Source organism: Rhodopseudomonas faecalis (genome assembly GCF_003217325.1).
GTDB classification, from domain to species: Bacteria; Pseudomonadota; Alphaproteobacteria; order Rhizobiales; family Xanthobacteraceae; genus Rhodopseudomonas; species Rhodopseudomonas faecalis.
In genome coordinates, this window is record NZ_QJTI01000007.1 from 111,472 (window position 1) to 164,370 (window position 52,899).

Consider the following 52,899-nt stretch of genomic DNA (forward strand, 5'->3'; position numbering starts at 1 on the left):
TGATGCTGCACCGTCTGGAAGCGCGCTTTCTGTTCGAGATCGCCCGCAACGAGTGGGGCGGCGAGGTGCGCGCCGCGCAGCGCGCCGAAAACGACAAGCTGGCCGAGCGGCTCGATGGCTGGCGCCAGCCACTGCTGCTGCGCGGCGAATTGGTGGCGATGCCGGCCGCGCTGTTTTTCGCGCAGTTGATCGGGCCGGCGCAGATGCTGTGCCGCGGCTGGCTGTCGGGGCGCGATCGCAGCGATCCGCGCCAGCACGCCGATCAACTGATCGACTGCGCGATTCGCGCGCTGGTCGTGCAGGCCCGCGCCAACCAGGAGGACACGCCATGACCGCCACCAGCGACGCCGGCTTTGCGGCCATTGCTGAAAAGATCCACGATCACGTCGGCCGCCAGGGGTTCATGGCGCTGCTCGGCGCCGAACTGACCGAGCTTGGGCGCGGGTCATGCACGCTGGCCGTGCCGCATCGCTCCGAACTGTTGCAGCAGCACGGCTTTTTTCACGGCGGCGTCAGCGCGTTTCTGGTCGATAACGCCACCACCATCGCCGCGGCCAGTTCGCACGGCCAATTGGCACTGACTGCCGAGTTCAAGCTCAACTATCTGGCGCCGGCGCAGGGCGAGCGGCTGTTGTGCCGGGCGAGGGTGATCAAACCGGGGCGGCAGATCGCGGTGGTGGCGGCGGATGTGTTCTGCCTGCGTGACGGTGCGGAGATCCACACCGCCACCGCTTTGGCCTCGATTGCGATGCTCGATGACGCCAAGGGCGCAAAGCACAGCGATCAAAAGCACAGTGATCAAAAGCACAACGACGCAAAGCAGAAGAGCCCGGCCTGAGGACAGGCCGGGCTCTTGCTGTGGTGATGGAAAACGGGGAGGCCGGGCTTACTGCTCGGTCTCTTCCTCGTCCTGCACCGCATCCGGATCGAAGAACTCGCCGGCGGCGGCCAGCGCTTCGGCAGCGGCGTCCTGATCTTCGCGGCGGGTCGAGATGTCTTCGCCACGGTTGATGCGCTCGGCTTCTTCAGCGCTGCGCGCCACGGTGACCGACACGCCGACTTCGACTTCCGGATGCACGGCGATCGAGATCTCGTGCTTGCCGATGGTCTTGACCGGGGCGTCGAGCAGCACCTGGCTGCGGCTGATCTGGATGCCGTCGGCAGCGAACGAGGCGATGATGTCGCGCACCGACACCGAACCGTACAGCTGGCCGGCTTCCGAAGCCTGACGCAGCACCACCACGTTGCGGCCTTCGATCTTCTCGGCGACCTTCACGGCTTCGCCCTTGGCGGCGAGGTTGCGCGCCTCAAGGTCGGCCTTCATGTGCTCGAACTTGGCGCGGTTGTCGGCGGTGGCGCGCAGCGCCTTGCCGCGCGGCAGCAGGAAGTTACGGGCATAGCCGTCCTTGACCTTGACGATATCGCCCATCTGACCGTGCTTGGCGACGCGTTCCAGCAGAATGACTTCCATGATGTTCTCCTTGTCAGTGTATGCGTGTGATTGAAAATTCGTTTCAGGTTCAGTCGTCGTTTGCCGCACGGGGCGGCGGCTGCCGGGCGAAACGCCGCCGGAAGCCGAACAAGGCCTCGGCAATGCCGAAGGCGACCGCCAGCAGGATCGGCCAGCCAAACACCATGCACAGCGCGTAGCTGGAGCCGAGGATGAAGGTGCGGTTGCGTGAGCCCTGGGTCAGGGTGTGAAGGGTGGCGAGGCCCTGCAGCGCATAGACCATCATCAGCGCGGCGGTGGCGGCGCGGCTGACGATGCCGGGCAGGCCGTCCAAAAAGCTGCCGGCGACCGCCAGCGACAGCGCGGCCAACGTCATCGGCGGCAGGGTGAGGGCGTTCAGATCGGGCCACGGCCGCTGCAGGTGTCCGGACATCGCGGTGATCTTGCCGGCCAGCCACAAATTCACGGTGAGCGTCATCATCGCCATCAGGGCGCCAGCCGACGGAGCCACGGCGGCGAGCGCGGTGGCGAGTTGCTCAATGTCGCCGCGCGGACTGCTGCTGCTTTCGCTCAAAACTTTGATCAGGCTGTTGCGGAGGCCCTCGGTGAAGCTGTTGCTGTCGCCGCCCACGGTGAACAGCATCACCACGGTGGTCAGCGTAGCCAGGCCAGCGATCCAGAGCAGAATGCGCTCAACCGGGTACCATTCCAGCGTGCTCGGCCCCCCGGAAGGCGACATCGCCAGCGGCGCCGCACGGCCGAGCAGCGCCAGGCGGCCGAGCCACCAGGCGGGCAGAGCAATGGTCACCAGAAACGCCGCGAGATAGGGCAGGCCGAAAATCGTGCCAAGTCCGAGCGCGGCGGCCAAGCCGCCAATCGCGGCGCCAGCCGAGCCCCAGCCGAGCGCAGCGACCATCAGCGGCAGCGGAGCCAGGTAAAATAGCAATACCGAGATCATCGCGCCCGAAACGAGCGAGCCGAACATCAACGCCGACGCGCAGCCGGCTGCCAGATTGATCAGGATATTGAAAATCATCAGCTGTCCCGCTCCTTTCGAGCGGTTAGAGGCCAAGGGCCCCAACCATCGGCGAGCGGAACGACCCGGACGCCTTATGAAAAATACGACAGAGAGAAACGGCCGGCAGCAAAAGCTGCCGGCCGAATGCGTCAGCGAATGACGTAGGGCAGCAGACCCAGGAACCGGGCGCGCTTGATGGCGCGGGCCAGCTCACGCTGCTTCTTGGCGGACACGGCAGTGATGCGGCTCGGCACGATCTTGCCGCGCTCGGACACGTAACGCATCAGCAGCTTGGAATCCTTGTAGTCGATCTTCGGCGCATTCGCGCCCGTGAACGGGCAGGTCTTGCGGCGACGGAAAAACGGGCGGCGGGCACCAGCTTCGGCCATATCTCTTACTCCTCGGTCGCTGCAGGGGCGGCGGCGTCATCGCGCGGGCGGCGCGGGCCACGATCACCACGGAAGCCGTCACGGTCGCCACGCATGCCACCGCCGCGATCGTCACGATCGCGATCACGATCGGCCTTGCGCATCATGGCCGACGGACCTTCCTCGAGTTCGTCAACGCGAACGGTGAGGTAACGAATGATGTCTTCGTTGATCCGCTCTTGGCGCTCGATCTCCGCCACCACCGCGGCCGGGCCGTCGATGTTGAGCATCACGAAATGCGCCTTGCGGTTCTTGTTCATGCGATAGGTCAGCGAACGCAGGCCCCAAGACTCAGTCTTGGTCACCTTGCCACCGAGGCTCTCGATCACACCCGTGATCTGGGTGGTCAGGTCTTCCACCTGCTGGGCGCTCGCGTCCTGACGCGCGAGAAAAACATGCTCATAAAGAGGCATGATGGTCCTTTCCAAGGTTGATCGCCGATCCCAGCGACAAGCCCCTCGAACCCTTCGGAAAGGACTCGGAATGCTCAGAAGGCGGAAGCACGGGACGACGGGCCGACTGGCCCTGCCACATCATATTCGCCAAAGGAGAAAATGCTGAAGCCGTCCGTTCAGCTCCCGGCCGGGATCTGCGGATGCGCGGGTTATACGGGTTTTGCGGGGCTTGGCAAGGGTGAAGCGGCCGCGGACCAGGCCCGAAGCCGGCAAATCGCGTCAAGCTTACAGATTAAAGTGCAGCTGGTCATCGGCGTGCGCCCGGGACGGGTCGGCTGCGGCCGGATCTCCATTGAGCGATGGGACCAGATTGGGGGCGTTCAGGCTCGGCCGGCAGATCACGAACATGCCTTTGCCGCGCCGCTTGGCTTCATACATCGCCAGATCGGCCGAACGCAGCAGTTCGTCGGTGGTGCGGCCGTCGCGCGGATAGCCGGCAATACCGACGCTGACGCCGATCCGCAGCGGCTGCTGCTGGTCGACGTCGAACGGGTGCGAGATGACGGCGACGATGCGCTCGGCGATCGACGTGGCCTGATCGGTGTCGAGCCCGGGCAGCAGAATCACGAATTCGTCGCCGCCGACCCGAAACACCATGTCGCTGCTGCGAATCGAATCGCGCAGCCGGTGTGCCACCGCGACCAGAATGGCATCGCCCGCCGCGTGCCCGTAGCGGTCATTGGCGGCTTTGAAGCCGTCGAGGTCGAGGCAGAACACCGAAAAACGCCGCTGGCTGCCGTCGATCGCCAGTGCCGCCTTGCGCAGCTGCTCGTCGAACGCCTTGCACTGCATGATCCGGTTCGGCAGGCCGGTCAGCGGGTCGGCGTTGGCTAACCGCCGATTTTCTTCTTCAGACATAAAGAGATGGAGCAGGACCTGATAGTTCTCCATCAAGATCAGCGAGATCGCGACGCCGAAAATCGGCACCAGCAGCGCCAGCACGGCCATTTCCGGATAGGGCGACAGCAACATGGTGCTGGCGAGCGGCGTCGCCAGAATCGCGATCATCAGGATCGCCAGGCGCGGCGTACCGGCGTTGCGCGATGAAATCCCGCCGGACAGGCCGGCAATCACCATGCCGGCCAGCAGCGTCAGCATCAGATCGCCAGACAGCACACACAGGCCGCAGCCAAGCCCGAAGGTCACGGTCCAGACCAGGGTCAGCAGCACCACCAATTTGACGCTTTCGAGCTGGCCTCGCGATTCCAGCCTTTCCTGGCGGACCACCGCCAGATAGCGGGCGACACCGAGCACGACCTCGAGCGCCAGCCAGGAATAGGCCCAGGTAGCGCCAGTTGATACCGCCGTGGTACTGACCATCAGCAGCGTGGAGGCGATCGCCAAAACCAGCGTGCCTCGCTTGGTCTGGCTGTGCAGCACCAGGCGGCTCAGAATCGCTTCCGGCTGCGGGCGCGGGCCACTGGTCAGCCAGTCGACGACACGCGACAGCGCTCCGCCGCCGATGCCATCATCGGCGCGGCGGTGATCGAACGCCATCAAGCTTTGTTCCGGCTTCAACAATCGCATCCCCAACTGCGCCCCGGACTATCGGGGTGATCGTTGCGGCGCCATTAAGGTCGGCCGATCGGTATGAATCAGCGTGAATTGTTTGTTGCCGGAAATCGGCGGGCTTTTGCCTGTTGATCGTCAATCTGGCTTGACAGCACCGCGCTTGCGGGTCTCTTACGGCCAAGCTTGCCGCGCCATGCGTGCCAAGAGATTGTTTTCTTGGTTGATCCTCTTCTGGCAGGCCGTTGATTTTATTAATGATCGCTGGCTCCGCGCAACGATGTGCCGGGCCGGCTTGGCCCTGGTCGTGGGCAGTCAATGTGGGGGCGATTGATGACGGCAGCATTCACTTTCCCAGGACAGGGATCGCAAACCGTGGGGATGGGCAAGGCGCTGGCCGATGCCTTTCCGGTCGCGAAGGCGGTGTTCGACGAGGTCGACGCGGCGCTTGGCGAAAAGCTCACCCAGGTGATCTGGGAAGGGCCGGCCGAGACGCTGCAGCTGACCGAGAACGCCCAGCCGGCGCTGATGGCGGTGTCGCTGGCGACGCTGCGCGTGCTGGAGACCGAAGCCGGCTTTGACGTGGGTCGCGATGCCGCGTTCGTCGCCGGCCATTCGCTCGGCGAGTATTCGGCGCTGGCGGCCGCCGGCAGCCTGACGATCAGCGATACCGCGCGGCTGCTGCGCACCCGTGGCCTGGCCATGCAGCGCGCGGTGCCGGTCGGCGTCGGCGCGATGGCGGCGTTGCTGGGCCTCGATTTCGAGGCGGCGACCGCGGTTGCCGAAGAGGCGGCGCAGGGCGAAGTCTGCCAGGCCGCCAATGACAATGGCGGTGGCCAGGTGGTGGTGTCGGGCGACAAGGCCGCGGTCGATCGCGCGGTCGAGATCGCCAAGGCCAAGGGCGCCAAGCGCGCCATGCTGCTGCCGGTGTCCGCTCCCTTCCATTGCCGGCTGATGCAGCCCGCCGCCGATGCGATGGCCAAGGCGCTCGCCGAGGTCACCATCAAGGCGCCCGCGGCGCCGCTGGTCGCCAATGTGCTCGCGTCGCCGGTGACCTCGCCGGAAGAGATTCGCCGGCTGCTGGTTGAGCAGGTGACCGGCACGGTGCGCTGGCGCGAGTCGGTGGCCTATATGGCCGGCCAGGGCGTCACGCATTTCTTCGAAATCGGCGCCGGCAAGGTGCTGAGCGGACTGGTGAAGCGAATCACCGACGGCGCCACCGGCCTTCCGGTCGGCGCGCCGGGCGATATCGCGGCGGCCAAGGACGCGCTCGCCGCGGCCAAATCCGCGTAGCCTCATCAAGGGAGAGACCCATGTTTGATCTGACAGGCCGGACCGCGCTGGTCACCGGCGCGACCGGCGGCATCGGCGGCGCGATCGCCCAGGCGCTGCACACCCAGGGGGCGACCGTCGCCATCTCCGGCACCCGGCGCGAGGCGCTGGACGCGCTCGCTGCCAAGCTCGGCGAGCGGGTTCACGTGCTGCCGTGCAACCTCTCCGATGCGGCCGCGGTGGAAGAACTGGTGCCGTCAGCCGAAAAGGCGATGGGCGGGCTCGACATCCTGGTCAGCAATGCCGGCATCACCCGCGACAACCTGTTCGTGCAATTGCGCGACGAGGATTGGGACGAGGTGATCAAGGTCGATCTGACCGCGACTTTCCGCCTGGCGCGCGCCGCCACCAAGCTGATGATGCGCAAGCGCTTTGGCCGCATCATCGCCATCACCTCGGTGGTCGGGGTTACCGGCAATCCGGGGCAGGGCAACTACACCGCCGCCAAGGCCGGCCTGATCGGTATGATGAAGACGCTCGGCGCGGAATACGCCAAGCGCAACATCACCGCGAACTGCATTGCGCCGGGCTTCATCGCCACCCCGATGACCGATGTGCTCAACGACAAGCAGCGTGAAGCGATTCTCGGGAAGGTGCCGGCTGGACGGCTGGGGACGGCCGACGATATCGCCGCTGCGGCGGTTTATCTCGCGTCCAATGAAGCGGCTTACGTCACCGGCCAGACCATTCACGTCAATGGCGGCATGGCGATGATCTGACAACTGCAGCCGCTCCCGACCTATCCCCATCGGTCGGGAACGGCTTGTAGTCAAGGCATCCGAAGTATGGTAACCGAACCACGTTTGGATGGGCGAAGAACGCCATTGCAGGGGAGCAAAACCCTGTATATTGGCGAGACTGAGCTTTGACCTTCTTCCAGGCTCAGCCCTGGGGGATGGGGACAAATCAAGACACTGCGCGATTGCGACGGGAACTTAACGAGTTAACGCACCACGATGGCTCGTCTCCTAGCGGTCGGGTCCAATGGAACAGCACGAGGTTTAGACAATGAGTGAGATTGGCGAGCGGGTTAAGAAGATCGTGGTGGAGCACCTAGGTGTTGAGCCCGAGAAAGTTGTCGATGGCGCCAGCTTTATTGACGACCTCGGTGCGGACAGCCTGGACACGGTCGAGCTCGTGATGGCCTTCGAAGAAGAATTCGGCTGCGAGATTCCCGACGACGCTGCTGAGACGATTCTGACGGTCGGCGACGCCGTCAAATTCCTTGAGAAGAACGCGAAGAGCTAACGCCCTAACGCTGCATTATTGAAGCCGGACGGGCCGCGGCAGCGCGGTCCACCGGCTTCTTGCTATGCTGCGGAAGTTGATACGCTGCGGAAGTTGATACAGAGGCTGAATATGAGGCGGGTAGTCGTCACGGGCCTTGGCATGGTCACGCCACTCGGCTGTGGCGTCGATACGACTTGGCAGCGCGTTCTGAACGGGCAGAGCGGTGCGCGACAGATCGATACGTTCGACGTGTCGGATCTGAGCAGCCGCATTGCTTGCATAGTGCCGCGCGGCGATGGCAGCGACGGCACTTTCAACGCTGACCAGTGGATGGAGCCCAAAGACCAGCGCAAGGTCGATGATTTCATCATCTTTGCGATGTGTGCCGCGCGCCAGGCTTTGGACGATGCGGGCTGGCATCCAAGTACCGAAGAGGAGCGCTGCGCCAGCGGCGTGATGATCGGCTCCGGTATCGGCGGCCTGTCCGGCATCGCTGATGCCGCAGTGCTGGTGAAGGAGCGCGGTCCGCGGCGGCTGTCGCCGTTCTTCATCCCCGGACGGCTGATCAATCTGGCCTCCGGCTACGTTTCCATTGAGCACGGTCTCAAGGGACCGAATCACTCCGCGGTCACCGCCTGTTCGACCGGCGCGCACGCCATCGGCGACGCCAGCCGGCTGATCGCGCTCGGCGATGCCGACGTGATGGTGGCCGGCGGTACCGAATCGCCGATCAGCCGACTTGGCATGGCCGGCTTCTGCGCCATGCGCGCGCTGTCGACCGCCTTCAACGACACCCCGGAAAAAGCCTCGCGGCCCTATGACCGCGATCGCGACGGTTTTGTGATGGGTGAGGGCGCCGGCGTCGTGGTGCTCGAAGAATACGAGCACGCCAAGCGCCGCGGCGCGCGGATCTATGCCGAAGTGATCGGCTATGGTCTGTCGGGCGACGCGTACCACATCTCCGCTCCGTCCTCGGACGGCGACGGCGCCTATCGCTGCATGACTTCGGCGATGAAGCGCGCCGGCATTGCGGCGTCCGACCTCGACTACATCAACGCCCACGGCACTTCGACGCCGCTCGGCGATGAGATCGAGCTTGGTGCGGCGCAGCGCCTGCTCGGCGATGCGGCGTCGCGGGTCTCGATGTCGTCCACCAAATCCTGCACCGGCCATCTGCTCGGTGCCGCTGGTGCGATCGAGGCGATTTTCTGCGTGTTGGCGATTCGCGACAATGTTGCGCCGCCCACCATCAATCTCGACAATCCGTCGGTCGACAGCCCGATCGATCTGGTGCCGCACAAAGCGCGGCAGCGGCAGATCAATGTGGCGCTGTCGAACTCGTTCGGGTTTGGCGGCACCAACGCATCGGTGATCGTTCGTCGTCTAACCGATTGACGTCGGATGGTGTATGGCTTCACCCTATTCGCTGCACACCGGGTCCCGTGGGCGGCTTGACTTGCGTGGGCAGCAAGGTCTGACTCCGCTGTGAGTGTCTGGCACACACAGCGATGTCCGATGTTCCACGCCGGCCCAGTTGAACCGACAGGATTCGAGTTGCATCGATGAGTGAACGGCCGCCCATCTCACCGAAAAGTCCGCGTGCTGCGCTGGAGCCGGAACAGGTTCCGCCGCCGCCGAAACGTTCCGATCGCGCGCGCAATCCGCTGGTGGTGGTTGGCAATGCCATCATCACCGGGCTGCTGGTGCTGATGATCAGTGCGGGCGGCCTGTACGTGTACGGCAAGCAGAAGATCGAAGCGCCCGGGCCGCTTGCGGAAGACAAGATCGTCAACATTCCACAGCGCGCCGGCATCACCGATATTTCCGACATTCTGCGGCGCGAGGGCGTCACCGAAGCTAATCGCTGGATGTTTCTCGGCAGCGTGATCGCGCTCAAGGCGCGCGGCGAGCTGAAGCCGGGCGAGTATAATTTTCAGAAGAACGCCAGTCTGCGCGACGTGATCGGCACCATTGTCGAAGGCAAGGTGGTGCAGCATTCGGTGACGATTCCCGAAGGCCTGACGTCGGAACAGATTATCGTGCGGCTGATGGACAACGACATCTTCACCGGTGCGGTCCGTGAAGTTCCGCGCGAAGGAACCCTGCTGCCGGAGACTTACAAGTTTCCGCGCGGGGCCAGCCGCGAGCAGGTGATTCAGCGCATGCAGCAGGCGCAAAAGCGCGTGCTCAACGAGATCTGGGAACGGCGCAATCCCGACGTGCCGCTCAAAACGCCCGAGCAATTGGTGACGCTGGCCTCGATCGTCGAGAAAGAGACCGGCAAGCCCGACGAGCGCAGCCGCGTCGCCGCGGTCTATGTCAATCGCCTGCGGCAGAAGATGAAGCTGCAATCCGATCCGACCATCATCTATGGCCTGGTTGGCGGCAAGGGCACTTTGGGGCGGCCGATCAAGCGCAGCGAGATCACCCAGCCGTCGCCTTACAACACCTATGTGGTCGAAGGGCTGCCGCCCGGGCCGATCGCCAATCCGGGACGGGCTTCGCTGGAAGCCGCCGCCAATCCGGCGCGCACCCGCGATCTGTTCTTCGTTGCCGATGGCACCGGCGGCCACGTGTTCACCGAGACCTACGACCTGCACCAGAAGAACGTCGCCAAGCTGCGCGCGCTGGAACGGCAGATTCAGAACGACACGGTCGAGCCTCCGGAAGAACCGGCCGTGAGCGTGCCGAGCACGGTCAGCACGCCGCCGGCTGCCCAGGCCGATCCGGCCGCAGCGCCGCCGACCGCGCAGAAGCGGCAGCCGCGTCCCCAGGCCGCGAAGCGCACCGCGCAGCCGCCCGCCGCCACGCCGGTGCCCACCGAGCAATAGCCGGAAATCGGTTCCCACGATCCCGGCAGCGGCGTAAGGTCCCGCGCGCGAGACTGCGAGTCCGCGCGCGTAATTCATGGAGAGTTGTTGGCGATGTCGTTGTCGAGCATGACTGGGTTTGCCCGAAGCCATGGCACCAGTGGGCCGTACGTGTTCGAGTGGGAACTGAAATCCGTCAACGCCAAGGGTCTCGACCTGCGGCTGCGCTTGCCGTCGGGCTGGGATGAAGTCGAGCAGCTGGTGCGCAAGCGCGCCGCTGACGTGCTGTCGCGCGGCACCGTGTACGCCAATCTCAGCATCAACCGCGCCCACGCCCAGACCACGGTCAAGGTCAACGAGGACGTGCTCTCCGCGGTGGTCAAGGTTGCCACTGAACTGTCGGGCCGGATCGATGCCGCCGCGCCGCGCATCGATGGTCTGCTCGCGATCAAGGGCGTGATCGAAGTGGCTGATCCTGATCGCGACGAGGCGGAAGACGCCGCGGCGCGCAAGGCGGTGGAAGCCAGTTTCACCAAGGCGCTCACCAGCCTGATCGAGATGCGCAAGCGCGAGGGCGAAACGCTGCGCACCATTTTGCTGCAGCGGCTTGATGAAATCGAAGCGCTGGCCAAGCGCGCCGAGGAAGCGCCCGGCCGCAAGCCCGAGGCGATTCGCGCCCGGCTGGCCGAGCAAGTCGCGGCGTTGCTGGAAACCTCCGATCGCTTCGATCCCGATCGTCTTGCGCAGGAAGCGCTGATGATCGCGACCAAGGCCGATATCCGCGAAGAACTCGACCGGATCGCGTCGCATGTGTCGCAGGCGCGCGCCATGCTGAAGGCAGGCGGTGCGGTCGGTCGCCGTCTCGATTTTCTGGCGCAGGAGTTCAACCGCGAGGTCAATACCTGCTGCTCGAAATCCAATGACGTCGAACTGACCAACACCGCGCTTGAGATGAAGAACGCGGTCGAGCAGTTCCGCGAACAGGTTCAGAACTTGGAGTGAGCATGACCAAGGCCATGCACAATCCCAACGGCGTGGAGCGGCGCGGACTGATGTTCGTGCTGTCGTCGCCGTCCGGCGCCGGCAAGACCACGCTGTCGCGAATGCTGGTCTCCGAAACCCCGGAATTGGAAATGTCGGTGTCGGCCACCACGCGGCCGATGCGGCCGGGCGAGATCGAAGGGCGCGATTACTACTTCGTCGATCGTTCGAAATTCGACGCCATGATCGCGGCCGACGAATTTCTGGAATGGGCCAATGTGTTCGACAACCGCTACGGCACCCCGCGCGCCGCGGTGGAGACCGCGCTCGCGGCCGGACGCGACGTGCTGTTCGATATCGATTGGCAGGGCACCCAGCAGCTGCGCAGCCGTGCGCCGAACGATGTCGTCAGCGTGTTCATTCTGCCGCCGTCAGTGCAGGCGCTCGAACACCGTCTGCACACCCGGGCGCAGGATTCCGACGAGGTGATCCGCGGCCGGATGCGCAAAGCCGGCGATGAGATGAGCCGGTTCGATGCCTATGACTACATCGTGGTCAACGACAATATCGGCATGGCCTTCGAGTCGGTGCGTGCCATCCTGCGCGCCGAGCAGCTCAAGCGTGCGCGTCAGGTCGGCCTTGATGCGTTTGTGCAGCGCATGCGGCTGGAACTCGAGCGCTGAGATTGAACAAGCGATACTAGTACCATCGGTCGTATCAGTGACCGTCATACCCGCGCTTGTCGCGGGTATCCACGTCTTCAAAGCATAGCAAGCTCAAAGACGTGGATGGCCGGGACGAGCCCGGCCATGACATGCGGATGGGTTGGTATCAATTTCCGTTGGTATTAAGCGATGCGGCGCGCTGCGAGCTGAGCGAGTAATTGCTCGGCGGCTTGGCTCGCGCGCTCGGACTGCGCCCGTTCCTGGGCGACGCGCAGCCAGTTCGGCGGCTGCGGTCGCGATTGATTCAAGGACGGAGCGGGCTGCGGCCGGGTTGGTGCGGCAGCCGCAGGCGCGGTGGGCGGCGTCCACGGCGCCGCTGACAGCGGCGGCATGTCGACCGATGTCATGTCGATCGGTGCCATATCGATCGGCGCGAAGGCCGGGGCGGTGTCGGCTTCGGTGCGCAGCACACGACGCGACCGGCCAAAACGCATCAGCAATTTCATGATCGCGGCGGCGAGGCCGAGCGCGGTCACGATGCCGGCCATCAGCATCCAATTGCGATCATATTCGGGATTGCCGTTTTCCGGCGGTAGCGACGCGGCTGCGGGCGTGCTGCTGGGCGCGGGCACGGGTTCCATTGCGACCGGCGCCGGATGGTCCTGCGGCGAGGTGGCGTCCGACCAGCGCGAGGCCAGCGACCAATGCGGATTGGCCGCTGCGGCCGGTTCGCTATCGGTGGTCGGCGCGGGCGTTGCTGCGGCTGTGCTGTGTTCGCTCTGTTCGGGCGCCGGCCACACCGCATCGGGCGCCGGATCGGACGGTTCCGCGATCAGTTCCGCCCTTGCATCGGCCAGCGACGGCGCCGGCTTGTGCTCGCCGTCGGACGCTGAATTCTGGGCGACCGGAGCCGCGCTGCCGCCCCGTTTGTCGCCGAGATACCAGCACTGCCGCTTGCTGCCGCGCTCCACCCGGTAGCGCCAGTGCTTGCCGGCCGGCGTCGCGCCGGTGGGCGCGGTGAGACAGGTTTCGGCCTGCGCGGGAACTGGGGTGATCACGCTCAGCGCCGGTGCGGCGAAGGTGGCGGCGATCATGACGGGCAAAAGTTTCGCGGCTCGGAAACGCATTCTGCAACTCCGTGACTCGAACGCAACTTGAACTGCTTTCGAGCCCGGTTGTCGGCGATAAATGGGGTGTCAATGAGCCGCAAATCCGAGCGTCATGGGGCAACATTCAGGCCGCCGCGACGAGGCGGCGGCCTGTGCTGCTGGCTGTGTGCGGAAAGTTGTTAGTTGGTGAGCATCACGCGGCCGACCACGCGGCCGGCGCGTAGTTCATCGATCCATTTCTGCACGTCGGCCATCGGTTCCTCGCGCATCGGGGTCGGCGCGATCTTGCCAGCGCGCGCCATCGCCATCAGTTCCTTGGCTTCGGCCAGCGTGCAGGTCATGAAGCCTTCGATCGACATGCGCTTATAGATCCATTGCACCATCGGCAGATTGAAGTTGCCGCCGATCAGGCCGGACACCACGATCTTGCCGCCGCGCGCCACGGTGCTGACCGCAAAATTCATCGATTTCTCGGAGCCGGCGAAATCGACAATCGCGTCAAAGCCGCCGAACTCCTTCATGATGCGCTTGGCGACGTCGGGATCGGCCGGATCGTAAGCGACGCTGGCGCCGTTGCTGAGCGCGGTCTCGCGCGCCGCGGGATTGATATCAGCGACCGAGATCGGCTGCTGGAACATCGACCGTGCCAGCGACAGCCCCATCATGCCGACGCCGCCAAGGCCGATCAGCAGCAGATTGCGCTGCCGCGGCCGGTCCACCAGCCGCTTCAACGCGCCATAGGCGGTGGCGCCGGAGCACATCAGCGTCGCGGCTTGGTTGATCGGCAGCGGATCGTAATCGAGCAAGTATTTCGCATCGGGCACCAGCACATGGCTGGCAAAGCCGCCATCGATCGCGACGCCCAGAAAGCGATTGCGGGTGCAGAGATTCTCATCGCCGGCGAGACAGTCGCGGCAGGTGCCGCAGCCGATCCACGGAAACACGGCCTTGCGGGTGCCGATCAGTTCCTTCGGCGCGTCGGGGCCGACCTCATCAACCACGCCGGCGATCTCGTGGCCGAGCGTGAATGGCAGCGTCATGCCCTTGGTGGTGTCGAGCCGCTTGCCGCCGCCAAGGTCAGCATAGCCGTCCTGAATGTGCAGATCGGAATGACACAGTCCGCAGCGCTCGATCCGGACCAGCACTTCGCCGCCTTGCGGCTTTGGCGTTTCGATGATGGTTTCGCACAACGGCGCATCGAATTTCACGAGCGATTGCCGACGCATCAGCGCCATGTGGTGTCCTCCCTGACGGCGGTTATTTGGTGCCGCGACTATTCGCCAATTCCCTTGCCATGGCAACAAAACCGGAAATCGGCACGGTCTCGGCGCGCCGCGTCGGCTCGATGCCGGCGGCGGCGGCAAGCTGGGCTGGATCGACGCCGAGCGATTTCAGGCTCTGGCGCAGCATTTTGCGACGTTGGCCGAACGCGGCTGCCGTCACCTGTTCGAGCAGTTTGAGGTCGCAAGGCTCGGGCTCGGCGCGCGGGATCAGCCGCACCACCGATGATGTCACCTTTGGCGGCGGCACGAAGGCTGAGGGCGCAATGTCGAACAGCAGCTTAGTTTGCGCGCGCCAATTGGCCAGCACCGCGAGCCGGCCATAGGCGTCGTCATCCTCGGTGGCGACGATGCGCTGCGCCACCTCGCGCTGAAACATCAGCACCATGCAATCGTACCAGGGCGGCCACGGCTCGCTTTCCAGCCAGCCGACCAATAGCGGCGTCGCGACATTGTAGGGCAGGTTGGCGACGATCTTGGCGGGCGCGCCGCCGAGCAGCGGCCGCGGGTCGTAAGTCATGGCGTCGGCGCAAATAACTTCCAGCCGGCCCGGATAGCGTTCGGCGATTTCCGCCAGCGGCCCGAGCGCGCGCTGGTCGCGCTCGATGGCAATCACGCGCCGGGCGCCGAGCGCCAGCAGCGCGCGGGTCAGGCCGCCGGGGCCGGGGCCGATCTCGACCACGGTGGCGTCTTCGAGCGGGCCGGCGGCGCGCGCGATCCGCGCGGTGAGATTGAGGTCGAGCAGAAAATTCTGGCCGAGCGATTTCTTGGCCGCCAGATCGTGACGCTGGATCACTTCGCGCAGCGGCGGCAGGTCGTCGATCGTGCTCATGAGCGTGCTGGTGCTGCCATGCGCGCGGCCAGACGCAGCGCTTCGATCAGGCTCGACGGATTGGCGCGGCCGGTGCCGGCGATGTCGAACGCGGTGCCGTGATCGGGCGAGGTGCGGACGAATGGCAGCCCGAGCGTGACATTGACGGCGCGATCGAACGCCAGCGTCTTGATCGGGATCAGCGCCTGATCGTGATACATGCACAGCGCGCAGTCATAGCTGCGGCGCGCGGCGTCGTGGAACAGGGTGTCAGCCGGCAGCGGCCCGCGCGCGTCGATGCCTTCGCGGCGCAGCTGCTCGATCGCCGGGGTGATGATGGTCTGCTCCTCGGTGCCGAGCCCGCCGTCTTCGCCGGCATGCGGATTGAGGCCGGAGATCGCCAGCCGCGGCGTTGCAATCGCCAAATGCCGGCGCAGCGCCGCATTCACAATGCGCGCGGTCGAGACGATCAGTTCGCTCGACAGGTCGGTGATGGCGTCGCGCAGCGGGCGGTGGATGGTGACCGGCACCACCGCCAGCGCGGCCGACCACAGCATCATCACCGGCTGCGGTGCGCGCTGGTCTGGGCATTGGCTCGCCGCCAGTTCGGCCAGGAATTCGGTGTGGCCGGGATGGGCAAAGCCGGCCTGATACAGCACGCTCTTGGCGATCGGATTGGTGACCACGGCGCTGGCACGGCCTGCCTGCACGTCTTCAACCGCAAGACGGATCGAGGCGATCGCCGCGGCGGCGCTGGTGCCATCCGGTACGCCAGCGGCGGCAGTGGCCGGCTGGCCGATCGGCACGACAGGCAGTGCTTCGGGGAAGGCAGAAGCGGCGTGCTGCGGCGTCACTTCGGCCAGCGGCACGTTGAGCTGCAACTGCGCGGCGCGCTTGCGCAGCAGCTCGATATCGCCGCGCAGATAGAACGCCGGCAGCTTTTCGGCGCTGCGCTGAAGCCACGCCAGCAGCGCGAGCTCGGGGCCGATGCCGGCCGGTTCGCCCAGAGTGAGCACGAGAGGGAGGGGCATGGGAACGCCTAACAGGCTGCCGCGCGGATCGCGCGGCCGCGGTCAACGATATTCGATCATCGCGGCCTTGCGCACTTCCTGCAGATATTCCTTCGATTTCTTCTCGAACTTTTCGGCGCTCATCTTTTCACGGATTTCGCGCTTCTTCGGCGTATCGGCGGTGCTCGGCTTGCGGCTGCACAGCGCCACCATCTCGACGCCCTGCTTGGTGATTTCAGGCGCCGTCAGGTGACCGACCGGGGTCTTGTCGAGGATTTCGCGCAACGACTGCGGGATTTCCGCCGAGGTTTTGGTGACGGCCGTGCGGATGGCGGCGTTCGGCATCGCCTTGAAGATCGCGTTGGCGTCGGCGCAGCTTTGCACCCGGCCGCGCAGCGCCTCGGCCTCCTTGAAGCGAGCCTCGCGCGAGGTGTTTGGCGCCGAACGCGGCACGATCAGCACCACCGGCTGCATCTGGTATTCGTAATTCTCGCCGGACTTGGCTTCGCTCTCGCCGAGCGCCGCGCGCACGTCCTGCTCAGAGACCATCAAGCTGCTCTTGAAGCGGCCGCGCACCAGATTGCTCCACACCATCTCGGCGCGGATGCGACGCTTCAAAGTGTCCGGGCGGATACCCTGGTTTTCCAGGGTCTTTTCCAGCTGGTCGGGAGACATGCGCATCCGCGAGCCCATGCTGGCGAATGCTGCGTCAATGTCGGCCGCACTCGGGTCGATCCCGAATTTCTTGCCTTCCTTGATCTTGACCTTCTCGTTGATCAGCTCGTCCAGCACCTGCTGCCGGTTCGGCGTGGTGCGGCTGGACAATTGCGTCAGTTTGGAGCGCTGATCGATGTCGAAATTGGTGATCGGCTCGCCATTGACCATCACCACCACGTTCTGCGCAGGCAGCGTGGTGGCGGAACCGAACACAAGCACGGCGGCGATGCAGCTCGCCGCCAGCATACGAAACGAATTCTTTGCGGTCATTTTGTCTGCCATCAGGAAGAACGCTATCTCCATGTGCACAGGCTGCGCAGGCGCCGCAGCGCCTGCCGCTCACGCGGGGTTATTGGCCGATAACGCCCTGGGAGGCCGCGGACACGTTCTGTGACATCGCGGTCATGCCAATGGTCCGCAAGCCGATCTGCAGCATCACGGTGTGATTCAGAATCGGCGTCGCGTTGCTCACCGCATAGGAATAGGCAGTGATGTAATTAAGGCCGAGCACGAAGCAGTCGTCCACGTAACCCGCGCCGACCGTGTACTGATTGACCCGGTTCTGCTCAAGGTCCCAGCGCGCGCCGCCGGACACCACCCAGTTTGACGCCAGCTTCATCGAACCGGTGCCGAGCACGCCCTCGCGGCGGGTCAGGATGCCAAGTTCGGGTTGGGCGGCGTAACTGCCGTAGGTGAGGGCGACCGACCAGCGATTGAAGTTGGCGCGGCCTTCGGCCTCGAAGCGCTGCACGTCGAGATGAGTCTCGTCGAGCCGGGCCCGGGTGGTGAACTGGTAGGTGCTGTTCGGCGAATAGGACACGCGCGTCACGTAGTCGGAGCGCTGCTTGTCCAGGCCGGAATTGAGGCCGGTGTTGGTGAGGTCGGCCACGGTGTACGAGTTCAGGCCAAACAAATGGTAGGACTGACCGAACAGCACGTTGACGGCGCCGCCGCGATCGAACTGCGTGGTGGCCTGCACGCCGACATTGGCGCGGCTGCCGCCTTCGACGCGGTCATAGCCGGAGAACTTGTCGACGCTGAACAGATTGCTGGCGTCGAACACCATGCTCTGCGCGTCTTCATTGGGCAGCCGGCCGGCGTAGCTCTCATTCGGACGAATGATGACCTGCGCGATCGGCTCCAGCGTGGTGGTGCCCCACGGCTGCACATTGATGAACGGGTAGCGATATTCCAGGCCGACCGTCGGCATGGCGCGCAGCGCCTGGTTGTCGCCGACATTGAGGAAGTTGGAAACGCCGGGCTGATTGCCGACCGAGGCGTCGATGGCGTCGACACGGACCGACGCGAACGGCGTCCAGATCTGGCCATAGGGGTCGGTGAAGGCGCTGCGCCATTTCGCTTCGCCGGAGAAGCGGGTGTAGGTGCCGGGCACGCCGCGCAGCAGGCAGGGGGGGCGCGACATCGGATCAGGCGAAGTCGCCAGACATAGAGTGAGCGCTGTTGAATCGAAGCGGTTTGTTAGTGATTCAAATTGCGCGTTTTGCCGGGTCAGGCTGGTGAAATTGGTGAGATAGCTGAGCTCGCCGCCGAGCACCGAATGATTGACGACATTCGAATAGTCGACCACCGGGTGGACGACCGGAATCTGCTTCTGCACGTCGGCAGCAGTGAAGCCGTAATAATAGATGGTGCGCGCGTCGAAGAAGCTGCGGTTGCCGACCCCGGTCAGATAGAGCTGCGAAATCGCTTCGGTTGACGGGTTCAGGAATGAGCCGAGCGCGTCGCGATACTGTGCCAGCCGGTAGTCGGAGAAGAAGGTGCGGTCGGACAGCAGTACGCCGTCCCAGCCCCACACCCATTTGTCGTTGAGCGCGAACTGGCCCTTGGTGTCGACCGCGCCGCGGAATTCGCGGTCGCCGGGCTGGCCGGCAAGCTTGCTGGGATCGAGCTGATTGATGCCGGAAGCGCGGATCTGGTAGGCGCCGTCCAGCAGCCGCTGCCGGAACTCGCCCTGCATCAGCACGCCCTGGGTGGTGGTGATGCGCGGTGCCAGCGTCAGGTCGTAATCGGGCGCCAGTGCGAAATAATAGGGTACTTCAAAGCCGGATCCGAACGCGGTGCTGCTCAGATACATCGGCATCAGGAAGCCGCTCTTACGCACCACCGTCGGGTCGGGCGTCGAGAAATACGGCAGATAGGCAAGCGGAACGCCGAAGAATTCGAGCTGGGCGTTCTCGAAATACAGCATCTTGTCGGTCTGGTCGTGGATGATGCGAGCACCCTTGACCTGCCACAGCGGCGGCTTCTTCGGATTATTCCGGCACGGCGCGCAAGCGGTATAGACGCCGTTTTGGAACACGTTGTAGGCGCCCTCAGTCCGTTCCGCGCGCGAGGCGGCGATCCGGGTCTGGTCAGCGGTGTCGACGCGCAGCGAGTCGACGAAACCGTCGCGGTAGTCGTCGCTGAGGTCGAGCAGATTGGCGTAGGTGACCTTGCCGTCCGCGTCGGTCATGCGGACGTTGCCCTCGGCACGGAGCCGCTTGGTCTTCTGGTCGTAGATGACCTTGTCGGCTTCGACGCTGGTGCCGTTATAGAACATCTGCACGTTGCCGACGGCAGCCACGCGCTGGTTGTTGTAGTCGTAATCGACCTCAACCGCCTGCACCAGCATCTGGCCGTTTTCGGCCGCCGGCGGCGCCTTCTGGCGCGGCGGGCGCGGATTATAGGTGTAGCTCTGGGCAGCCGCCTCCGTTACCGCTGCGAGGTCAATCGCAGCAGTCAGACCAACCGCCACTAGGGCGCCCCAAAGAACCGGCGCCAGCCCACCGTCGCGGCGCCAATGCTGGCGCCGTCGCGGCGAACGCGCTCGGTATTGGAGGGCGGTGACAGCAGACACTAGCCGTCCTCCTGGTAGAGCAGAGCCATAAATCCCGCGAGGCCCCCGACGAATACGGGCAACCACGCCGCAGCAATCGGGTGCATCAACTCGGCCTTGCTCAAATCCTCAGTCACTTTCGACAGGATATAGAGCAGAAAGCCTGCCGCCACGCCACTCAAAACCATCTTTTGAACACCGCCGAAACGGAAGAATCCTAAGCTAACAGAAGCCGCTAACATCACCATGGCAGCAAGCAAAAACGGCCTCGCCAGCAATTTATGGTACTGTAGACGGTATCCAGATGTGGCAAATCCTGAGCTTTCCGACGAGCGGATGTAGCTCGGTAGTTGCCAAAATGACACGGTTTCTGGGGTCGAAAAGCTGTTCCGGACCTGGGCTGGGGTCAGTGTGGTCGGCAATAGCAGGGTCTCTTCGTCAACCGGCGCTGAGTCGAGGGTGTAGCGGCGCACATCCTTGAAGCGCCAGAACCCCGGTTCCAGGGTCGCCTCACGGGCTTCCAGCCGGTCCTTGAAGCTGAAATCGGCCTCGAATCGGAACACGGTCAGCCCGGTCAGCAGCACGCCCTGCTGCTGGCTGCGGGCGGCATTGATGATGGCCTGGCCGTCGCTGGTGATCTGGTTGATCCAGAACCCGCTGGCGTCCTGCAAACTGTTGGAGGAATCGCCGAACATTTCGGCTTCGAGCTGCTTGGCTCGTTCCTGCATCGCGGCCGACACCGGGTTGAAAAAGGCGGTCGCCAGCAGCCCGAGCAGCAGCGCGCTCCACAGCGCCGGCGCCACGAACTGCCAGGCCGAGATCCCGGCGGCGCGCGCCACCACCAGTTCCAGCCGCCGCGACAGCGCCAGATAACAGGTCATGGCGCCGATCAGGATGCAGAACGGCATCAGCCGCTCCAGCAGCTGCGGCACCCGGAACATCGAGGTCTGCGCCAGCATTAGCGCGGAAATATGCGGCCGGCCGCCGGCGCGGCGCAGCAGGTCGATGTAATCGACGAACACCAGCAGCACGAACAGCCCGAAAAACACTCCGAGCGCCGCGGTGACGAACCGGCCGGCGAAATAACGCCCCAGCGTATTCATGAACATCGCCGCGGCTCCGTCATGGTGGCGCAGCGCGCAGCCGCCGCCGGGTCAGCGAGGCGAGCGTGCTGTTGATGAATTCCGTCAGCCGCGCCGGCGGCTCGATCACGACATGGTGCGCGATCAGCCAGATGCTCAGGCCGATGGTGGTGGTCAGCAGCAGATATTGCACGCCGGCAAACCACAGATTACCGGCTGCGGCGATCGAGCAGGCGAAACCGGCCAGCCGCACCAGGAACACGGTGATGATGGTGCCGGCGATCGAAAAATTGCGGCTTTGCCGGGTGGTGCGTGGCAATCCCAGAAACGCGAAGGTCAGCGCTGTGAACACGAACGGGTAAATCGGCGCCAGCAGCCGTTCGTGCATTTCGGTGCGGAACTGGTTCGGCAGTCTTGCGTACAGCGGATCGTCGGCGGGCGGCCAGATCAGCTCCCACAGATAGCGCTCGCGGATGCCATAGCTGACGTCGCGCGCCCTGGAAAACTTTGACATGTCGAAGGCGTAGCGGCCGAATGCCACCAGCGCCGGGTCGCGCTTGCCGGTTTCAAAGCGCTGCAGCGTGCCGTCTTCCAGCACCAGGAACGAGCCGTCATTGTTTTTCAGCACCGTGCCGTGATCGGCGATGATGCTGATGCGCTCCTTGGGATCGCGGCGGTCGTCGATAAAGACCCCGACCAGCAGGCCGCCAGGCTGCCGTTCCCGCACCCGGATGGTCAGATTGGTTTCGAGCTGGGCAAAACGTCCCGGCTGCAGAATGTTGGCCAGAATGTCGGCGGTGATCTCGCTGTCCCAGCGATTGATGCGGCGCAGCCCTTCGGGAGCGACATAGGCACCGATCACCGTGACCAGCATCGCCACCACAGCCGCGGCAAACATGAAAGGCCGCAGGATGCGCAGCGGCGACAGCCCCGCGGCATTCATCACGATCACTTCCGAATCGGTCGCGAGCCGGTTGAGGGTGTGCGCCACCGCGATCATCAGCGCGATCGGCGCGATCACCAGCACCAGCACCGGCACCGCCATGCTGGTCAGGCCGAGGAAGGTGACGATGGTCTGGCCCTGGCTGGTCATCAGATCGATGCCGCGCAGCGCCTGCGTGATCCAGATCACGCCGGTGAGGCTGGCCAGAACCACCGCAAACGACGTCAGCGTCGTGCGCAAGATGTAGTTATCGATCGAGCCCATGCCCCGGACAATCCCCAAACGCGTGACGGCGGCTATACCCGCCACGCTACTCGCACGCCATTGCTGTCGTGTCTGCAGGCATCCCCATGCCTGACTCGACCATTACCATCTGTTTGATCCGTCAACAAAATGGCTGCCGCAAGGCGCTGCCTTGCAATGGTTAATTGTTCCCGTGTGTCGTCAAAATGCCACGATTAATGCGTGTGCCGCCTTCACCTTGAAGCGCAATCGACGCGGCAGCGAAGCGACGCAGCACTTGGCAGCGATAGCGGCGAGGGGCCATAGTGCCGGCCCTATCTGCGCCCTGCCGCTGTTCCGGACGTTCGCTCCGGTTGAGCCTAGCGCTCCCTGATAGCTTGATTCTGGAGGATGAGATCCATGCCCGACGTCGTCAGCGTTGGTTTTGTTGCGGTTGGCGCCGCTATCAAAGGTGTCGTGTTCGCGTTTTGCGACGAGGCGCTGGCGTTCGGACCGGACACGCGCAAGGCGCTCGGCGGGGCGGTCGATGCGGTGAAGCGCGCCGCGCAGGCCTGCCGTTTTAAGGGCAAGTCCGGCTCGGCGCTGGAATTGCTGGCGCCGCAAGGTTTGAAGGCTGACCGGCTGGTGGTGATCGGCGTCGGCAAGGCCGCCGACCTCAAGGAACAGGATTTCCTCAAATTCGGCGGTGCGGTGGCTGGCAAGCTCGGCACTGGCAAAGAGAGCGTCACGGTGCTGGGCGAACTGCCGAGCGGCGCGATGACCGCGCAGCAGGCGGCGACCTTGGCCGCCGGGCTGCGGCTGCGCGCCTACAAGTTCGATCGCTACAAGACCAAGAAGAAGGACGACGACACGCCGCTCAACGCCGCGGTCTCGATCGCGGTGCGCGATCTCGCCGCCACCAAGAAGGCGTTCGCGGCGCAGAACGCGGTGGTCGATGGCGTGATCATGGCGCGCGATCTCGTCAACGAGCCGCCGAATGTGCTGTTCCCGGTAGAATTCGCGCGCCGCGCCAGCCAGCTGCGCAAGCTCGGCGTCACCGTCGAAGTGCTCGACGTCGCAGCCATGACCAAGCTGAAAATGGGCGCGTTGCTCGGCGTTGCGCAGGGCTCGGCGCATCCGCCGCGCACCGTGATCATGCGCTGGAATGGCGGCCGCAAGAGCGACGCGCCGCTGGCCTTTGTGGGCAAGGGCGTGTGCTTCGACTCCGGCGGCATTTCGATCAAGCCGTCGGCGAGCATGGAAGAGATGAAGGGCGACATGGGCGGCGCGGCCTGCGTGGTCGGGCTGATGCATGCGCTCGCGGCGCGCAAGGCCAAGGTCAATGTGATCGGTGCGATCGGCCTCGTTGAAAACATGCCGGACGGCGGCGCGCAGCGCCCCGGCGATATCGTCACCTCGATGTCGGGCCAGACCATCGAGATCATCAACACCGACGCCGAAGGCCGTTTGGTGCTGGCCGACGTGCTGTGGCACGTCGTCAAGAAGCACAAGCCGAAGCTGATGGTCGATCTGGCGACCCTGACCGGCGCCATCCTGGTGGCGCTCGGCACCGAACATGCCGGCCTGTTCTCCAACAATGACGAGCTGGCGAGCCGGCTGACCGAGGCGGGTCTCGCCACCGGCGAGCGGCTGTGGCGGCTGCCGCTCGGCCCGGATTACGACAAGCACATCGACTCGCAATTCGCCGACATGAAGAACACCGGCGGCCGCAATGGTGGGTCGATCACCGCCGCGCAGTTCCTGCAGCGCTTTGTCGACAATACCCCCTGGGCGCATCTCGATATCGCCGGCACCGCGATGGGCGCGCCGAAATCGGAGATCAACCAGAGCTGGGGCTCCGGCTTCGGGGTGCGCTTGCTGGACCGCCTGGTCGCCACCCATTACGAGGGTAAATGACCGAGGTTCTATTCTACCATCTGCGCGGTGTGACGGTGGAGAGCGTGCTGCCGTCACTGCTGGAAAAGTCGCTGCAACGCGGCTGGCGGGTGGTGGTGCAGGCAACCACCGAGGAGCGGGCCGACGCGCTCGACTCGCATCTGTGGACCTTTCGCGACGATTCCTTCCTGCCACACGCCACCTGGCGGGTGGCGGATGCCGCGCAGCAGCCGATCCTGCTGGTGGTCGATGACGGCAATCCCAACGGCGCCAAGATCCGGTTTCTGATCGACGGCGCCGGTTTGCCGCCTGACAGCGCGTCCTATGAGCGCCTAGTGCTGGTGTTCAACGGCGATGATGATGAGGCGGTCGCCCAGGCGCGAGCGGCCTGGACCGCCAGCAAGGCGCAGGGCTTTGAGGTCATCTACCGGCAGATGGACGAAACCGGCCGCTGGCAACAGCGACAGTAGTCCGCGCCAGCCGTTAACGTTACAATCCAGCCGTGCGAATTGTGCTCGCCTGCGGCCTTGGTGGTGCCTTAAACAGATGTTTGTGAAGCAAATTCCGTCACTTTGAGGAAGACCCGCACCGTGCGACTAAATCCTGGCCCGCACCGCGTCCTGTTGCTGCTTGCCGTCGGAGCCCCGCTGCTCGGCGGCTGCGCCGGATCGGACATGTTTTCGTCCGACCTGCTGTCTCGCGATGCCGAATGGTTCTCGCGCGCCGGCCGCTCCTTCGTCAAAAACGTCTCGATCGAGACGCCGCCGCTGTCGCCTGATAAGCCGGTCCGTCCCGATGATCTGATCAGCGCCGACGGCGCCTGTCCGGGCATGACGCCGCCCGGCACGGAGGCCACCGGCTCGGCAGATGCGCCGGCCTCGTCGGGCATGGGCGCGGTGGCGCTTGGCCACACCGAATGCGACGTGGCGCGCGGCCTTGGCACCCCGAACAATGTCAACCTGTCCAGCAATGAGCGCGGCGACCGCATCGCGGTGCTGACCTACAACACTGGTCCGCGCGCCGGCATCTACACCTTCAAGGCCGGCCGGTTGTCCGAAGTCGAGCGCGCGCCGCAGCCCGAAACGCCGACCGCCGGCCGCAGGCCCAAGAAGCGCACTGCTGGCTGATACCAGCGGCGCTCGCTGGTGATACGCCATGCCCGCGACATGTCGCGGGCATCCACGTCTTGAAAGCGCCGCAAGATCAAAGACGTGGATGGCCGGGACGGAGCCCGGCCATGACATGTGGATGGGTTGGTATCAATTTCCGTTGGTATGAGAGCTTCGGTACTGATTCCATCAGAACCGAAACTCTCGAAGCCGTGCAGGATTTCGGTGGTTGGGACGTGCTACCTCGTGCGGGCAGGGCGCTATCAGCCCTGCGCGTCGTCGAACGCGGCGCTGGCCTGCAGCCAATCATCCTCGGCTTTACGCAGGGCCGCTTCGGCATTGGTGCGCGCGGTGCCCAGCTGCGCGGCCTGTTTTGGATCGCCGGTGAACAGATCGGGCAGTGCCAGCGCGGCATCGATCTTGTCAATGATCGCGGTGATCCGTTCAATCTCGGCTTCGGCGGCGGCGATCTGCTGACGCAGCGGCACGCGCTTGGGCGCACGCGGCCGCGGTGCCGCGTCGCGCGCCGGCTCGGAGCGGTCGCGCGGCGCAGAGCGTGAGCCGCGCGTGGTCAGCACCGTGCGGCGATAATCATCAAGGTCGCCGTCATAGGGCGTGACCGCGCCATCGGCGACCACCCACAGCCGGTCGGCGCAGGCTTCGATCAGATAGCGATCATGCGACACCATGATCACCGCGCCGGGAAAATCATTGATCGCTTCAGCGAGCGCAGCGCGGCTGTCGATATCGAGATGGTTGGTCGGCTCGTCGAGAATGATCATGTTCGGACCGTGGAAGGTCGCGAGCCCGAGCAGCAGCCGCGCCTTCTCACCGCCCGACAGGCTTTTCACCAGCGTATCAGCCGCCTTGCCTGAAAAACCGATCGCGCCGGCACGCGCGCGCACCTTGCTCTCCGGGGCATCGGGCATCAGCCGGCGTACGTGATCGTAAGGCGAGCCGTCTTCGTTCAATTCGTCCAGTTGGTGCTGCGCGAAGTAAGCGATCGACAGCTTGTCGGCGCGCGTCACCGCGCCCGAGAACGGCTCGAGCCGGTTGGCGAGCAGCTTGATCAGCGTCGATTTGCCGTTGCCATTGGCGCCGAGCAGCGCGATGCGATCATCATGATCGATGCGCAGCGTCACCTTGGTGAGCACCGGCGAGGCCGGGTCATAGCCGATCGCGACATTGTTGAGCGCGATGATCGGCGGCGACAGCATCTTTTCCGGCGGCGGGAACGAAATCTCCTGCACGTCCTGGGTCACCAGCGCCGCGATCGGCTTCATCTTTTCCAGCATTTTGACGCGCGATTGCGCCTGCCGGGCCTTGGTGGCCTTGGCCTTGAAGCGATCGACAAAATCCTGCAGCCGCTTGCGTTCCGCCTCCTGGCGCTTGACCTGCTTGGCGTCGAGCAGTTCACGGCTGGCGCGCTGCTCCTCGAACGATGAGTAGCCGCCGCGATACAGCGTCAGCTTGCCGCGATCGAGGTGCATGATCTGATCGACCGAGGTTTCCAACAGATCGCGGTCGTGGCTGATCACGATCACGGTGCGCGGATAGCCGGCGAGGTGGTCCTCAAGCCAGAGCGTGCCTTCGAGGTCGAGATAGTTGGTCGGTTCGTCCAGCAGCAACAGATCGGGCGCCGCAAACAGCGTCGCCGCCAGCGCCACTCGCATGCGCCAGCCGCCGGAAAATTCTGAGCACGACCGCGCCTGATCGGCCGCGGAGAAACCAAGGCCGCTCAGAATCGCAGCGGCGCGCGCCGGCGCCGAATGGGCGTCGATATCGGCGAGCCGGGTCTGGATTTCGGCGATGCGATCGGGGTCGTGCGCGGTCTCTGCTTCGCGCAGCAGCGCGTGGCGCTCGGTGTCGGCCTGCAGCACCACTTCGAGCAGCGATTCCGGGCCGCTCGGCGCTTCCTGGGCGAGACTGCCGATCTGCCAGCGCGGCGGCAGCGTGATCGAGCCGCTTTCGGTGGCGAGCTCGCCCCGGATGGCCTTGAACAGCGTCGATTTGCCGGTGCCGTTGCGGCCGACAAAGCCGACCCGCGAGCCGGGGGCGATCTGCACCGTAGCCTGATCGATCAGCAATCGGCCGGCGATCCGGATCGAAATGTCATTGATGGCGAGCATGCGGCGTTGTCGCCAAAGCGGCGATCAAACGCAACGGGAAATCCCAGGATCAGCTCAGCGCGGCTCGCCGTCGTGGCGCTGCATCCGTTCCAGCAGCGCGGCGAGCTGCAGCGGCAGTGGCACATCATCGAGTTCGTCGCGCAGCCGGGTCGCGATGGTGGCGCAGATCAGACGTCCGGTCGGGGCGTCGACGGCGAGGGGCTGGTCGGTCGCTGCTGTCGTCATGGGGGCTGCTGCGCTTTTGAGGTGATCGATGACCTATCAAGTCGCGGACCGGCGTCGCGGTTTCCGGGCAAACGGCCGATCCAGCAAATTAGGTAAAGATTGCCTCAATTTGCGGTATTGGGCTGCGGTTGAGTTGGCAATTCCGCCCGCGACAGCTGCGTCAGATCACGGGCAGGTTCCGACGCCGCCTTGCTGTTCGCCACACCCGCCGATATAAGCCCGCGACCCCGCAAACTCACACACATCTGTAAGGACCCACATATGGCTGTTCAGCGCACGTTCTCGATCCTCAAGCCCGACGCTACCGAGCGTAACCTCACCGGCGCCATCAACGCCCTGATCGAGAAGGCCGGCCTGCGCATCGTGGCGCAGAAGCGCATTCGCATGACGCGCGAGCAGGCCGAGACCTTCTACGCCGTGCACAAGGAACGCCCGTTCTTCGGTGAGCTGGTCGATTTCATGATCTCCGGCCCGGTGGTGGTGCAGGTGCTGGAAGGCGAAAACGCCGTCCTCAAGTATCGCGACGTGATGGGCGCCACCGATCCGTCCAAGGCGGCGGACGGCACCATCCGCAAGCTGCACGCCAAGTCGATCGGCGAGAACTCGGTGCACGGTTCCGACGCTCCGGAAACCGCCGCGATCGAAATCGCGCAGTTCTTCTCGGGCAACGAGATCGTCGGCTAATCGCCGCGTTTCTCCGCGTTTCAGTTCTGAACTGACGCAGCGCCGGGCCTTGCTGATGCAAGGCTCGGCGTTGTTCGTTTGCGGGGCAGGGTGTCACGCTGCTGCGCCGCTTGCGATTGCGACAATTCGCCAGGCACTCAATGCCGGCCGGCACATGCTGCAGAGGCTTGCGGGAACGGTAAATCCGTGCTGCAATTGATGCGCATTCGGAGTTAGGCTTGTTCGACTGTGCGTGTGCGACCCGACATTCCTCAGAGTTCAGCCCTTCGATTGTGGCGCGGCACGCGACCTGTGTGGCGCGCTTTTTGTTGGGAGCGTCATGGCGGTGAGGTGAAAGCCGGCTCGCCGCCAGGGCGCGCGTTTAAGCCAGACCAATAGGCACGAGATCCGATCGCAGGCCCGGCTCAACACGTCCTGCGAGATCCGCGCTGGAGGAAACAGGCGATGCACAAAGGCACCGTCAAGTGGTTCAACCCGACCAAGGGCTATGGCTTCATCAGGCCGACGACCGGCGACAAGGACGTGTTCGTGCACGTCTCGGCGGTCGAGCGCGCGGGCCTTAGCACGCTCAATGAAAACCAGCCGATCGAATACGAGTTGGTGGAAAGCCGCGGCCGCACCTCGGCCGAGAATCTGCGGCTGTCATAGGCTTGCAGCAGTAGCGACGTGCAGCAAGCAGCGGGATGCCGGGACACCCGGCATCCGCTAAAGCCAAAAGGGCGTTGAAGGGCGCTCAGCGCAGCGGCGCGATCAGCACCGCATCGCACGGTTTCGCGCTCGGGGTGTGGCAGTAATCGCCGTCCAGCACCGCGGCGCCACTCGCCACCAGCCGCAGCGCTTCCGGATAAATCCGATGCTCGAGCGTCAGCACGCGCGCCGCCAGCGTGTCGGCGCTGTCGTCATGGCGCACTTCGACCGCGCCCTGCATCACGATCGGCCCGGCATCGGTGGCCGCGATCACGAAATGCACGGTGGCGCCCGACAACTTGACCCCGGCGCGCAGCGCCTGGCCGTGCGGGTCGAGCCCCGGGAACGACGGCAGCAGCGAGGGGTGGATATTGAGAATGCGGCCATGCCAGCGCTCGACGAACTCGGCGGTGAGCAGGCGCATGAAGCCGCCGAGGCAGATCAGCTCGATGCCATGGGCGTCGAGCACTTCCTGCAGCTTGGCCTCGAAGGCGAGGCGGTCCTTGCCGAACGGCTTGCTCTCGACCACCGCGGTCGGCACGCCGTTCTGCTGCGCGATCGACAAGCCCCCGGCGCCGGCGACATTGGAGATCACCAGCGCGATCTCGGCCGGAAATGCCTGGTCGGCAGCCGCCGCTTGGATCAGCGCGGCCATGTTCGACCCGCGCCCGGAAATCAGGATGGCGACGCGACGCTTCATCGCACTCACCGCGCCAGATCGAGATGGCCGCTATAGACCACCCGATGCTCGCCCTCGGCCTCGATCACCTGGCCGAGCACCGACACCGTCTCGCCGGCCTCGGTGAGCACCGCGCTGATCTGTTCGACCGCCTCGGCCTTGACGATTATCACCATGCCGATGCCGCAATTGAAGGTGCGTAGCATTTCCAGCTCGTCGATATCGCCTTGTTCGGCCAGCCATTTGAACACCGGCAGCACCGGCAGCCGCGGCAGATCGATGCCGACGCCGAGCCCGGGCGGCAGCACACGCGGAATGTTGTCGGTGAAGCCGCCGCCAGTGATATGGGCCAGCGCCTTGACCGCGCCGGTCTCGCGGATCGCGCGCAGGCACGACTTCACATAGAGCTTGGTCGGCGCCAGCAGCGCGCCGCCCAGCGTCATCACCGGCGAGAACGGCGCATTGGCATCCCAGCCAAGCCCGGAGCGCTCGACGATCTTGCGCACCAGCGAGAAGCCGTTGGAATGCACGCCGGACGACGAAAGGCCGATCACGGCGTCGCCGACCGCGATGTCTTTGGTCGGCAGCAGCGTGCCGCGCTCGGCCGCGCCGACCGCAAAACCGGCGAGGTCATAGTCGCCGTCCTTGTAAAGCCCTGGCATTTCAGCGGTTTCGCCGCCGATCAGCGCGCAGCCGGATTCCCGGCACGCCTCGGCGACCCCGGCGACGATCGCCGCCGTCGCTTCCGGGTCGAGCCGGCCGCAGGCGAAATAGTCCAGGAAGAACAACGGCTCAGCGCCCTGGACCACCAGATCGTTGACCGACATCGCGACGAGGTCGATGCCGATCCCGGCATGCAGCTTGGCCTCGATGGCAATTTTAACTTTCGTACCAACCCCGTCGGTGGCGGCCACCAGAACCGGGTCCTTGAAGCCGGCCGCCTTGAGGTCAAACAGGCCGCCAAAGCCGCCGATCTCGGCGTCGGCGCCCGGCCGCGCGGTGGCGCGCACCAGCGGTTTGATCATATCGACCAAGCGGTTGCCTGCATCGATATCGACGCCGGCATCGGCATAGGTGAGGCCGTTCTTCTTCTCGGTCATGACCATTTCCTGGTGCAGTAGCGGTAAGCGACTTTCGTCCGGCTACGAAAATATCGCTCGACTTCGTTCAAGAGACGCTTACGCAATGCCGGTAGGAACCCTCGCGGCGCGAGGGGCTTGCTTTTTGGGGTGGTTACGTCGGATTCTGCCGACGTGCAATGGCTCGCATCAGCGGGCTGCATAGATAAGAGACAGTATGCCAGTCCAGGTTGCCAAAGCTGAAGTGGGGGGACGTGAGCGCAACGCAGTCCGGGATCGTCTGATGAGCATCCCCAACGTCATCACGCTGATCCGAATTCTGCTGGTGCCCGTCATCGTGTGGGCGATCGCCTCCAATGAGATGGAAATCGCATTTGCGGTTTTCGTGATTGCCGGAATCAGCGACGCCGTCGATGGCTTCCTTGCCAAGCGTTTCAACATGGCGAGCGAGCTCGGGGCCATGCTCGATCCACTCGCCGACAAGGCGCTGCTGGTGTCGATCTATGTCGCGCTCGGCATCTGGGGCGCGGTGCCACGCTGGATCGTGATCCTGGTGGTATCGCGCGACATCATGATCGTCGGCGCGGTGATCGTGTCCTGGGTGCTGGGCAAGCCGGTCCCGATGAAGCCGTTGATGGTGTCCAAGCTCAACACGGTGGCGCAGGTCACCTTTGCGGCCGTGGTGCTGGCGGCGCTGGCATTCGGCTTCGCCTGGGAGCCTTACGATCTCATTCTGATGGGCATCGTCGCAGTCTTGACCTTGCTTTCGGTGTCCCTCTATCTCGTGGAGTGGACGCGGCACATGGGGACCGGCGAACGCGGCCATTGAGTGCTGGATTGCGGGCGCAGACCGTCTGGACTGTTCGGCGAGGCAGGGAGTAACCGCGTGGGCCGCGTTGAACCTCGACAATTGGCGTTGGCGCTGCCGCATACTGAAAGCCTGTCGCGCGACGATTTTCTGGAAGGCCCGAGCAATGCGGCGGCGCTGGCGCTGATCGATCGCTGGCCCGACTGGCCGAACCGCGTCATGCTGCTGTGCGGCCCGGAAGGCTCCGGCAAGAGCCATCTGGCGGCGATCTGGGCCGAGCAGGCGGGGGCCCGTTCGGTGGCGGCCCATGCGCTTAATTCCGCGGCGGTGCCCGCCGCGCTCGCCACCGGGGCGGTGGTGGTCGAGGATCTCGCGCCCGGCAGTTTTGACGAACGCGCGCTGTTTCACCTGATGAACATGGCGCGCGAGGATCAAGCCTATGTGCTGATCACCGCGCGGATCGCGCCATGCGCGTTCGAGATCGAGCTGCGCGACCTGCGCTCGCGGCTGCGGGCGGTGCCGGTGGTTGAATTGCTGCCGCCGGATGACGCGCTGTTCCGGGCGTTGATCGTCAAATTCTGCGCCGACCGGCAGATGTCGGTGGATGAGGCGCTGGTCAATTATCTCGCCAACCGAATCGACCGCTCATTCGTGGCCGCCAAACAGGCGGTGGAACGGCTCGACACCGAGGCGCTGCGCCTGGCCCGCCCGGTGACCCGGGCGCTGGCCGCGGAACTGTTTCGCGACCTGTAAGTCAACTTCAGGCCGTCGCGGCAACATGACCCGCAGGTTGCGGCTTGACGCCGGCTCGCGCCGGGCCCCCAATGTCGGAAAACTGTCACATCAATCGGCCATGGTCCGCAGCCGAGCGCGGCCGCCGTGTGCGCTCCTGACCAGGATTGGGACTTCATGAATTTGCAGCAGCAAGCGATCGCGATTGAGGAAAAGAACGGTGAGGTCGAGCCCGCCTCGGTGGTCGCCTCGGGCCCGGAACGCTTCATCAATCGCGAGTTGTCGTGGCTGCACTTCAATCGCCGCGTGCTCGAGGAGGCGGTCAACCCGCAGCATCCGGGGCTGGAGCGGGTGCGGTTTCTGTCGATCTCGGCCAACAACCTCGACGAATTCTTCATGGTGCGCGTCGCCGGCATCAAGGCGCAGGTGCGCGAGGGCATCATCGAGCGCAGCCCGGACGGGCTGACCCCGGCCGAACAACTGGTGTTGATCAACGAGGCGGTGTCGCGGCTCGGCCATGATCAGCAGGTGATCTGGCGTCATCTGCGCGGCATGCTGAGCGAAGTCGGCATCGTGCTGCTCGACGGCCGCGATGTCAGCCAGGCCGAACACGATTGGATTTCGGACTATTTCCTGCGCAACGTGTTTCCGCTGCTGACGCCGCTGGCGATCGACCCGGCGCATCCGTTCCCGTTCATCGCCAGCCTCGGCTTCACCATTGCGCTGCAATTGGCGCGGCTGTCGGACGGCAAGCCGATGAACGCGCTGATCCGTATGCCGAGCAAGATCGACCGCTTCATCCGGCTGCCCTCGACCGGCAAGGAAGTGCGGCTGATCACTTTGGAGCAGGCGACCTCGCTGTTCATCGGCCAGTTGTTCCCAGGCTATGTGGTCAAGGGGCAGGGCGCGTTCCGCGTGATCCGCGATTCCGAACTGGAAATCGAAGAAGAAGCCGAAGATCTGGTGCGGCTGTTCGAGACTGCGCTCAAGCGCCGCCGCCATGGTTCGGTGATCCGGCTCGAGATCGAGGCGTCGATGCCGGAGGAACTACGCGGTTTTGTGCAAAACGCGTTGGCGGCGTCGGACGACGAGGTGATCCTGGTCGACGGCGTGCTGGCCATGAACGAGCTGTCGCAACTGACGCGGCTCGACCGGCCCGATCTGGAGTTTCCGCCCTATGTGCCGCGCCATCCGGAGCGGGTGCGTGACCATGGCGGCGATGTCTTTGCGGCCATCCGCAAGAAAGACCTGATCGTCCACCATCCCTATGAATCGTTCGACGTGGTGGTGCAGTTTCTGCAGCAGGCGGCGCGCGATCCCGATGTGGTGGCGATCAAGCAGACGCTGTACCGCACCTCCAACAACTCGCCGATCGTCAAGGCGCTGGCGGAGGCCGCCGAGGCCGGCAAGTCGGTGACGGCGCTGATCGAGCTAAAGGCGCGCTTTGACGAAGAGGCCAATATCCGCTGGGCGCGCGATCTGGAACGCGCCGGCGTGCAGGTGGTCTATGGCTTCCTGGAGCTGAAGACCCATGCCAAGCTGTCGCTGGTGGTGCGCCGCGAGGGCGCCGGTCTGACCACCTATGTGCACACCGGCACCGGCAACTATCACCCGGTCACCGCGCGCGTGTACACCGACCTGTCGTTCTTCACCTCCGACCCGATCATCGGCCGTGACGTGGCGCGGGTGTTCAATTTCATCACCGGCTATGCCGAGCCGAGCGACATCGAGAAGATGGCGGTGTCGCCGATCACGCTGCGCAAAACCATGCTCGATCACATCCGCGGCGAGACCGAGTTTGCGCGCCAGGGCAAGCCGGCGGCGATCTGGCTGAAGATGAATTCGCTGGTCGATCCCGAGATCATCGACGCGCTCTATGACGCCTCCAAGGCCGGCGTCGCGATCGAGCTGGTGGTGCGCGGCATCTGCTGCCTGCGGCCCGGTGTGCGCGGATTGTCCGAAAACATCCGCGTGAAATCGATCATCGGCCGGTTCCTGGAGCATGGCCGCGTCTATTGCTTCGGCATGGGCCATGGCCTGCCGTCGCCGAAGGCCGCGGTCTATATCTCGTCCGCCGACATGATGCCCCGCAACCTCGATCGCCGCGTGGAAGTCCTGTGCCCGATGCTCAACCCGACCGTGCATCAGCAGGTGCTGGAACAGATCATGGTCGCGAACCTGAAGGATAACGAGCAGAGCTGGCAGTTGTTGCCGGACGGATCGTCTACGCGTATGAAGGCCGCGAAAGGTGAGGAGCCTTTCAACGTCCATAAATATTTCATGACCAATCCGAGTTTGTCTGGCCGTGGGAAGTCGCTCAAGGAATCCTCACCTCGCCGGCTCACCCGCAAGGCGGAGCGCCAGCAATCGAACTAGGGTTGTTGCGTGGTGACGGCCAAGCGACCCCGGCGCGACCCGAGCGTCGCCGTCATCGATATCGGCTCGAACTCGGTTCGACTGGTCGTGTACCAGGCGATGGCGCGCAGCCTGGTCACCCTGTTCAACGAAAAATCGTCCTGTGGCCTGGGCCGTGAGGTGCAGTCCACCGGACTATTGGCCGACGATGCGGTCGAAAAGGCGCTGTCGGCGCTGAAGCGCTTTCGGGCGCTGATCCGGGTGATGAAGGTCGGCGAGGTCCATGCCATCGCCACCGCCGCCTGCCGCGACGCCAGCAACGGCCCCGATTTCATCGCCCGCGCCGAACGAATTTGTGGGGCGTCGATCCAGGTGCTGTCCGGCGAACGCGAGGCGCGGCTATCGGCGCTCGGCGTGGTCGCCGGGGTCCATCAGCCGGACGGCGTGGTCGGCGACCTTGGCGGTGGTTCGCTGGAATTGATCGACGTGCGCCGCGGCAGGCTCGGCAAAGGCGTGACGCTGCCGCTCGGCACGCTGGCGTTGCAGGACGCCTCGCAAAAATCCTTGAAACGCGCGCAGCGCATCGTCTCGGAGGCGCTGCTCAATGTCGAACCATTGATGGCGGTGCGCGGGCGGACCTTTTACGCGGTCGGCGGCACCTGGCGCGCGCTGGCGCGGCTGCACATCATTCAAAGCGAATATCCGCTCAAGGTGATGCACGGCTATTCGATACCGGCCAATGAAGCGCTCGGTTTCGTGCGCCGCGTGCGCCGCTATGCGGCCGCCAATGTGCTGGCCGATGTCGAGGCCATTGCCGATGCCCGGAGGCCGCTGCTGAGTTATGCGGCGCTGGTGATGGAGCACATCATCCGCATCGCCCAGCCGAAAACCATCGTGTTCTCGACCTTCGGCGTGCGCGAAGGCTTGCTGTATGAACTGCTGCCGGCCGAGGAGCGCGCCAAGGACGGGCTGGCCTGCGCCGCGCAAAATCTCAATCTGCTGCTGTCGCGCTCGGCGCTGCACGCCGAGGAGCTGATCGATTGGAGCGATCGCTTCATGCGCGTCACCAAGCAGCAGGAGGATGCGGAGGAACGGCGGCTGCGCCGGGTCGCCTGCCTGTTGTCCGATATCGGCTGGCGCGGCCACCCGGATTATCGCGGTGAGCAGACCCTCAATCTGATCGTGAACGGCAATTTCGGCGGCGTCAGCCATCAAGGCCGCGCCTTCCTGGCGTTGGCGGTGTTCTATCGCTACGCTGGCCTGTCCGCCGAAAATCCGCCGCCGGAAAAGGTGCGGGCCATGGTGACCCCGGCGATGGATGAGCGGGCGCGGCTGCTGGGCGCCGCATTCCGGGTCGCCCATCTGATCTCGGCGGCGCGTCCCGGTGTGTTGCCGGCCACCCATTTCTCCAGCGATGGCAGCAAGCTGACGCTGCTGTTCGACCACAAGTTGGTTGACCTCGTGGCCGATCGGGTCGGCAGCCGGTTCAAGCAATTGGCGCGGCTGGTCGGGTGCTCCGGCGCCATCGTGCTGCGTTAAAGAGGACAGGGCGCTCAGGCTGGCGCGGCCGTGAGCCACGCCGCCGCGTGGCTGACATCAGTCCTCGCGGTCGACCCGCACCACCTTGCCCTTGTCGATCGCCAGCGCCAGCCGGCCGTGCTTGAGCGCCAGCGCCGCTTCGCCGAACAATTCCCGTCGCCAGCCCTGCAGCGCGCCGACATCGGCATTGTCGTCGGCCGCGATCTGTTCGAGGTCATCGACGGTGGCGATCACCTTGCTGGCCACCGCATGGCGCTCGGAGGTCATGCGCAGCAGCACCTTCAGAAGCTCGACGATCGCGGCGCCATTGCCGTTGTTGCGCGGCTTTTCGATCTTGGGCAGCGTCTGCGGGTCGCGGGCGAGGCCACGCTGCACCGCCGCCACCACGTCGGCTCCCCATTTCGAGCGCTCAAAACCCTTGGGCAGCGAGCGCAGATTGGCGAGCCGCTCCAGCGAGGTCGGGGCATGGACCGCGATGTCGCCGATCGATTCGTCCTTGACGATCCGGTTGCGCGGCACGTCGCGGCTTTGCGCTTCCTGCTCGCGCCAGGCCGCGACCTCCATCAGCACCGCCAGCTCGCGCGGCTTGCGCACCCTGGTCTTCAGCCGCTCCCAGGCCCGCTCCGGGTGGAAATCATAGGTTTTGGGCGAGGTCAGGATCTCCATTTCCTCGCTGACCCAGTCGCTGCGGCCGCGCTTCTTCAAGTCGGCATCAAGCGCCGCGAACACGTCGCGCAGATGGGTGACGTCCGACACCGCGTAATGCAGCTGCTCCTCGGTGAGCGGCCGCCGCGACCAGTCGGTGAAGCGGTGGGTCTTGTCCGGTCGGTGTCCGGTGATGCGCTCGACCAGCTGGTCATAGGCGATCGAGTCGCCATACCCAAGCACCATCGCGGCGACCTGGGTGTCGAAGATCGGGTGCGGCAGGATGCCGGCGCGGTGCCAGACGATTTCGATGTCCTGCCGGGCGGCATGAAACACCTTGAGCACCTGGTCATTGGCCATCAGCTCGAAAAACGGCTTGAGGTCGATGCCGGGCGCCAGCGCGTCGACCACCACCGCCTCATCGGCGCTGGCCAGCTGCACCACGCACAGCAGCGGGTAATAGGTGGTCTCCCGCAGGAATTCGGTATCGACCGTGATGACCGGAAACGAGGCGAGGCGGGTGCAGGCGGCGGCGAGCTGCTCGGTGGTGGTGATGAAATTCATGGATTGTCCATAACGCTAGGTCGCCGGCGTTCTGCCGAAAGCGCTGTTATGTCAAGCCACTTTCGCGAATGAGTCGTGCGGATGTGAAATCTTAGACGCCTCGTCCGGCAGCGATCAAGTTCCGCAGAAGGTCTGCAGCACCCGTTCATGGGCGAGCGGCGGCTCGGCGTAGCGGGCAAATTGCGGTTGATCGTCAAAGGGGTGCGCAAGCACCGTCAACAATTCCTCGAACGGTGCGAAGTCACCTTCGAGCCCGGCATCGATCACCGCCTGAACCCGGTGGTTGCGCGGGATGAAGGCCGGGTTGACCGCGCGCATCGCCGCGGGGCGGGTGGCGGCGTGTTCCGGCTCAAGCGCCAGCCGGGCCCGCCAACGCGCCGCCCAGGCGCGATAGGCGTCACGATCGAGAAACTGCGCGCTGGTGGTATCGAGGTCGGGATCGTCCGCGTCGGCGCACAGCGCCCGGAAGGTCAGGGTGAAGTCGGCCTGATGGGTGGCCATCAGCGCGAGCAGGTCCTGGATCAGCGCCTTGTCCTCGCCCCGTTCGGTGAACAGCCCGAGCTTGCGGCGCAGGCCGGTGTCATAGGCGGCGTTGAAGCGCGCCGAAAACCGCCCCAGCACGGACTGAGCCTCGGCGATCGCCTGATCCTGTTGCGGCGCCAGCAGTGGCACCAGGCATTCCGCGAGCCGCGCCAGATTCCACAGCGCGATCTGCGGCTGGTTGCCGAACGCATAGCGGCCCATCTGGTCAATCGAGGAAAACACCGTGCCGGGGTGGTAGGCGTCCATGAAGGCGCACGGACCGTAATCGATGGTCTCGCCGGCGATCGAGGTGTTGTCGGTGTTCATCACGCCATGGATGAAGCCGACCAGCAGCCAGCGCGGGATCAGCTCGGCTTGCCGGGTCACGACTTCATCTAATAGCGCAAGATATTTGTTTTCCGCATTGGCAATGCTGGGATAATGGCGCTCGATCACATGGTCGGCGAGCGCCTTGACGGCGTCGTGGTCACCGCGCGCCGCGAAATATTGGAAGGTCCCGACCCGGATATGGCTGGACGCCACCCGGGTCAGCACCGCGCCGGGCAGCAGCGCTTCGCGGATCACGGTGTCGCCGGTCAGCACCGCGGCCAGCGCCCTGGTGGTCGGGATGCCGAGCGCGGCCATCGCCTCGCTGACAATATACTCGCGCAGCACCGGGCCGAGCGCGGCGCGGCCGTCGCCGCTTCTGGAAAAGGGCGTGCGGCCCGAGCCCTTGAGCTGGATGTCGCGACGTTGGCCATGACGATCGATCAATTCGCCAAGCAGGATGGCGCGGCCGTCGCCGAGCTGCGGCACGAACTGGCCGAACTGGTGGCCGGCATAGGCCATCGCGATTGGCTCGGCGCCGTCCGGCAGCTTTTGGCCAGAAAAGATCAGCGCGCCTTCGGGGCCGTCGAGCCGGTCCGGGTCGAGCTGCAGCTCGGCGGCCAGCGTCCGGTTCAGTTTGATCAGCCGCGGTGCGGGCACCACGGCGGGGGTCACCCTGGCGAAAAACGCCGCGGGCAGGGTGGCATAGCTGTTGTCGAACCGGAAATGCGCGCTCATTGATCAGGAGATGGGGGCCGCAAGCGGCAATGGCAACCGTGCCGGCCGCCGGCGCCGCGCCGGGAAGCGAATAGTGGCTGCATTGCGTGCATGCGGTTGCCGCCCCGGTTTTGCTCGGGTAAACCCTGTCGCTCTCACAGAACTCCCTGTTCCTTCACCGACGGCTTTCCGAGACCCATGATGCATCGCTATCGATCCCACACCTGCGGCGCGCTCCGCGAAAGCCATATCGATCAGACCGTTCGTCTGTCCGGCTGGTGCCACCGCATCCGCGACCATGGCGGCGTGCTGTTCATCGACCTGCGCGACCATTACGGCCTGACGCAATGCGTCGCCGACCCCGATTCGCCGGCGTTCAAGGATGCCGAGAAGCTGCGCGCCGAATGGGTGGTGCGGGTTGACGGCCGGGTGCGCCGCCGTCCGGAAGGCACCGACAATGACGATCTGCCGACCGGCAAGATCGAATTGTTCATCACCGAGATCGAGGTGCTGGGCCCGGCCGGCGAATTGCCGCTGCCGGTGTTCGGCGAGCAGGAATATCCCGAGGATATCCGCCTCAAATACCGCTTCCTCGACCTGCGCCGCGAAAAGCTGCACCAGAACATCATGACCCGCGGCGCCATCATCGATTCGATGCGGCGGCGCATGAAGGAGCAGGGCTTCTTCGAATTCCAGACCCCGATTCTGACCGCGTCGTCGCCGGAAGGCGCGCGCGACTTCCTGGTGCCGAGCCGCATCCATCCGGGCAAGTTCTACGCGCTGCCGCAGGCGCCGCAGCAGTACAAGCAGCTCTTGATGATGTCCGGCTTCGATCGCTACTTCCAGATCGCGCCGTGCTTCCGTGACGAAGACCCGCGCGCCGACCGGCTGCCGGGCGAGTTCTACCAGCTCGACGTCGAGATGAGCTTCGTCACCCAGGACGACATCTTTGCGGCCATGGAGCCGGTGATCACCGGGGTGTTCGAGGAGTTCGCCAAGGGCAAGCGCGTCAACACCAACTGGCCGCGCATTCCGTTCGCCGAGGCGATGCAGAAATACGGCTCCGACAAGCCGGATCTGCGCAACCCGATCGAGATGCAGGACGTCTCCGAGCACTTCCGCGGCTCGGGCTTCAAGGTGTTCGCGCGCATGCTCGAAGAGCCGCGCAACCAGGTCTGGGCGATCCCGGGCAAGGGCGGCGGCTCCCGCGCGTTCTGCGACCGCATGAATTCCTGGGCGCAGGGCGAAGGCCAGCCGGGCCTTGGCTACATCATGTGGCGCGAGGGCAATGAGGGCGCAGGCCCCCTGGCCAACAATATCGGTCCGGAGCGCACCGAGGCGATCCGCCAGCAGCTCGGCATGAATGCCGGCGACGCGGCGTTCTTCGTGGCTGGTGATCCGGCCAAATTCGTGCGCTTTGCCGGCATGGCGCGCACCCGGGTCGGTGAGGAGCTCAATCTGGTCGACAAGGACCAGTTCGCGCTCGCCTGGGTGGTCGACTTCCCGATGTACGAGTACAACGAGGACGACAAGAAGGTCGATTTCTCGCACAACCCGTTCTCGATGCCGCAGGGCGGCATGGAAGCGCTGGTGACGCAGGACCCGCTGACCATCAAGGCGTTCCAGTACGACATCACCTGTAACGGCTATGAGATCGCCTCGGGCGGCATCCGCAATCATCGCCCCGAAGCGATGGTGAAGGCGTTCGAGATCGCCGGTTATGGCGAGCAGGAAGTGGTCGACCGGTTCGGCGGCATGTACCGCGCCTTCCAGTATGGCGCTCCGCCCCATGGCGGCATGGCGGCCGGCGTCGACCGCATCGTGATGCTGCTGTGTGGCACCAACAATCTGCGCGAGATTTCGCTGTTCCCGATGAATCAGCGCGCCGAAGACCTGCTGATGGGCGCCCCGTCGCAGGTCACTGCGAAGCAGTTGCGTGAGCTGCACATCCGGCTCAATTTGCAGGAAGACTGACGACTCAAAGCGCGCGCTGGATCGACGATCTGACGCCGAAACTGGCGTCTTCCACGGAAGGCGCCTCCAAGCAAAATCGAAAGAGCCGCGGTTCTGAGCGCTCAGAACCGGCCCGCTCGAGCCGGGAGAATGCATGGCGTCATCTAAAACGACTGAAGATCTGCAAGCCGCGGCTCTGTGGTATCACCGCCAGCCGCGGCCAGGAAAACTCGAAATCAGGGCCGTCAAGCCGCTGGCCAACCAGCGCGATCTGGCCCTGGCCTACACCCCCGGCGTCGCCGCCGCCTGCAACGCCATTTCGGCCGATCCCGGCCAAGCAGCCAACTACACCGTCCGCGGCAATCTGGTCGCCGTGGTCACCAACGGCACCGCCGTCCTCGGGCTCGGCAATATCGGGCCGCTCGCCGCCAAGCCGGTGATGGAAGGCAAGGCGGTCCTTTTCAAGAAATTCGCCGACATCGACGTATTCGATATCGAGCTGAACGCCGACACCGTCGAGCGCGTGGTCGAGACCGTGGCCGCGCTGGAGCCGACTTTTGGCGGCATCAATCTTGAGGACATCAAGGGGCCGGAGTGCTTCGAAATCGAAGCGCAGCTCAAAGAGCGTATGAAGATCCCGGTGTTCCATGACGATCAGCATGGCACGGCGATCATCGTCGGCGCGGCGGTCAAGAATGCGCTGCTGCTCAAGGGCAAGAAGCTCAGCGAGGTGAAGATCGTCGCCTCGGGGGCGGGCGCCGCGGCGCTGGCCTGCCTGAACTTGCTGGTGTCGCTCGGCGCCGACCGCAAGAACATCTGGGTCTCTGACCTGGAAGGCGTGGTCTATCAAGGCCGCACCAAGCTGATGGATCGCTGGAAGGCGGTCTATGCCCAGCAAACCGACAAGCGCACGCTCGCCGAAGTGATCGGCGGCGCCGACATCTTCCTCGGCCTGTCCGGTCCGAATGTGCTGTCCGCGGACATGGTCAAGGAGATGGCCGACAAGCCGCTGGTGATGGCGCTCGCCAACCCGACCCCGGAGATTATGCCGGAGGCGGTGCGGCAGGCGCGGCCCGACGCGATGATCTGCACCGGCCGGTCCGATTTCCCGAACCAGGTCAACAACGTCCTGTGCTTTCCTTACATCTTCCGCGGCGCGCTCGATGTCGGCGCCACCGCGATCAATGAGGAGATGAAGATCGCCGCGGTCGAGGCGATCGCCCAGCTGGCGCGCGATCCGCCGGCCGATCCTGCCTCGGCAGGGTTCGATAGCGAAGGCGGCCTGGGCTTTGGTCCGGGGTCGCTGATCCCGAGCCCGTTCGATTCGCGGCTGATCCTGCGCATCGCGCCGGCGGTGGCGCGTGCGGCCATGGACAGCGGTGTCGCCACCCGGCCGATCAGCAATTTCGACGACTACTACGCCCAGCTCGAACGGTTCGCGTTCCGCTCGGGTCTGGTGATGAAGCCGCTGTTCGCCAAGGCCAAGGCCGAGCCGATGCGGGTGATTTATGCCGACGGCGAAGAGGAGCGGGTGCTGCTCGCAGTCCAGGTGATCCTGGAGGAAAAGCTCGCGCAGCCGATTCTGGTCGGCCGTCCGGCAGTGGTCGAGGCGCAGATCAAGAAAACCGGCCTGTCGATCCGGGCCGGCGTCGATTTCGACCTGGTCAACCCGCAGGATGATCCGCGCTACCGCTCCTATGTGCAGTCCTATATCAGCATTGCCGGCCGCGCCGGGGTCACGCCCGCGGCGGCGCGCACCGTGGTGCGCACCAACTCGACGGTGATCGCCGCTTTGGCGGTGGCGCGCGGCGAAGCCGATGCGATGATCTGCGGTCTCGACGGCCGCTTCATGAATCACCTGCGTCATGTCCGTGACGTGATCGGTTCGCGCCCTGGCGTGTCTGACTACGCCGCGCTGGCGCTGATGATCACCAGCAAGGGCGCGATCTTCATCGCCGATACTCAGGTGCGGCCGAATCCGACCGCGGAGGAATTGGCGGAGATCGCGGCGCTGGCGGCGGTGCATGTGCAGCGCTTCAACATCAAGCCCAAGATCGCGTTCCTGTCGCATTCGGATTTCGGCAGCTACACCACCGAGTCCGCGCTGAAGATGCGGCGCGCCACTGCGATCCTGGCGGAGCGCCATCCGGAGATCGAGGCCGACGGCGAGATGCAGGGCGATTCGGCGCTGGTCCAGCGGGCGCGCGAGATGATCCTGCCGCATTCGCGGCTGGAAGGCGGCGCCAACGTGCTGATCATGCCCAATCTCGATACCGCCAACGTCGCCTATCAGATGATCAAGGTGCTGGGCGATGCGTTGCCGGTCGGCCCGATCCTGATCGGCCCGGCACGGCCGGCGCATATTCTGACGCCTTCGGTATCGCCGCGCGGCATCCTCAACATGACCGCGGTCGCGGTCGTGGAAGCACAGGAGCGGGCCGGGCGTCATCAGCCGAACATGTTCGGCTGAGCGCGGAAATACTGTTGCCGGCGCGGTGATTGCCCAAGTGGTAATCGACCGCGCCGTTGCGGCAGGGGATGACGGCTGCAGATCGTTTGAAATGCGCTTGGGGAGCGCTCATACTCCGGGCGCATCGTTTGGCGCATCTGCCGTCTCATGGGGTCGACCATGCTTGCCGTCATCAGTTTTGGACGTTTTCTGTTCGCGGTGCTGTTCATCGTTTCGGGCGCGTTCAAACTGCTCGATCTGACCGCGACCTCCGAGCTGATGGCCAAAATCGCGATCCCCGAGTTCCTGACCAGCTACACCACCGAACTCGAGACGATGGCCGGCATGCCGATGGCCAAAATGCTGGCGATCGCCGCCGGCGCCACCGAACTGCTGTGCGGGGTGATGATCGGCCTCAATGTCGGCGCGCGCTACTTCGCGCTGCTGCTGATCCTGTACATGGTCGGCATGACCTATCTGCAGCATCCGTTCTGGAACCAGACCGGGCCGGAAGGCGCCAACACCCTGCTGCACGCGCTGAAAAACATCTCGCTGATCGGCGCGCTGTTCATCATCGTCGGCATCGGCCGCGGTCCGCAGCCGGCCGCTGCCGCCGCCGCCGAGCCGAGCTTCGCCGAAGAGTAACGATCGGATCATTTGGCGCCGACCGCGGCGGGGGCCACAGCGCCGCCGCCGCGGAACGCGCGCGATACTGCAGTGCAACCGGCTCCGGGCGCCGGGTCCGCGAAAAACCCTTGCCCGGATACCTTGCGCCGCAGGGCTGCGCTGCTAAAGTTTCTCTAAATGAGTTCCACGTCGGTCCTCGCGGACCGCGGAAAGATCGATCGTATGAAACATGAAACGCGGGACCGCGTCGCCTTGACGACGCGGGATCCGCTGCGAGACCTTGCCGCTGACGGCGAGGCGGTGATGCCGCACGGCCATGCGTCGCACACGCATGACGGCGTCTACGCTGCGCTCGACCTCGGCACCAATAATTGCCGGCTGCTGATCGCACGACCTTGCGTCGGCGACGGCTTTCGCGTGGTCGACTCGTTCTCGCGCATCATTCGCCTCGGCGAAGGGGTGAGCAGCAGCGGCCGGATCAGCGAGGCCGCGATCAGCCGGGCGATCTCGGCGCTGTCGGTCTGTAGCGAAAAAATCCAGGCTCGCAACGCCAAGCGGCTGCGGCTGATCGCCACTGAAGCGTGCCGCGCCGCCGCCAACGCCGACCATTTTCTCGATCAGGTCGAAAACGCCACCGGCATCCGGCTGGAAGTGATCGACCGCCGCACCGAAGCCCAGCTGGCGGTGCTCGGCTGTGCGCCGCTGATCGATCCGCAAGGTCGGGGCGCGGTGCTGTTCGACATTGGCGGCGGCTCGAGCGAATTGGTGCGGATCGAGCGCGACGACCGCGGCACGCCGCATATCAGGGGCTGGATGTCGATCCCGCTCGGCGTCGTCACGCTGGCCGAGCATTTCGGCGGCAAGGTGGTGTCGGACCAGACCTATGACGCCATGGTGCGCGAGGTCACCACCCATGTCGCGCCGTTCGCGGCGCAGCATGGCGAGGATCTCGCCGGGCTGCATCTGCTCGGCACCTCCGGCACCGTCACCACGCTGGCCGGCATCTATCTCGATCTGTCGCGCTATGACCGGCGCCGGGTCGATGGCATCTGGCTCAGCGACCTCGAGCTGACCGACACCATCGCCAAGCTGCACGCCATGAGCTACCACGACCGCGCCAGCAACCATTGCATCGGCGTCGAGCGCGCCGACCTGGTGCTGGCCGGCTGTGCGATCCTGGACGCCATCCGCCGCAGTTTCCCGCTGCCGCGGCTGCGGGTCGCCGATCGCGGGCTGCGCGAGGGCATGCTGGTGCAGATGATGCGTGAGGACGGCGCGATCGCGGTGGCGTAGCCTTCGCAGCGCCGGCCGCGCTGTGCTACAGCTCGCCCTGATCTCAAAGGCAAGCAGCGGACATGGCCAAAGACAGCACCGGACGGATGCGCGTCACCGTCAAAAGCGGTGGCAGACTGAAATTGTCGTCGAAGCTCTGGTTGGAACGCCAGCTCAACGACCCCTATGTGGCGCAGGCCAAGCGCGACGGCTATCGCTCGCGTGCCGCGTACAAGCTCCTGGAAATCGACGACAAGCACCGCTTCCTGAAGCCGGGCGGGGTGGTGGTCGATCTCGGCGCGGCGCCGGGCGGCTGGAGCCAGATCGCCGCCAAGCGGGTCGGCGCGGCCGAGGGCAAGGGCAAGGTGGTGGCGATCGACCTGCTGGAAATGCCGGAAATCCCCGGCGTCGAATTCGCCCAGCTCGATTTCCTCAGCCAGGATGCGCCCGACCGGCTGCTTGAGATGATCGGCGGCAAGGTCGATGTGGTGATGTCCGACATGGCGGCCAACACCACCGGCCATCGCAAGACTGATCAGCTGCGCATCGTCGGCCTGGTGGAAGACGCCGCGGCATTCGCCTCTGAAGTGCTGAAGCAGGGCGGCACGTTCCTGGCCAAGGTATTTCAGAGCGGCGCCGATGCCACGCTGATGGCGCAGCTCAAGCGCGACTTCGCCACCGTCAAACACGTCAAGCCGGAAGCCAGCCGCAAAGACTCCTCCGAGCGCTACGTGCTGGCGATCGGTTACCGCGGTGACGGCCGCGCGCCCCGGCTGGAAGACCTGCTGGATACATAGATTCACGGGCTTGTCGCCCAATCGTGTTGTGCAGAATTTTCAAGTGGGAGCTGGTTGCAATCACTTGATTCACAGCAAAATATTAGCTGAGGTAATTAGGTACAAACGGCCGGAATAAACTCCTCATAGGCTTAGTCTATTCGAGAGAGCGAATCGGTGCAGCAATGGATATTCCGACTCCGATGTGCCGGTCGTGTGGCGTAGATCGCGAACTCGTAGAAGTTGAGCACGCGAATGGAAGCTTCGATGTGCCGCATTTTCGATGCCCGACCTGCCGAAGTGTGCTGAGGCTGGCGGTGCGAATCGACGATGAGGCGGGGCATTCAGACAAGTAGCTCGATCACACAAAGGTCGCCGCGTTCGCATGACCAAAGCCTCGCCGTGTTCGAACGGGCCGACTAGCCCGAACCGAATCTAGGCGTTGCAAGAGACCTCGCATCACCGCGGGAAAGCTGACTATTTTCGGCCCATCATCCGGCTCATAGCTCGGACAGCGCAGCGGATTTTGGTGCGCGCGCAGCGCGTCGCATGACGGCGCGCGAAAGCGGCGCGCTTGTCGGTGCGTCAGGTCAGGACGGCGCTGCTGCGAATTAGTTCGCGGGGCGCAGCGCGTTGGTTGCGCCGCCAGTAGCAGGTGGTGCAGTTGCTCGAACGCGATTGGCCTATAGCCGCTGATCGCGGGTGTCCGGCGTGGTTTCGTTGGCGGCCTTTTCCGCCGCCTGTGCCGCGCCCTTGCGGCTGGAAATCTCCATCGCCTTGCGTCCGGAGATCTCGTGGCCGGCGTCGTCCGGCAGTTTCCAGAAGAAATAGGCCGACAGCGCCGACAGCACCGCCACCACCACAAAGGCTGGCGCGAAGGCTTCGACCGACAGCTCGGTCAGTCCGCGCCATTGCATGGTGGTTTCGACGCACAGCGCGCCGACCGCGACCCCGGTCGAGATCGCCAGTTGCTGATTGACGCTGACCAGCGTGGTGGCGCGGCTCATCTTCGCGGTCTCGACTTCGGCATAGGCCACGGTGTTGATCGCGGTGAACTGCAACGAGCGGAAGAAGCCGCCGACCAGCAAGATCAGCATGATCAGCAGCATCGGTGTTGATGGCGTGAACAGCGCGCAGGCGGCCAGAAACAGCGAACTGACCACCGCGTTGATAATCATGATGTTACGAAAACCGAACGTGCGGATGATGCGCGCCGCCAGCGGCTTCATGCTCATTGCGCCCGCGGAGGAGGCGAAGGTGACGAGGCCGGATTGAAACGGCGTCAGCCCGAAGCCGATCTGCATCAAGAGTGGCAGCAGGAACGGCAGCGCGCCGATCCCGATCCGGAACACGAAGCCGCCGATGATGCTGGCGCGCAGCGTCGCCAGTCGCAGCAGCGAGAAATCCAGCACCGGCGATGCGGTCTTGCGGGCGTGCAGCACATAGAGCGTCATCGCGATGCAGCCGGTGCCGATCAGCGCCACCACCACCGGCCAGGGCAGCATGTTCAGTCCGGCGACCGAGAAGCCGAACGCGATGCCGGCGAGCCCGATGCCGGCCAGTATCATGCCATACAGGTCGAACGGCTCGGGCGCGTCGCTGCGGATCGGATCGATGTAGCGCTGCGCCAGCACGATGCCGACCAGGCCAATCGGGATGTTGATCAGAAAGATCCAGTGCCAGGAGAAATAAGTGGTGATGAAGCCGCCAAGCGGCGGCCCGATCACCGGGCCGATCAGCGCCGGCACCGTCATCCACGCCATCGCGCCGACCAGCGCGCTTTTGTCGATCGAGCGCAGCAGCACCAGGCGCCCGACCGGCGTCATCATCGCGCCGCCGAGCCCTTGCAGCACGCGCGCCGCGACAAAGTCGGTGATCGAGTGCGACAGCGCGCAGCCGATCGAGCCGACCATGAACACCGCGATCGCCGCTGAAAACACCGTGCGCGCGCCAAAGCGGTCGGCGGTCCAGCCCGATGCCGGAATGAACACCGCCAGCGACAGCAGATAAGAGGTGATCGCCAGTTTCAGCGTCAGCGGGCTGGTGCCGATGTCGGCGGCGATCGCCGGCAGCGAGGTCGCGATCACCGTCGCGTCCATGTTCTCCATGAACAACGCGGCGGCGACGATCAGCGGGATCAGGCGTTCCTTGGGCAAGGATGTCTCGATTGGCCGGCTGGCAAAGCGGCGCAGGGCGCCTGGGCGAACAAACTGAGCTTGCGCTTTACCATCGCAGCACTATTGCGGATAGCGGCGGCGCTCCTAAATCCTGCGTGACCACAGGAGGTCCGCCATGATCTACATCCTCGCTGCGCTGCTGCCGCCGATTGGCTTGCTGGTGAACGGCCAGCCCTTGTCGGCGGTGTTCAATGTCATCCTGCTGGTGGTCTGTCTGGTGCTGGGGATGTTGTTCCATCCGCTGCTGTTCGTGCCTTCGGTTCACGCACTGATTGCGGTGCGCATGAAGCGCGAGGAGCGCATGCACCAGGAAGTGGTGGAGGCGATCCGCCAGCACGGCCCGCCGCCGGGCTACCGGCGCTGACGGGCGTGCAGCGCAGCCGGGATCGGTCGCTGCGGCCGCTCCGGGGGCAAGCAGCCTGGCGCAGGGCAGCCATTCCTGGTGCCATGGCTCGACTTTGGGCCTAGGCATCGGCAGCCCGCCATGCTATCGACCCGCGCCAACCCCCATCGATGGGCTCGATTCGGCGGCGGTGCTTTCGCATCGCGGCGCCGAAAAACCCATTTCTGGGACAACGCGGCATTTGGGGCCGCTGAACGGAGTTGGCGATGGCGTTTGATCAGGAATCCAGGTTTCGCGAAGCGTACACTTTCGATGACGTGCTGCTGAAACCAGGGTTGTCCGACATCCTGCCGTCGGAAGCCGATATCCGCTCGCGCATCACCCGCAACATTCCGCTCAACATTCCGATCATCGCGTCCGCGATGGACACCGTGACCGAGGCGCGCATGGCGATCGCGATGGCGCAGGCCGGCAGCCTTGGCGTCATCCATCGCAATTTCGAGGGCGACGGTCAGGCCGCGCAGGTGCGCCAGGTCAAGAAATACGAATCCGGCATGGTGGTGAACCCGCTCACCATCGATCCGGATGCCAAGCTGGCCGACGCGCTGGCGTTGATGAACGACCACGGCATTTCCGGCATTCCGGTGGTGACCGGCGCCGGCAAGGGCATCCCCGGCAAGCTGGTCGGCATTCTCACCAATCGCGACGTGCGTTTCGCCACCGACCCGGGCCAGAAGATTTCCGAACTGATGACCCGCGAAAATCTGGTCACCGTGCGCGAGGGCGTCAATCAGTCCGAAGCCAAGAAGCTGCTGCACACCAACCGCATCGAGAAGCTGGTGGTGGTCGATGATCAGTATCGCTGCGTCGGCCTGATCACCGTGAAGGACATCGAGAAGGCGGTGGCGCATCCGCTGGCCTCCAAGGATTCCCAGGGCCGGCTGCGCGTGGCCGCTGCGACCACGGTCGGCGAGGGCGGCTTTGAACGCACCGAACGGCTGATCGATGCCGGCGCCGACGTGATCGTGGTCGACACCGCTCATGGTCATTCGACCCGCGTGCTGGAAGCGGTCAGCCGCATCAAGCGGCTGTCGAACTCGGTGCAGGTGGTGGCCGGCAACATCGCCACCAAGGAAGGCGCGCAGGCGCTGATCGATGCCGGCGCCGACGCCATCAAGGTCGGTATCGGTCCGGGCTCGATCTGCACCACGCGCATCGTCGCCGGCGTCGGCGTGCCGCAGCTCACCGCGATCATGGATGCGGTGGAAGCGGCCAAGAAGTCTGACATTCCGGTGATCGCCGACGGCGGCATCAAATATTCCGGCGACCTCGCCAAGGCGCTCGCCGCCGGTGCCGATATCGCCATGGTCGGTTCGCTGCTGGCCGGCACCGACGAAACCCCCGGCGAAGTGTTCTTGTGGCAGGGCCGTTCCTACAAGGCCTATCGCGGCATGGGCTCGGTCGGCGCGATGGCGCGCGGCTCCGCCGACCGCTACTTCCAGCAGGACATCAAGGACACCTTGAAGCTGGTGCCGGAAGGCATCGAGGGCCAGGTGCCGTATAAGGGCCCGGTCGGCAATGTCGTCCATCAGCTCGCTGGCGGCCTGCGCGCCGCGATGGGCTATGTCGGCGCCAAGACGCTCACCGAGTTCCACGCCAAGGCGCAGTTCGTGCGTATCACCGGCGCGGGCCTGCGTGAGAGCCACGTCCACGACGTCACCATCACCCGCGAGAGCCCGAACTATCCGAGCGCTGTGTAACGCTGTACAGCGCGTGCGAACGATGGTGAGCTGCCGGCGCGGCAGCTCACCCGCCGCAGTTGGCGAGCGCGGCGCGCTCGCTTACAGTTCCCTGATTGAACAACATCAGGGAAGACGACATGTCCAAGGGCAAGCGTATCGTTCTCGCGTCGCGACCAGCCGGCGAGCCTGCACCCGACAATTTCCGCCTCGAAGACTATGACCTCGCCAGCCCCGGCGAGGGGCAGGTGCTGCTGCGCACGATCTGGCTGTCGCTCGATCCCTATATGCGCGGTCGCATGAGCGATGGCCCGTCCTATGCCGCGCCAGTGCCGATCGACGGCGTGATGGAAGGCGGCACGGTTTGCGAGGTGATCGAGTCCCGATCGCCAGGCCTTGCGGCCGGCGACATCGTGCTGGCTCATAGCGGCTGGCAGAGCCACGCGCTGGTCGATGGCCGCGGGCTGCGCAAGATCGATCCTAATCTTGCGCCGATTTCCACCGCGCTTGGCGTGCTCGGCATGCCTGGCATGACCGCCTATACCGGACTGCTCGCGATCGGCAATCCGCAGCCCGGCGAGACCGTGGTGGTGGCGGCGGCGTCCGGCGCGGTCGGTTCGGCGGTCGGGCAGATCGCCAAGATCAAGGGCGCGCGCGCCATCGGCATCGCCGGCGGCAAGGACAAATGCGACTACGTGGTCAAGGAACTCGGCTTCGACGCCTGTCTTGATCACCGCGATGCTGATCTTGCCGCGCAGCTCAAGGACGCCTGCCCCAAGGGCATCGACGTGTACTTTGAAAATGTCGGCGGCAAGGTGTTCGAGGCGGTGTATCCGCGGCTCAACAATTTTGCGCGCATTCCGGTGTGCGGCTTGATCGCCGACTACAACACCATTTTCGGCCCCGATACGCCGACGCCGAAATGGGCCAATTCGATCATGCGCGCGATCCTGGTGAAGCGGCTCACCTTCCGCGGTTTCATCGTCACCGACTTTGCCGCCATGCACGGCGATTTTCTGCGCGATATGGGGCAGTGGGTGCGAGAGGGCCGCGTCAAATATCGCGAGTTCGTCACCGAAGGATTGGCGAGCGCGCCCGAGGCGTTTATCGGGCTACTGCGCGGCGCTAATTTCGGCAAGCAGCTGGTGCGGATCGGGCCCGATCGCAGCTAGCGCGATCACGCGGCGTGTCGGCGTGCGGTTGCAGGCAGTGTGGGATGCCTGCAACCGGCCTCGCTGATCGGCAGGGGGACCGATTTCGCGCTGCGCATTCGGCCGCCGATCTGTTAAAGCGGCATTCGACAAATCTCCCCACCTGCCGAAAGTGATCCATGACGCCCGCAGCCAGGCTTTCCGCCGCCATTGAAGTGATCGAAACGATCGAAACCCAGCGGATTCCCGCCGCCCAGGCGCTCAAGGAATGGGGCACCGCGCATCGTTTCGCGGGCTCCGGTGACCGTGCCGCGATCGCCGGGCTGACCTGGGACGTGCTGCGCCGCCGCGCCTCCAGCGCGTTCCTGATGGATGACGACAGCGCCCGCGCCCGGGTGCTCGGCATGTTGAAGCTGGAGCGTGGCCTTGATGGCGCCGCGGTGGCGGCGCTGTGCGACGGCAGCCGTTTTGCGCCGCAGCCGCTGAGCGAGGCCGAGCGTCAGGCGCTCGACAGCCGCACGCTCAATGACGCGCCGGCCCATGTCGCCGGCGATTATCCGGAATGGCTCGACGGCGAACTCGCCGCGGTGTTCGGCGACGACCGGGTGGCGGAAGCCGCCGCGATGGCCAGCCGCGCGCCGCTCGATCTGCGCGTCAACACGCTGCGCGGCAAGCGCGAGAAGGTGCAGGCGCAGCTTTCCCATCTGCATGCCCAGCCGACGCCGTGGTCGCCGCTTGGGCTGCGCATCGAGCTTGGCGCCGACGCCCGCAATCCCGGCGTGCAGGCCGAAGAAGTGTTCATCAAGGGCGCGATCGAGGTGCAGGACGAGGGCTCGCAGCTCGCCGCGCTGCTGACAGCCGCCAAGCCGGGCGAGCAGGTGATCGACCTTTGCGCCGGTGCCGGCGGCAAGACCTTGGCGCTGGCCGCGATGATGCAGGGCAAGGGCCGGCTGATCGCCTCGGACGCCGACAAGCGCCAGCTGGCGCCGATCCATGAGCGGCTGTCGCGCGCCGGGGTGCACAATGCCGAAATCCGCGCGCCGAAGGGCGAGGCCGATCCGCTGGCCGATATCCGCGGCTCGGCCGATCTGGTGGTGATCGACGCGCCGTGCACCGGCACCGGCACCTGGCGCCGCAACCCGGACGCCAAATGGCGGATGCGGCCGGGCGCGCTGGAAATCCGACTGGCCGCGCAGCAGGCGGTGCTGGAGCGCGCCGCGCCGATGGTCAAGCCCGGCGGCCGGATCGCCTACATCACCTGTTCGGTGCTGGCTTCGGAAAATAACGCGCAGGTGCAAGGGTTTTTGGCCCGGCACCCGGAATTCACGGTGGTTCCGCCGGCCGAGGTGGCCGCAGCGCTGTGGGACAAGGCCGAGGCCTTTTTGGCCGCGGCGCTGGTGTCGCCCGAGGGCCTGATGATGACCCCGCGCCGCACCGGCACCGATGGGTTTTTCGTCAGCGTGTTGAAGAAGACGGGCTAACGCCGCTGGCTGAGGCGAGGGGCGCTCGATCGGTCACTGCCACGGCCCGTGCGGAAACGCCCCCTCACCCGACCGGCTTTGCTGCGCTTCGCCGGTCGACCTCTCCCCACCGCTGCGCACGGCTGTCCGGGGAAAGTCATACATAGCAGAAGCTCATCTGGTCGGGCGAGACACGCGGGCGGGCGGCGGAAGGGTTGACCTTGGGAGGCCGGTCGATCTCGGCGAGCTGTTTTCGCGTGAACAGGGATGCGGCGACCAGACCGGCGAAGCGTATCGCGGGCATGACGAGGCGGCTTTCGCGCGCGGCGATCCGCAGCAGCAGATAGGCGATCATGGCAGCCAGGAT

Annotated in this window: 47 protein-coding genes and 1 pseudogene (1 of these 48 only partly in view); 27 read left to right on the top strand and 21 right to left on the bottom strand. The window is 65.0% G+C overall.

Translation table 11 applies throughout. The annotated features are described in order from the left end of the window. On the top strand, positions 1-332 hold the 3' portion of the coding sequence (locus tag BJ122_RS07935; protein WP_110780554.1) for a TetR/AcrR family transcriptional regulator. It extends 274 nt beyond the left edge of the window; 332 of the gene's 606 nt are visible here — the last part of the coding sequence; its start codon lies off the left edge, out of view; the stop codon is at positions 330-332. Further along, positions 329-838: a PaaI family thioesterase gene (locus tag BJ122_RS07940; RefSeq protein ID WP_110780555.1), complete on the top strand. Its 510-nt coding sequence runs from the start codon at positions 329-331 to the stop codon at positions 836-838. The genes BJ122_RS07935 and BJ122_RS07940 overlap by 4 nt, the downstream gene beginning before the upstream one ends. Positions 839-886: 48 nt before the next feature. Here the strand turns inward: BJ122_RS07940 and rplI are convergent, their stop codons facing one another. The 5 genes from rplI to BJ122_RS07965 form a co-directional block, all read right to left on the bottom strand. After that, the gene (gene rplI / locus BJ122_RS07945) at positions 887-1,471 is read right to left on the bottom strand and encodes a 50S ribosomal protein L9 (protein ID WP_110780556.1); all 585 of its coding nucleotides are present in this window, start codon (positions 1,469-1,471) and stop codon (positions 887-889) included. A 49-nt stretch (positions 1,472-1,520) separates the two neighbouring features. Next, entirely contained in the window at positions 1,521-2,486 is a 966-nt protein-coding gene (locus tag BJ122_RS07950) for a DUF2232 domain-containing protein (RefSeq protein ID WP_110780557.1), read from the bottom strand. 131 nt (positions 2,487-2,617) lie between these two features. Further along, a complete protein-coding gene (gene rpsR / locus BJ122_RS07955; RefSeq protein ID WP_011158623.1) occupies positions 2,618-2,857 on the bottom strand; it encodes a 30S ribosomal protein S18 in 240 nt (79 codons plus the stop codon). Between the two features lie 5 nt (positions 2,858-2,862). After that, positions 2,863-3,309, bottom strand: a complete 447-nt coding sequence (gene rpsF / locus BJ122_RS07960; RefSeq protein WP_103010889.1) for a 30S ribosomal protein S6 — start codon at positions 3,307-3,309, stop codon at positions 2,863-2,865. 267 nt (positions 3,310-3,576) lie between these two features. After that, positions 3,577-4,848, bottom strand: coding sequence for a GGDEF domain-containing protein (locus BJ122_RS07965; protein WP_245407657.1), 1,272 nt, complete (start codon positions 4,846-4,848; stop codon positions 3,577-3,579). A 345-nt stretch (positions 4,849-5,193) separates the two neighbouring features. Here BJ122_RS07965 and fabD point away from each other — a divergent pair, with 345 nt between their 5' ends. From fabD to gmk, 7 genes are all read left to right on the top strand, one after another. Next, positions 5,194-6,153: an ACP S-malonyltransferase gene (gene fabD / locus BJ122_RS07970; protein WP_110780559.1), complete on the top strand. Its 960-nt coding sequence runs from the start codon at positions 5,194-5,196 to the stop codon at positions 6,151-6,153. Between the two features lie 20 nt (positions 6,154-6,173). Next, positions 6,174-6,911, top strand: a complete 738-nt coding sequence (gene fabG / locus BJ122_RS07975) for a 3-oxoacyl-[acyl-carrier-protein] reductase (RefSeq protein WP_110780560.1) — start codon at positions 6,174-6,176, stop codon at positions 6,909-6,911. 289 nt (positions 6,912-7,200) lie between these two features. After that, on the top strand, positions 7,201-7,440 hold the full coding sequence (locus BJ122_RS07980) for an acyl carrier protein (RefSeq protein WP_027276873.1): 240 nt from the start codon (positions 7,201-7,203) through the stop codon (positions 7,438-7,440). 111 nt (positions 7,441-7,551) lie between these two features. Beyond that, positions 7,552-8,817 carry a beta-ketoacyl-ACP synthase II gene (gene fabF / locus BJ122_RS07985; RefSeq protein ID WP_110780561.1) on the top strand — a complete coding sequence of 422 codons (1,266 nt, stop codon included), beginning with the start codon at positions 7,552-7,554 and terminating at the stop codon, positions 8,815-8,817. A gap of 167 nt (positions 8,818-8,984) precedes the next feature. Continuing rightward, positions 8,985-10,253: an endolytic transglycosylase MltG gene (gene mltG / locus BJ122_RS07990; RefSeq protein WP_110780562.1), complete on the top strand. Its 1,269-nt coding sequence runs from the start codon at positions 8,985-8,987 to the stop codon at positions 10,251-10,253. Between the two features lie 93 nt (positions 10,254-10,346). Beyond that, positions 10,347-11,234 (top strand): YicC/YloC family endoribonuclease, encoded by an 888-nt coding sequence (locus BJ122_RS07995; protein WP_103010884.1) that lies wholly within the window; start codon positions 10,347-10,349, stop codon positions 11,232-11,234. Between the two features lie 2 nt (positions 11,235-11,236). After that, the gene (gene gmk / locus BJ122_RS08000) at positions 11,237-11,896 is read left to right on the top strand and encodes a guanylate kinase (RefSeq protein ID WP_110780563.1); all 660 of its coding nucleotides are present in this window, start codon (positions 11,237-11,239) and stop codon (positions 11,894-11,896) included. Between the two features lie 164 nt (positions 11,897-12,060). Here gmk and BJ122_RS08005 read toward each other — a convergent pair whose 3' ends face one another. From BJ122_RS08005 to lptF, 8 genes are all read right to left on the bottom strand, one after another. After that, the gene (locus BJ122_RS08005; RefSeq protein WP_110780564.1) at positions 12,061-12,972 is read right to left on the bottom strand and encodes a hypothetical protein; all 912 of its coding nucleotides are present in this window, start codon (positions 12,970-12,972) and stop codon (positions 12,061-12,063) included. 194 nt (positions 12,973-13,166) lie between these two features. Continuing rightward, positions 13,167-14,222 carry an alcohol dehydrogenase gene (locus tag BJ122_RS08010; protein ID WP_103010882.1) on the bottom strand — a complete coding sequence of 352 codons (1,056 nt, stop codon included), beginning with the start codon at positions 14,220-14,222 and terminating at the stop codon, positions 13,167-13,169. A 22-nt stretch (positions 14,223-14,244) separates the two neighbouring features. Then, the gene (rsmA, locus tag BJ122_RS08015; RefSeq protein WP_110780565.1) at positions 14,245-15,099 is read right to left on the bottom strand and encodes a 16S rRNA (adenine(1518)-N(6)/adenine(1519)-N(6))-dimethyltransferase RsmA; all 855 of its coding nucleotides are present in this window, start codon (positions 15,097-15,099) and stop codon (positions 14,245-14,247) included. After that, positions 15,096-16,109, bottom strand: coding sequence for a 4-hydroxythreonine-4-phosphate dehydrogenase PdxA (gene pdxA, locus BJ122_RS08020; protein ID WP_110780566.1), 1,014 nt, complete (start codon positions 16,107-16,109; stop codon positions 15,096-15,098). Before pdxA ends, rsmA begins: the two co-directional genes overlap by 4 nt. Before the next feature lie 42 nt (positions 16,110-16,151). Further along, the gene (locus tag BJ122_RS08025; protein ID WP_110780567.1) at positions 16,152-17,075 is read right to left on the bottom strand and encodes a SurA N-terminal domain-containing protein; all 924 of its coding nucleotides are present in this window, start codon (positions 17,073-17,075) and stop codon (positions 16,152-16,154) included. Between the two features lie 79 nt (positions 17,076-17,154). Continuing rightward, on the bottom strand, positions 17,155-19,560 hold the full coding sequence (locus BJ122_RS08030) for an LPS-assembly protein LptD (RefSeq protein WP_430694765.1): 2,406 nt from the start codon (positions 19,558-19,560) through the stop codon (positions 17,155-17,157). A gap of 101 nt (positions 19,561-19,661) precedes the next feature. Continuing rightward, positions 19,662-20,750 (bottom strand): LPS export ABC transporter permease LptG, encoded by a 1,089-nt coding sequence (lptG, locus tag BJ122_RS08035; protein ID WP_110780569.1) that lies wholly within the window; start codon positions 20,748-20,750, stop codon positions 19,662-19,664. Positions 20,751-20,763: 13 nt separating this feature from the next. Continuing rightward, positions 20,764-21,930 (bottom strand): LPS export ABC transporter permease LptF, encoded by a 1,167-nt coding sequence (lptF, locus tag BJ122_RS08040; RefSeq protein ID WP_110780570.1) that lies wholly within the window; start codon positions 21,928-21,930, stop codon positions 20,764-20,766. A 378-nt stretch (positions 21,931-22,308) separates the two neighbouring features. Between lptF and BJ122_RS08045 the strand changes: the two genes are divergently transcribed. The 3 genes from BJ122_RS08045 to BJ122_RS08055 all read left to right on the top strand — a co-directional run bounded on the left by BJ122_RS08045 (position 22,309) and on the right by BJ122_RS08055 (position 24,911). After that, positions 22,309-23,805 (top strand): leucyl aminopeptidase, encoded by a 1,497-nt coding sequence (locus tag BJ122_RS08045; protein ID WP_110780571.1) that lies wholly within the window; start codon positions 22,309-22,311, stop codon positions 23,803-23,805. Next, positions 23,802-24,254 carry a DNA polymerase III subunit chi gene (locus BJ122_RS08050; protein ID WP_110780572.1) on the top strand — a complete coding sequence of 151 codons (453 nt, stop codon included), beginning with the start codon at positions 23,802-23,804 and terminating at the stop codon, positions 24,252-24,254. Before BJ122_RS08045 ends, BJ122_RS08050 begins: the two co-directional genes overlap by 4 nt. A 204-nt stretch (positions 24,255-24,458) precedes the next feature. Next, positions 24,459-24,911 carry a hypothetical protein gene (locus tag BJ122_RS08055; RefSeq protein WP_245407658.1) on the top strand — a complete coding sequence of 151 codons (453 nt, stop codon included), beginning with the start codon at positions 24,459-24,461 and terminating at the stop codon, positions 24,909-24,911. Positions 24,912-25,156: 245 nt separating this feature from the next. Here the strand turns inward: BJ122_RS08055 and BJ122_RS08060 are convergent, their stop codons facing one another. Together BJ122_RS08060 and BJ122_RS19230 are read right to left on the bottom strand one after the other, a co-directional pair. Further along, positions 25,157-27,022, bottom strand: coding sequence for an ABC-F family ATP-binding cassette domain-containing protein (locus tag BJ122_RS08060; protein WP_110780574.1), 1,866 nt, complete (start codon positions 27,020-27,022; stop codon positions 25,157-25,159). Positions 27,023-27,076: 54 nt separating this feature from the next. Beyond that, positions 27,077-27,247: a hypothetical protein gene (locus tag BJ122_RS19230; protein WP_181418901.1), complete on the bottom strand. Its 171-nt coding sequence runs from the start codon at positions 27,245-27,247 to the stop codon at positions 27,077-27,079. A 261-nt stretch (positions 27,248-27,508) separates the two neighbouring features. Between BJ122_RS19230 and ndk the strand changes: the two genes are divergently transcribed. Together ndk and BJ122_RS08070 are read left to right on the top strand one after the other, a co-directional pair. Continuing rightward, positions 27,509-27,931: a nucleoside-diphosphate kinase gene (ndk, locus tag BJ122_RS08065; protein ID WP_103010874.1), complete on the top strand. Its 423-nt coding sequence runs from the start codon at positions 27,509-27,511 to the stop codon at positions 27,929-27,931. A 444-nt stretch (positions 27,932-28,375) separates the two neighbouring features. Further along, on the top strand, positions 28,376-28,579 hold the full coding sequence (locus BJ122_RS08070) for a cold-shock protein (protein WP_027276892.1): 204 nt from the start codon (positions 28,376-28,378) through the stop codon (positions 28,577-28,579). A gap of 85 nt (positions 28,580-28,664) precedes the next feature. Here the strand turns inward: BJ122_RS08070 and purN are convergent, their stop codons facing one another. Further along, a complete protein-coding gene (gene purN, locus BJ122_RS08075; protein WP_110780575.1) occupies positions 28,665-29,318 on the bottom strand; it encodes a phosphoribosylglycinamide formyltransferase in 654 nt (217 codons plus the stop codon). Between the two features lie 5 nt (positions 29,319-29,323). Beyond that, entirely contained in the window at positions 29,324-30,397 is a 1,074-nt protein-coding gene (gene purM / locus BJ122_RS08080) for a phosphoribosylformylglycinamidine cyclo-ligase (protein ID WP_110780599.1), read from the bottom strand. Between the two features lie 262 nt (positions 30,398-30,659). Here purM and BJ122_RS08085 point away from each other — a divergent pair, with 262 nt between their 5' ends. From BJ122_RS08085 to ppx, 4 genes are all read left to right on the top strand, one after another. Further along, a complete protein-coding gene (locus BJ122_RS08085; RefSeq protein ID WP_027276895.1) occupies positions 30,660-31,205 on the top strand; it encodes a CDP-alcohol phosphatidyltransferase family protein in 546 nt (181 codons plus the stop codon). 57 nt (positions 31,206-31,262) lie between these two features. Next, positions 31,263-31,937, top strand: a complete 675-nt coding sequence (locus BJ122_RS08090; protein ID WP_027276896.1) for a P-loop NTPase family protein — start codon at positions 31,263-31,265, stop codon at positions 31,935-31,937. Positions 31,938-32,093: 156 nt separating this feature from the next. Continuing rightward, positions 32,094-34,292, top strand: a complete 2,199-nt coding sequence (locus tag BJ122_RS08095) for an RNA degradosome polyphosphate kinase (protein WP_110780576.1) — start codon at positions 32,094-32,096, stop codon at positions 34,290-34,292. A 9-nt stretch (positions 34,293-34,301) separates the two neighbouring features. Further along, positions 34,302-35,810, top strand: a complete 1,509-nt coding sequence (ppx, locus tag BJ122_RS08100) for an exopolyphosphatase (protein ID WP_430694764.1) — start codon at positions 34,302-34,304, stop codon at positions 35,808-35,810. A gap of 57 nt (positions 35,811-35,867) precedes the next feature. On the opposite strand, the gene rnd is transcribed toward ppx, so the two are convergent. Together rnd and BJ122_RS08110 are read right to left on the bottom strand one after the other, a co-directional pair. Next, a complete protein-coding gene (gene rnd / locus BJ122_RS08105; RefSeq protein ID WP_110780577.1) occupies positions 35,868-37,019 on the bottom strand; it encodes a ribonuclease D in 1,152 nt (383 codons plus the stop codon). Between the two features lie 114 nt (positions 37,020-37,133). Further along, positions 37,134-38,606 (bottom strand): protein adenylyltransferase SelO, encoded by a 1,473-nt coding sequence (locus BJ122_RS08110; RefSeq protein WP_110780578.1) that lies wholly within the window; start codon positions 38,604-38,606, stop codon positions 37,134-37,136. A gap of 180 nt (positions 38,607-38,786) precedes the next feature. Here BJ122_RS08110 and aspS point away from each other — a divergent pair, with 180 nt between their 5' ends. The 5 genes from aspS to BJ122_RS08135 all read left to right on the top strand — a co-directional run bounded on the left by aspS (position 38,787) and on the right by BJ122_RS08135 (position 45,683). Then, complete coding sequence (gene aspS, locus BJ122_RS08115; protein ID WP_110780601.1) at positions 38,787-40,559, top strand: aspartate--tRNA ligase; 1,773 nt, start codon at positions 38,787-38,789, stop codon at positions 40,557-40,559. Positions 40,560-40,692: 133 nt separating this feature from the next. Then, on the top strand, positions 40,693-43,008 hold the full coding sequence (locus BJ122_RS08120) for an NADP-dependent malic enzyme (RefSeq protein ID WP_110780579.1): 2,316 nt from the start codon (positions 40,693-40,695) through the stop codon (positions 43,006-43,008). Between the two features lie 159 nt (positions 43,009-43,167). Continuing rightward, the gene (locus tag BJ122_RS08125; RefSeq protein WP_110780602.1) at positions 43,168-43,632 is read left to right on the top strand and encodes a DoxX family protein; all 465 of its coding nucleotides are present in this window, start codon (positions 43,168-43,170) and stop codon (positions 43,630-43,632) included. Positions 43,633-43,917: 285 nt separating this feature from the next. Then, the gene (locus tag BJ122_RS08130) at positions 43,918-44,907 is read left to right on the top strand and encodes a Ppx/GppA phosphatase family protein (protein WP_245407663.1); all 990 of its coding nucleotides are present in this window, start codon (positions 43,918-43,920) and stop codon (positions 44,905-44,907) included. 62 nt (positions 44,908-44,969) lie between these two features. Further along, positions 44,970-45,683: an RlmE family RNA methyltransferase gene (locus tag BJ122_RS08135; RefSeq protein WP_110780581.1), complete on the top strand. Its 714-nt coding sequence runs from the start codon at positions 44,970-44,972 to the stop codon at positions 45,681-45,683. Positions 45,684-46,345: 662 nt separating this feature from the next. Here BJ122_RS08135 and BJ122_RS08140 read toward each other — a convergent pair. After that, on the bottom strand, positions 46,346-47,818 hold the full coding sequence (locus BJ122_RS08140) for an MFS transporter (protein WP_110780582.1): 1,473 nt from the start codon (positions 47,816-47,818) through the stop codon (positions 46,346-46,348). A gap of 136 nt (positions 47,819-47,954) precedes the next feature. On the opposite strand from BJ122_RS08140, the gene BJ122_RS08145 reads away from it, so the two are divergent. From BJ122_RS08145 to BJ122_RS08160, 4 genes are all read left to right on the top strand, one after another. Further along, positions 47,955-48,203: a hypothetical protein gene (locus BJ122_RS08145; RefSeq protein ID WP_027276907.1), complete on the top strand. Its 249-nt coding sequence runs from the start codon at positions 47,955-47,957 to the stop codon at positions 48,201-48,203. A gap of 245 nt (positions 48,204-48,448) precedes the next feature. After that, positions 48,449-49,942 (top strand): IMP dehydrogenase, encoded by a 1,494-nt coding sequence (gene guaB, locus BJ122_RS08150; protein WP_110780583.1) that lies wholly within the window; start codon positions 48,449-48,451, stop codon positions 49,940-49,942. Positions 49,943-50,061: 119 nt separating this feature from the next. Next, complete coding sequence (locus BJ122_RS08155) at positions 50,062-51,093, top strand: NADP-dependent oxidoreductase (RefSeq protein ID WP_110780584.1); 1,032 nt, start codon at positions 50,062-50,064, stop codon at positions 51,091-51,093. A 158-nt stretch (positions 51,094-51,251) separates the two neighbouring features. Then, complete coding sequence (locus BJ122_RS08160; RefSeq protein WP_110780585.1) at positions 51,252-52,553, top strand: RsmB/NOP family class I SAM-dependent RNA methyltransferase; 1,302 nt, start codon at positions 51,252-51,254, stop codon at positions 52,551-52,553. Between the two features lie 136 nt (positions 52,554-52,689). Here BJ122_RS08160 and BJ122_RS08165 read toward each other — a convergent pair. Beyond that, positions 52,690-52,899: pseudogene (locus tag BJ122_RS08165) on the bottom strand (IS4 family transposase); the annotation flags it as partial.

What these genes read in the sequence shown, in the direction of transcription:
- purM (WP_110780599.1), bottom strand. Translation starts at nt 30,397, where the DNA reads ATGACCGAGAAGAAGAACGGCCTCACCTATGCCGATGCCGGCGTCGAT.
- pdxA (WP_110780566.1), bottom strand. Translation starts at nt 16,109, where the DNA reads ATGCCCCTCCCTCTCGTGCTCACTCTGGGCGAACCGGCCGGCATCGGC.
- ndk (WP_103010874.1), top strand. Translation starts at nt 27,509, where the DNA reads ATGGCTGTTCAGCGCACGTTCTCGATCCTCAAGCCCGACGCTACCGAG.
- BJ122_RS08060 (WP_110780574.1), bottom strand. Translation starts at nt 27,022, where the DNA reads ATGCTCGCCATCAATGACATTTCGATCCGGATCGCCGGCCGATTGCTG.
- BJ122_RS08005 (WP_110780564.1), bottom strand. Translation starts at nt 12,972, where the DNA reads ATGATCGCCGCCACCTTCGCCGCACCGGCGCTGAGCGTGATCACCCCA.
- gmk (WP_110780563.1), top strand. Translation starts at nt 11,237, where the DNA reads ATGACCAAGGCCATGCACAATCCCAACGGCGTGGAGCGGCGCGGACTG.
- BJ122_RS07995 (WP_103010884.1), top strand. Translation starts at nt 10,347, where the DNA reads ATGTCGTTGTCGAGCATGACTGGGTTTGCCCGAAGCCATGGCACCAGT.
- BJ122_RS08135 (WP_110780581.1), top strand. Translation starts at nt 44,970, where the DNA reads ATGGCCAAAGACAGCACCGGACGGATGCGCGTCACCGTCAAAAGCGGT.
- lptF (WP_110780570.1), bottom strand. Translation starts at nt 21,930, where the DNA reads ATGGGCTCGATCGATAACTACATCTTGCGCACGACGCTGACGTCGTTT.
- BJ122_RS08070 (WP_027276892.1), top strand. Translation starts at nt 28,376, where the DNA reads ATGCACAAAGGCACCGTCAAGTGGTTCAACCCGACCAAGGGCTATGGC.
- BJ122_RS08025 (WP_110780567.1), bottom strand. Translation starts at nt 17,075, where the DNA reads ATGACCGCAAAGAATTCGTTTCGTATGCTGGCGGCGAGCTGCATCGCC.
- BJ122_RS07940 (WP_110780555.1), top strand. Translation starts at nt 329, where the DNA reads ATGACCGCCACCAGCGACGCCGGCTTTGCGGCCATTGCTGAAAAGATC.
- BJ122_RS08085 (WP_027276895.1), top strand. Translation starts at nt 30,660, where the DNA reads ATGAGCATCCCCAACGTCATCACGCTGATCCGAATTCTGCTGGTGCCC.
- BJ122_RS08130 (WP_245407663.1), top strand. Translation starts at nt 43,918, where the DNA reads ATGCCGCACGGCCATGCGTCGCACACGCATGACGGCGTCTACGCTGCG.
- guaB (WP_110780583.1), top strand. Translation starts at nt 48,449, where the DNA reads ATGGCGTTTGATCAGGAATCCAGGTTTCGCGAAGCGTACACTTTCGAT.
- BJ122_RS07950 (WP_110780557.1), bottom strand. Translation starts at nt 2,486, where the DNA reads ATGATTTTCAATATCCTGATCAATCTGGCAGCCGGCTGCGCGTCGGCG.
- rplI (WP_110780556.1), bottom strand. Translation starts at nt 1,471, where the DNA reads ATGGAAGTCATTCTGCTGGAACGCGTCGCCAAGCACGGTCAGATGGGC.
- rpsR (WP_011158623.1), bottom strand. Translation starts at nt 2,857, where the DNA reads ATGGCCGAAGCTGGTGCCCGCCGCCCGTTTTTCCGTCGCCGCAAGACC.
- fabF (WP_110780561.1), top strand. Translation starts at nt 7,552, where the DNA reads ATGAGGCGGGTAGTCGTCACGGGCCTTGGCATGGTCACGCCACTCGGC.
- BJ122_RS07980 (WP_027276873.1), top strand. Translation starts at nt 7,201, where the DNA reads ATGAGTGAGATTGGCGAGCGGGTTAAGAAGATCGTGGTGGAGCACCTA.
- BJ122_RS07965 (WP_245407657.1), bottom strand. Translation starts at nt 4,848, where the DNA reads ATGGCGTTCGATCACCGCCGCGCCGATGATGGCATCGGCGGCGGAGCG.
- BJ122_RS08145 (WP_027276907.1), top strand. Translation starts at nt 47,955, where the DNA reads ATGATCTACATCCTCGCTGCGCTGCTGCCGCCGATTGGCTTGCTGGTG.
- BJ122_RS08120 (WP_110780579.1), top strand. Translation starts at nt 40,693, where the DNA reads ATGGCGTCATCTAAAACGACTGAAGATCTGCAAGCCGCGGCTCTGTGG.
- mltG (WP_110780562.1), top strand. Translation starts at nt 8,985, where the DNA reads ATGAGTGAACGGCCGCCCATCTCACCGAAAAGTCCGCGTGCTGCGCTG.
- aspS (WP_110780601.1), top strand. Translation starts at nt 38,787, where the DNA reads ATGCATCGCTATCGATCCCACACCTGCGGCGCGCTCCGCGAAAGCCAT.
- BJ122_RS08155 (WP_110780584.1), top strand. Translation starts at nt 50,062, where the DNA reads ATGTCCAAGGGCAAGCGTATCGTTCTCGCGTCGCGACCAGCCGGCGAG.
- BJ122_RS08055 (WP_245407658.1), top strand. Translation starts at nt 24,459, where the DNA reads ATGTTTTCGTCCGACCTGCTGTCTCGCGATGCCGAATGGTTCTCGCGC.
- BJ122_RS08045 (WP_110780571.1), top strand. Translation starts at nt 22,309, where the DNA reads ATGCCCGACGTCGTCAGCGTTGGTTTTGTTGCGGTTGGCGCCGCTATC.
- BJ122_RS08010 (WP_103010882.1), bottom strand. Translation starts at nt 14,222, where the DNA reads ATGGCGCTGATGCGTCGGCAATCGCTCGTGAAATTCGATGCGCCGTTG.
- rpsF (WP_103010889.1), bottom strand. Translation starts at nt 3,309, where the DNA reads ATGCCTCTTTATGAGCATGTTTTTCTCGCGCGTCAGGACGCGAGCGCC.
- BJ122_RS08110 (WP_110780578.1), bottom strand. Translation starts at nt 38,606, where the DNA reads ATGAGCGCGCATTTCCGGTTCGACAACAGCTATGCCACCCTGCCCGCG.
- BJ122_RS08095 (WP_110780576.1), top strand. Translation starts at nt 32,094, where the DNA reads ATGAATTTGCAGCAGCAAGCGATCGCGATTGAGGAAAAGAACGGTGAG.
- BJ122_RS08125 (WP_110780602.1), top strand. Translation starts at nt 43,168, where the DNA reads ATGCTTGCCGTCATCAGTTTTGGACGTTTTCTGTTCGCGGTGCTGTTC.
- rnd (WP_110780577.1), bottom strand. Translation starts at nt 37,019, where the DNA reads ATGAATTTCATCACCACCACCGAGCAGCTCGCCGCCGCCTGCACCCGC.
- lptG (WP_110780569.1), bottom strand. Translation starts at nt 20,750, where the DNA reads ATGTTCATGAATACGCTGGGGCGTTATTTCGCCGGCCGGTTCGTCACC.
- BJ122_RS08050 (WP_110780572.1), top strand. Translation starts at nt 23,802, where the DNA reads ATGACCGAGGTTCTATTCTACCATCTGCGCGGTGTGACGGTGGAGAGC.
- fabG (WP_110780560.1), top strand. Translation starts at nt 6,174, where the DNA reads ATGTTTGATCTGACAGGCCGGACCGCGCTGGTCACCGGCGCGACCGGC.
- rsmA (WP_110780565.1), bottom strand. Translation starts at nt 15,099, where the DNA reads ATGAGCACGATCGACGACCTGCCGCCGCTGCGCGAAGTGATCCAGCGT.
- fabD (WP_110780559.1), top strand. Translation starts at nt 5,194, where the DNA reads ATGACGGCAGCATTCACTTTCCCAGGACAGGGATCGCAAACCGTGGGG.
- purN (WP_110780575.1), bottom strand. Translation starts at nt 29,318, where the DNA reads ATGAAGCGTCGCGTCGCCATCCTGATTTCCGGGCGCGGGTCGAACATG.
- BJ122_RS19230 (WP_181418901.1), bottom strand. Translation starts at nt 27,247, where the DNA reads ATGACGACAGCAGCGACCGACCAGCCCCTCGCCGTCGACGCCCCGACC.
- BJ122_RS08160 (WP_110780585.1), top strand. Translation starts at nt 51,252, where the DNA reads ATGACGCCCGCAGCCAGGCTTTCCGCCGCCATTGAAGTGATCGAAACG.